Here is a 48,138-nt window from a genome sequence, read left to right on the forward strand (position 1 = left end):
CCGCCGCCCGAGCCGCCGCGCTGGCCGCCCCGCCCCTGGCCGCCCGGCCGAGGGCTGGCGCCGCCCCGGTCCCGTCGGCCGTCGCCGCCCGCGGGGCGACCGCCGCCGGCCGGCGCCTCGTCGTCCAGCCGCAGCGTCAGCGAGATCCGCTTGCGCGGGACGTCCACGTCGAGCACCCGCACCTTGACCACGTCGCCGGACTTCACCACATCGCGCGGGTCCTTCACGAAGGTGTGCGACATCGCGGAGACGTGCACCAGACCGTCCTGGTGCACGCCCACGTCGACGAACGCGCCGAACGCGGCCACGTTCGTGACCACGCCCTCCAGCACCATGCCCGGCGTCAGGTCGCTGATCTTCTCCACGCCCTCGACGAACGTCGCGGTGCGGAACTCCGGGCGCGGGTCGCGGCCCGGCTTCTCCAGCTCGGCCAGGATGTCGGTGACGGTGGGCAGGCCGAACGTGTCGTCGACGAAGTCGGTGGCCCGCAGGCCGCGCAGGATCGTCGACTTCCCGATCAGCGCCCGCAGGTCCTGCCCGGTGGAGGCGAGGATGCGGCGTACCACCGGGTACGCCTCGGGGTGCACGCTGGAGGAGTCGAGCGGGTCGTCGCCGCCGGGGATGCGCAGGAAGCCGGCGCACTGCTCGAACGCCTTCGGCCCGAGCCGCGGCACCTTCTTCAGCTCGGCCCGGGTGCGGAACGGCCCGTTGGCGTCGCGGTGCAGCACGATGTTCTCGGCCAGCCCGGCGCCGATACCGGACACCCGGGTGAGCAGCGGCGCGGAGGCGGTGTTGACGTCGACGCCGACCGCGTTGACGCAGTCCTCGACCACTGCGTCGAGCGAGCGGGACAGCTTCACCTCGGACAGGTCGTGCTGGTACTGCCCGACGCCGATCGACCGCGGGTCGATCTTCACCAGCTCCGCGAGGGGATCCTGGAGGCGGCGGGCGATCGACACCGCGCCGCGCAGCGAGACGTCCAGACCGGGCAGCTCCTGCGAGGCGTACGCGGAGGCGGAGTAGACCGACGCGCCGGCCTCGGAGACCACCACCTTGGTCAGCTTCAGCTCCGGGTGCTGCTTGATCAGGTCACCGGCGAGCTTGTCGGTCTCCCGGCTGGCGGTGCCGTTGCCGATCGCGATCAGCTCGACGCCGTGCGCGGCGGCGAGCGTGGCGAGCGTGTGCAGCGAGGCGTCCCACTGCCGGCGCGGCTCGTGCGGGTAGATCGTGTCGGTGGCCACCACCTTGCCGGTGGCGTCGACGACGGCCACCTTCACGCCGGTGCGCAGGCCCGGGTCGAGGCCCATTGTCGCCCGCGTCCCGGCCGGCGCGGCCAGCAGCAGGTCACGCAGGTTGGTGGCGAAGACCCGCACGGCCTCCTCCTCGGCCGCCTGCCACAGCCGCATCCGCAGGTCCGCGCCGAGGTGGATGAGGATCCGGGTACGCCAGGCCCAGCGCACCGTGTCGGCCAGCCACTTGTCGGCGGGCCGTCCCTGGTCGCTGACGCCGAAGCGTCCCGCCACGGCGGCCTCGTACCGGCTGGGGCCGGGGTTCGCGTCGGCGTCGCCCTCGGCCTCCGGGTCCATGGTCAGCTCCAGCACGCCCTCCTTCTCGCCCCGGAACATGGCGAGAATGCGGTGCGAGGGCAGCTTCGGGTACGGCTCGGCGAAGTCGAAGTAGTCGGCGAACTTCGCCCCGGCGGTCTCCTGGCCGTCGCGTACCCGGGAGACCAGCCGGCCCCGCGACCACATCTGCTCGCGCAGCGTGCCGATCAGGTCGGCGTCCTCGGCGAAGCGCTCGATCAGGATGGCCCGCGCGCCGTCCAGAGCGGCCGCGGCGTCCGCGACACCCTTGTCCGGGTCGGCGAACCCGGCGGCGACCGTCTTCGGATCCTGCGCCGGGTCGGCCAGCAGCGTGTCCGCGAGCGGCTCCAGCCCGGCCTCGCGGGCGATCTGCGCGCGGGTGCGCCGCTTCGGCTTGAAGGGCAGGTAGATGTCCTCCAGGCGGGACTTCGAGTCGGCGGCGAGGATCTGCGCCTCCAGCGCCTCGTCCAGCTTGCCCTGGCTCCGGATCGACTCCAGCACCGCCGCACGCCGCTCGTCCAGCTCGCGCAGGTAGCGCAGGCGCTCCTCCAGCGTGCGCAGCTGCGCGTCGTCGAGCAGGCCGGTGGCCTCCTTGCGGTAGCGGGCGATGAACGGCACTGTGGCGCCGCCGTCGAGCAGCTCGACTGCTGCCCGCACCTGACGTTCGGCGACGCCGAGTTCCTCGGCGATCCGCTGGTGCACAGACTGGGTCACGATTGTCATCCGCCTTCTCGGGTGGTTTCCGCCCTGCATTGTGCCGTTCGCCTCCGACCGCCTGTGCCCGGCCCGCCGCCGGCTGCGCTAGCGTGGCGATCATGGAGGCACCTGCGGACCCGCGGGCCCGGCGGCTGTTCGGCGGCAGCGCCCGGGCGCTCGGCGACCTGGCCGCCGGCCCGTTCCGGGCCGACCGCGACCGGATCGTCGGCTCGCCGTTCTTCGCCCGGCTGGGCGGCGTGACCCAGGTGATCAGCCCGGGCGGCTCCGGGCTGCTCGTGCACAACCGGCTCACCCACAGCCTGAAGGTGGCCCAGGTGGCCCGGGCGATAGCGGAGCGGCTGAACGCCGACCCGGGGCACCGGGACCTGCTGGAGAAACTCGGCGGCTGTGATCCGGAGGTGGTGGAGGCCGCCGCGCTCGCGCACGACCTCGGGCACCCGCCGTTCGGGCACCTGGGGGAGCGGGTGCTCGACCGGCTGGCCCGGCAGCGGCTCGGGCTGGCCGACGGCTTCGAGGGCAACGCCCAGTCGTACCGGATCGTCACCAGCACCGAGATCCGCGGCGCGGCGACCACCGGGCTGGACCTGACCGCGGCGGTCCGGGCGGCCATGCTGAAGTACCCGTGGACCCGGCTGGACCACCCCGACCCGCACCCGCGCCACCTGGACCCGGCGCCCCGGGGCGCGGCGGCGCCGCCGGAGGATCCGGAGAGCGGGTCGGTGAAGTTCGGCGCCTACCGCACCGAGCTGGACGACCTGCGGCAGGCGCGGGAGCCGTTCGCCGGGCGGATCCCGGACTGGCAGCAGACCCCCGAGGCGTCGGTGATGGACACCGCCGACGACATCGCGTACGCGATCCACGACGTGGAGGACTTCTACCGCGTCGGGGTGCTCCAGCAGGGAGCGGTGGCGGCCGAGCTGATGGCCTGGCAGCGCGAGTGCGGGCACCTGCGCTCGATCACCGCGTCGGCGCTGGAGGGGGCGGGCCGACGGCCCGGCGCGGCGATCGAGCGGCTGCGCCGGCAGCTGCACCGCAAGGACGGCTGGATCGCCGACGACGAGGCGTTCGCCGCCGCTGTCGAGCACGTCCGCGAGGAGCTGGTGGAGGGGCTGCTGGCGCTGCCGTTCGACGGCTCGATCGAGGCGGAGCAGTACGTGGCCCGGTTCTCCGCCCGCTGGTCCACCCGCTTCGTGGACGCCATCACCGTGACGCCGGACCCGGGGGTCCGCTCCGGGTACGTGCTGCTGGCGAAGGCGCAGTGGCACGAGGTGCAGGTGCTCAAGTTCGTGCACCACCGGTTCGTGCTGGCCCGCCCGGACCTGGCCCTGCACCAGCGCGGTCAGGCCCGGCTGCTGGGCACGCTGGTGGAGGCGCTCTGGGAGTGGCTGCTGGACCCGGACGAGGAGTCCCGGCTGCCGCGCCGACTGCACGACCTGGTGGAGCTGGCCGAGGCGGAGCTGCACCCGCGTACCCCGGACCGGATCGGCCGGGCCCGGGGCCGGGCCATCATCGACTTCGTCGCGCAGCTCACCGACGGCCAGGCGGTGGCGATGCTGGACGCGCTGTCGGGCCGCTCCGGCGCGCTCTGGACCGACGCCTTCGTGCTCTGAGGACCACTCAGCGGGCCGGCACTCCCTTGACCACGAGCTCCGGCGGCACGTCGCGTACCACGCACGCGCCGGCGCCGACCGTCGCACCGGCGCCGACCCGCAGGCCGGGGAGCACCACCGCGCCCGCTCCGATCAGCGCGGCGGTGTCGAGGCGGCAGTCGCCCGACACGGCCGCGAGCGGGTGCAGGGAGACGTAGTCGCCGACCACGCAGTCGTGCGCGAGCGTGGCGTTCTGGTTGACGTGCAGGTGCCGCCCGGCGGTGACGTTGGTGGTGATCCGGCCACCGGCGAACACCACGAGGCCCTCGGCCGACACCAGGTCCGGGCCGACGGTGGCGTCCGGGTGGACGAGGCTCGCCGCCGGCCTGCCGTACGCGTCGACCCGCGCGCCCACCTTCTGCCGGACACGTGGGTCGCCCAGGCCGAGGACGACGTGGGTCTGCGGCGGTAGTTGCCCGAGCGCCGCCACGGTCCCCAGGTACGACGCGCCGCACGACTCGGCGCGTTTGCGGTTCCGCTCGGACGGGTTGTCGTCGACGAAGCCGGCCAGCCGCCACGGCGGCCGCGCGGCGGACTCGTTGACCGCCGCCACGATCTGGGCGATCTCCCGGCCGTGGCCGCCGCACCCGACGACGACGAGATCGAGGGTCACCGGGACCCGCTCCCCGCAGTCGCCGGCACCGCCTCTTCCGCGGCGGTGCCACGGAACTCGTGCGCGGTGGCGGCGCCGGGCGCGCTGATGCCCTGTCGCCGCAGCACCGCGACCGCGGTCCGGGCCAGGATGCGGGCGTCCAGCCGCAGGTTCCAGTGCTCCACGTAGCGCAGGTCGTAGGCGAAACGCTCCGCCCAGCCCAGTTCGTTGCGGCCGTTGACCTGCGCGAGCCCGGTGAGGCCGGGCCGGACGTCGTGCCGGCGGAACTGCTCCGGCGTGTAGAGGTCGCGGTAGCTGGTGGGGAACGGGCGCGGGCCGACCAGGCTCATGTCGCCGCGCAGGATGTTCCATAGGCTGGGCAGCTCGTCCAGGCTGGTGGCCCGCAGCCACCGCCCCAGGGGCGTCAGCCGCGCCTGGTCGTCGCCGGGGGAGAAGCCGTCGCCGCCGCCGGCCATGGACCGGAACTTCAGGATGGTGAACTCCCGGCCGTACCGGCCGATCCGCCGCTGGCGGAAGAGAATCGGGCGGCCCATGCCGAGCACCACCGCGACCGCGACCACGGCCAGGATCGGCGCCGCCACCAGCAGGGCCGTCGCCGAGACGACGACGTCGACACCCCGTTTGACGGTTGCGGCGGCGCCCGCCTGCGGTGTGGGTGTGCGGGGGTCTTCCACGCCTGGGGAGAGGCGAACCTGCATGCTGTCCTCCGGCCGCTGACTCGTCAGCGAACAGAGTACGCAAATATGCGTAGAAGGATGCCTTGTCCGGTTTTTTCGGCGTGGCTCAGGCGACCGACTGCCACCACCCGTCCACCGCCGGCGGCTCGTCCACCACTACCCGCTCGCCGGGACGCGGCACTGCGAGCCGGACGTCGCGCGCCTTCGTCTCGGCCCAGAGCCGGTCCACCGGCTCGGACCAGTCGTGCAGCGCCAGGTTGAACGTGCCCCAGTGCACCGGCACCAGCAGTCCGCCGCGGACGTCCAGATGGGCGGCGACCGCCTCCTCCGGGAACATGTGGATGTGCGGCCACGCCCGGTCGTACGCGCCGATCTGCATCAGCGTCACGTCGAACGGGCCGTGCTCGGCGCCGATCGCGGCGTACCCGTCGAAGTAGCCGGAGTCGCCGGTGTAGAAGACCTTCCGGTGCGCCCCGGTGATGGTCCAGGAACTCCAGAGCGTGCCGTCGCGGCGCAGCCCGCGCCCGGAGAAGTGCTGCGCGGCGGTCGCGGTGAGCGTCAGCCCGCCGGCCCGGTGGCTCTCCGACCAGTCCAGTTCGACGATGCGGTGCTCGGGTACGCCCCAGCGGGCCAGGTGGGCGCCGACGCCGAGCGGCACCACGAACGGCGCGGACTGGAGGTCGGCCAACCGGCGGACGGTCTCCATGTCCAGGTGGTCGTAGTGGTCGTGCGAGATCAGCACCGCGTCCAGCGGGGGCAGCTCGGTCAGTCGGACCGGCGGCTCGTGGATGCGTCGCGGGCCGACCAGCCCGGACGGGGAGCACCTGTCGCTCCACACCGGGTCGAGCAGCACCCGGCGCCCCTCGATCTCGACGAGCGTGGAGGCGTGGCCGTACCAGATGATGTTCAGCTCGCGGGCCGGGTCGCCGACCGGCGCGGGGGCCGGGCGCAGCAGCGGCACCGGGCTGCCCGGCCGCCGCTTCTGCTTGCCGAAGATCAGCTCCCGGACGAGGTTGCGGCCCGGGTCGGCGACCATCGTGGCGCTGGCGCCGGCCGGGTTGTGGAACGTGCCGTCGCGGAAGCGCGGTGACCGGGCCGCCCGTTCCGCCCGGGCGCCGGTGAGCCGGCCGCCGAGCTGGGCCGGCACGTCCCGCGCCGCCCAGGCCAGCCCGGCGACGGCGGCCAGCCCGGCGAGCTTCCACACCCGCCCGCCGCGCGTCCGGTCCGGTTCCCGCCCCGTCGATTCCCGCATGTTCGTCCCTCCGCCGTGTCCCGTCGTACACGGTAACCACCCCCGTCCCGGTCCGCCCGCGCGACAGCCACCCGCGGGACGGTCAGGGCAGCCGGCGGCGTACCGCGGACGCCACTGTCGCCGCGCGCCCGCCGACGGCACGGACCACCTGGGACACGTCGGGCACCCATCCGCCCCGCACCGCCTCGCCGGCCGGGTTGGGCGTGAACACGATGCCCTGGTGCGCGGCGACCGGCTGCCGGGTCAGCCCGGCCAGGCGCATCAGCGGCCCGACCAGCACGTCGTACACGCCGGGCAGGACGGTGAAACCGAAGCGCATGACCACGTTGAGCCGTCCCACCGAGACCTCCCGGCGGGGCCGGTCGAGGCAGTGCGCGATGGCCCGCGCCACCCGTTCGGGCGAGGCGATCGGGGGCGGTGGCCGGCCGATCCGGCCCAGGTAGTTGGCCGCCTGCCGGTAGACGGGCGTGTCGACGCTGCCCGGGTTGACCAGGCAGATCGCGATGCCGGGCGTCTCCCGCGCCTCCTGCTGGAGCGTGCGGGCCAGTCCCTGCAGGCCCCACTTGGCGGCCACGTAGCCGCTCATGTAGGGCGCGGTGATGTGCCCGAGCACCGAGCCGGTGAGCACGAGCGTGCCGCCGCCGGCGTCCCGGAACCGGCGCAGCGCCTCCCGGGCCACCGCGGCGGCGGCCAGCAGGTCGGTGCGGACGACCTGCTCGAACACCTCGGCCGGCGTCTCGTCGAAGCGGCCGTAGGCCATCACGGCGGCGGTGTGCACCCAGGCGTCGACGCCGCCGAACTCGGCCCGCGCCGCGTCGGCCAGCGCGGCCACCGCGCCGGGGTCGGTCACGTCCATCGGTACGGTGATCGCCTGCGCGCCCGCCGCCCGGCACTCGTCGCGTACCTCGGTGAGGGTCGCGGGGGAGCGGGCCGCGAGGACCAGCCGGTCCCCGCGGCCCGCCAGCTCCCGGGCGGTCGCCCGGCCGATCCCGCTGGTCGCGCCGGTGACGACCACCGTGCGGGTCACGGCGCGAGCACGACCTTGACGCAGCCGTCCTCCTTCTTCTGGAACATCTCGTACGCACGCGGCGCGTCGGTCAGCGGCAGCCGGTGGGTACGCAGGTCCTCCACGCCCAGCGGGTCGTCGTCGCGCTCCAGCAGCGGAATGATCTCGTCGACCCAGCGGCGTACGTGGCACTGACCCATGCGCAGCTGGATGCCCCTGTCGAACATCTCCATCAGCGGCATCGGGTCCTGCTCGCCGCCGTACACGCCGGAGATCGACACGGTGCCGCCGCGCCGCACGGCCTTGAGCGCGGCGTGCAGCACCACGAGCCGGTCCACGCCGGCCTTGTCGGTCATCGCCTGGGCCAGCTTGTCCGGCAGCAGCCCGGCGGCGGTCTGGGCCATCTTGCCCAGCGGCGCGCCGTGCGCCTCCATGCCGACCGCGTCGATCACCGCGTCCGGTCCGCGCCCGTCGACCAGGTCGATGAGCGTGCCGGGTACGTCGTCGAGCTGGCTGACGTCGAGCACCTCGATGCCGTGGCGGCGGGCCATCTCCAGCCGCTCGGGCACCAGGTCCAGCCCGATCACGCGGCCGGCGCCCAGGTGACGGCCGATCCGGGCGCTGAACTGCCCGACCGGGCCGAGCCCGAACACGGCGAGCGTGCCGCCGGGCGGGGTGTCCGCGTACTTCACCGCCTGCCAGGCGGTGGGCAGGATGTCGGACAGGTAGAGCCAGCGCTCGTCCGGGCCGCTGTCCGGGATCTTGATCGGACCGAACTGGGCCTGCGGGACGCGCAGGTACTCGGCCTGGCCGCCGGGGATCGAGCCGTACAGCGAGGTGTAGCCGAACAGGGACGCGCCCTTGCCCTGGCTGGTCACCTGCGTGGTCTCGCACTGCGCGTAGAGCTGCCGCTCGCACATCCAGCACGAGCCGCAGGAGATGTTGAACGGGATGACCACCCGGTCACCCTTCTTGAGCCGGGTCACGCCGGGCCCGACCTCCTCGACGACGCCCATCGGCTCGTGCCCGAGGATGTCGCCGGGCTTCAGGTACGGCCCGAGCACCTCGTACAGGTGCAGGTCGGAACCGCAGATGGCGGTCGAGGTGATCCGGACGATCGCGTCGGTCGGTTCCTCGATCCGGGGGTCCGGGACGTCCTCGACCCGAACGTCCCGCTTGCCGTGCCAGGTCAGTGCCTTCATGCCTGTGTGTCCCCTCTCCGGTGCCGTCCATCGGACTGCTACCCGCGAGAGGCGGGTTGAATCGGCGCCGCGCCGGCGGCGGCGGCCTGGTAACCCCTGGTCGAGCGCGACCGCCGCGCCCAGCGGATGCGGGACGCGGCGGTCGCGTGGGTCGGGCGGTGTCGGGTCAGGAGCCGGCGCGCTTGGCCGTCGCCTTGAGGTAGTCCCGGTTGAGCCGGCCGATGGTGTTCAGCGGGATGCCCTTCGGGCAGGCCGCCGCGCACTCGCCGATGTTGGTGCAGCCGCCGAAGCCGGCCTCGTCGTGCGCGTCCACCATGCCGATCACCCGGGTGTAGCGCTCCGGCTGGCCCTGCGGCAGCAGCGAGAGCTGGGTGATCTTCGCGGCGGTGAACAGCATGCCGGAGCCGTTCGGGCAGGCCGCCACGCAGGCGCCGCAGCCGATGCAGGCCGCCGACTCGAACGCGGCGTCCGCGTCGGCCTTCGGCACCGGCACCGAGTGCGCCTCGGGGGCGCTGCCGGTCGGCGCGGTGACGTAGCCGCCGGCCGCGATGATCTGGTCGAACGCGTTGCGGTTGACCACCAGGTCCTTGACGACCGGGAAGGCGCGGGCCCGCCAGGGCTCGATGTCGATCGTGTCGCCGTCGGAGAACTGCCGCATGTGCAGCTGGCAGGCGGTGGTGCCGCGCTGCGGGCCGTGCGCCTCACCGTTGATCATGAGGCTGCACATGCCGCAGATGCCCTCGCGGCAGTCGTGGTCGAACGCGACCGGCTCCTCGCCGTCGAGGATGAGCCGCTCGTTGAGCACGTCGAGCATCTCCAGGAAGGACATGTCCGGGGACACGTCCTGCACCGGGTAGGTCACCATCCGACCCTTGTCCTCGGGGCCGGTCTGGCGCCAGATGCGCAGGGTCAGGTTCACTTGTAGCTCCGCTGCGTGGGGTGGACGTATTCGAAGGTCAGGTCTTCCTTGTGCAGCACGGGCTCACCGGTGCCGGTGTACTCCCAGGCCGCCACGTAGGCGAACCGGTCGTCGTCGCGCTGCGCCTCGCCGTCGGGCGTCTGGTGCTCGGCCCGGAAGTGGCCGCCGCAGGACTCCTCGCGGTGCAGGGCGTCGATGCACATCAGCTCGGCCAGCTCGAAGAAGTCGGCCACCCGGCCGGCCTTCTCCAGCGACTGGTTGAGGCCCTCGCCGTCGCCCGGGACACGCACCCGCTGCCAGAACTGCTCGCGCAGCGCGCGGATCTCGTCGATCGCCTTGCGTAGCCCGGCCTCGGAGCGCTCCATGCCGCAGTGCTCCCACATGATCTGGCCCAGCTCGCGGTGGAACGAGTCCACCGTGCGGTCGCCGTTGATCGCCAGCAGCCGCTTGATCCGGTCCTCGACCTCGGTACGCGCCGCGACCGCCTCGGGGTGACTGGCGTCGACCTTGTCCAGCGGGCCGGAGGCCAGGTAGTTGGCGAGCGTGTTCGGCAGCACGAAGTAGCCGTCGGCCAGGCCCTGCATCAGCGCCGAGGCGCCGAGCCGGTTCGCGCCGTGGTCGGAGAAGTTGGCCTCACCGATCACGAACAGGCCGGGGATGCTCGACTGCAGGTCGTAGTCGACCCAGAGGCCGCCCATCGTGTAGTGCACGGCGGGGTAGATCCGCATCGGCACCTCGTACGGGTCCTCGCCGGTGATCCGCTCGTACATCTCGAAGAGGTTGCCGTACTTGGCCTCGATGGCCTTGCGACCGAGCCGGTTGATCGCGTCGGCGAAGTCCAGGTAGACGCCGAGGCCGGTCGGGCCGACACCGCGCCCCTCGTCGCAGACGTTCTTCGCGGCGCGGGAGGCGATGTCGCGGGGGACCAGGTTGCCGAAGGACGGGTAGATCCGCTCCAGGTAGTAGTCCCGCTCGTCCTCGGGGATCTCCCGCGGGCTGCGCTGGTCGCCCTTGGCCTTGGGCACCCACACCCGGCCGTCGTTGCGCAGCGACTCGCTCATCAGGGTCAGCTTCGACTGGTGGTCGCCGGAGACCGGGATGCAGGTCGGGTGGATCTGCGTGTAGCAGGGGTTGGCGAAGTACGCGCCCTTGCGGTGTGCCCGCCAGGAGGCGGTGACGTTGCAGCCCTTGGCGTTCGTGGAGAGGTAGAAGACGTTGCCGTAGCCGCCGGAGGCGAGCACGACCGCGTCGGCCATCTCGGTGCTGATCTCGCCGGTGACCATGTCGCGGACCACGATGCCGCGCGCGCGGCCGTCGACGAGGACCAGTTCGAGCATCTCGTGGCGGGCGTTCATCTCCACGTTGCCCAGGCCGATCTGCCGCTCCAGCGCCTGGTACGCGCCGAGCAGCAGCTGCTGGCCCGTCTGACCCCGGGCGTAGAAGGTGCGCTGCACCTGGGCGCCGCCGAAGGAACGGGTGTCCAGCAGGCCGCCGTACTCGCGGGCGAACGGCACGCCCTGGGCCACGCACTGGTCGATGATGTTGACCGACACCTCGGCCAGCCGGTGCACGTTCGACTCGCGGGAGCGGAAGTCGCCGCCTTTGACCGTGTCGTAGAACAGGCGGTGCACCGAGTCGCCGTCGTTGCGGTAGTTCTTGGCGGCGTTGATGCCGCCCTGCGCGGCGATCGAGTGGGCCCGGCGCGGGCTGTCCTGGTAGCAGTAGGACTTCACCCGGTAGCCCTGCTCGGCCAGCGTGGCGGCGGCGGAGCCGCCGGCCAGGCCGGTGCCGACCACGATCACCGTCATCTTCCGGCGGTTGGCCGGGTTGACCAGCTTCATCTCGAAGCGGTGGCGCTCCCACCGCGTCTCGATCGGGCCGTCCGGGGCCCGGGTGTCGGCGATCGGGTCGCCCTCGGTGTAGAGATCCATGTCAGGCCACCAATCCGGTGATCACGGCGAACGGGACCAGCAGGTAGCCGCCGACGAGAGCGACGGCGAAGACGAGCGCGGCGATCCGGGCCCGGCGCTCACCCTTGGGCGTCTGCTGGCCGAGGCTGCGGAACGCGCTGAAGGCGCCGTGGCGCAGGTGGAAGCCGAGCGTCACCAGCGCGAGGGTGTAGAAGAGCGTGACGTACCAGCGCTCCGGCGCGAAGTCGGCGACGACGTTGCCGTACGGGTTCGACGGGTCGCCCTGCGGGTTCAGGTGACCCGTGGTCAGGTCCAGGATGTGGTAGATCACGAAGAGCAGGATGATCACACCACCCCAGCGCATCGTGCGGGCCGCGTAGTTCACGTGGATCTTGCGGCGGTGCGCGTACTTCACCGGGCGGGCGGCCCGGGACCGCATCGCGAGCATGGTGGCCGCGGCGATGTGCCCCACGACGGCGACGGTGAGCACCGCGCGCTGGACCCACAGGAACCACGTCGTCGGCAGCAGCGGCGTGCCGATGTCGCGCAGCCAGTGCGCGTAGTGGTCGAACGACGTCTCGCCCGTGAAGATCTTCAGGTTGCCGAGCATGTGCGCGATCAGGAACAGCACGAGGATGATGCCCGTCACCGCCATGACGGCCTTGAGGCCGACGTTCGAGCGGATGGGCGACCGAGTTTTCGTGATTACCACGCGGTCGACGCTAGGAGCACTTCGATCAGGCGTCCAATGCATCGAAATCGCAGTGTTGATAGCCGTAAGCTATGTAGATGCAGCTCCATCAGCTTCGGTACTTCGTGGCGGTCGCCGAAGTACGACATTTCACCCAGGCAGCCGATCTTGTCGGCATAACCCAGCCCTCGTTGAGTAAGCAAATTCACGCCCTGGAGACCGACCTGGGGGCCCCGCTGTTCGAACGGGTAAGGGGCAACATCACACTCACCGCGGCCGGCGAGGTGCTGCTGCCGCTGGCCAAGCGGATCCTCGCCGACGTGGAGACGGCCACCCGCGAGGTGCAGGAGCTGGTGGGCCTGCGCCGCGGCCGGGTCCGGCTCGGTGCCACGCCCAGCCTCGCCACCTCGCTCGCCCCGCCGGTGCTGCGCCGGTTCCGCGACGCGCACCCCACTGTCGACCTGCGTGTGGAGGAGGGCGGCTCGCAGGACCTCGTCCGGGACCTGCTCCGCGGCGACCTCGACCTCGCCCTGATCATCATGCCGTCGGCCGGCACCGACCCCGGGCTGCGCGCCGACCCGATCCTGCGCGAGAGCCTCGTGGTCGCCTCGGTCGACCCGCTGCCCGGCGCCTCGGCCACCGGGGAGCTGCGCATCACCGACCTGCGCGACCAGCCGCTCGTCATGTTCCGCGAGGGCTACGACCTGCGCGACGCCACGCTCCAGGCGTGCCGGGCGGCCGGGTTCGAGCCGACCCTGTCCGTCGACGGCGGGGAGATGGACGCGGTGCTCAGCTTCGTCGAGGCCGGGCTCGGCGTCGCGCTGGTGCCGGGCATCGTGGTGGCCCGCCGCCCCGGCATCCGGGTCGCCCGGCTCGTCCCGCCCGGCGTCCGCCGGACCATCGCGGTGGCCCGCCGCCGCGACGTGGTGCCCACCCACGCCGGGCGCGAGCTGCGCCGCATCCTCCTCGAGTACGTCCACGACGCCACCGCCACCGCCGCCCTCCCCCCGGGCGTGGAGCCGTTGTAGCCCTGCCCGGCCGCCTCACCGCCCCGTCGATCTTGCACATTCGGCCCCGGCGAAAGGGGCGAGAGCCCCTGCGTGAGGGCGCCAAGTGCAAGATCGCGCGGGAGGGGGGTCAGCGGCCCTCGGCGTCGTCCATGGCTCGGTAGATGCGCTGCTCCGACACCGGGTACGGGGTTCCGAGGGCCTGGGCGAAGACGTTCACCCGTAGCTCCTCGATCATCCACCGGATCTGGCGGGCCGCCGGGGTCGCGCGCCTCGGCGGGGGCAGCGCGGCCAGCATGTCCTGGTACTCCTTCTGCACCACGGCGACCCGGTCCTGCTGGGACTTGTCCCGCTGCGGGTTGCCCGGCAACCGGTCCAACCGCCGCTCGATCGCGGTCAGGTAGCGCAGCACGTCGGGCAGCCGCGCGTACCCCGTCTCGGTGACGAAGCCCTTGTGCACCAGGCCGGTGAGCTGGTTGCGGATGTCGGCCAGCGCGGCCACCACCGCGAGGTTCCGGGTGGCGCCGAGCCGCTGCTCCACCGCGTACGCGGAAGCGAGCACCCGGCGTACCCGCTCCATCACCTCGACGACGGTGTCCACCAGGTCGGCGCGCACTCTGTCGCGCAGCGCGGCGAAGCCCTCGGCGTCCCAGGCCGGGCCGCCCGCGTCACCGATCAGCTTGTCGATCGCCGCCCCGGCCGCGTCCTCGATCAGCTCCGGCACGCTGCCGTGCGGGTTGCGGGACAACGCCAGTTTCGCCTCGTTGCTCAGCCGCCCCTGAAGGAACTTCGCCGGGGACGGCAGCGTCAGCCGCAGCAGCCGCCGGGTGCCCGCCCAGTGCGCGGCCTCCTGCTCGGCGGCGGAGTCGAACACCTTCACCCCGACCGTCGCGCCCTCGTCCACGAGCGCCGGGTACGCGGTCACCGCGAAGCCGGCGCGTACCTGCTCGATGGTGCGCGGCAGGGCGCCGATCGACCACTCGGTCAGCCCGGTACGGGCCACGTCCGGCGCGGCGGCGGCCACGACCTGGCGTACCTCCTGGCGCAGCTCGCGTTGCAGGGCCGGCAGGTCCTTGCCCTCGGCGACCGGCTTGTCGTCGTCGCCGAGCACCCGGAACGTGACCCGCAGGTGCGGCGGCAGCCGGCCCAGATCCCACGCGTCCGCCGGTACGGTCACGCCGGTCATCCGGCGCAACTGCCGGGTCAGCGCGGCCAGTAGCGGCTCCTCGCCCGGCGTGATCGCGGCCAGCGCGGCGCGGGCGTAGTCGGGCACCGGCACGAAGTTGCGCCGTACCGGCTTGGGCAACGACCGGATCAGCGCGATCACCAGCTCCTCGCGCAGCCCCGGCACCTGCCAGTCGAAGCTCTCCGCCGGCACCTGGTTGAGCAGCGGCAGCGGGATGTCCACTGTCACGCCGTCGGTGGGCGCCGCCGGGTCGAACGTGTACGTCAGCGGCAGCGTCACGCCGTCGGCCCGCCACTCGTCCGGGAAGTCCTCCTCGTCCACCCCGCCCCGGCCGTCGTTGACGAGCAGCTCGCGGGTGAACGTGAGCAGGTCGGGCCGCTCCCGGCGGGTCTTCTTCCACCACGAGTCGAAATGCCGGCCGGAGACCACGTCGGCGGGGATCCGCTGGTCGTAGAAGGCGAAGATGGTCTCGTCGTCGACCAGGATGTCGCGGCGCCGCGCCCGGTTCTCCAGTTCCTCGATCTCGGTCAGCAGCTTCTGGTTGTCCCGCCAGAACTGGTGGTGGGTCTGCCAGTCGCCCTCCACCAGGGCGTGCCGGATGAACAGCTCCCGGCTCAGACCTGCGTCGATCCGCCCGAAGTTCACCTTGCGGGAGGTGACGAGCGGGATGCCGTACAGCGTGACCTTCTCGTAGGCCATCACCGCGGCCTGCTTCTTCTCCCAGTGCGGCTCGCTGTAGCTGCGCTTGACCAGGTGCTGGGCCAGCGGCTCGACCCACTCCGGCTCGACCCGCCCGGCCACCCGCCCCCACAGCCGGGACGTCTCCACCAGCTCGGCGGCCATCACCCAGCGCGGCGGCTTCTTGAACAGCGCCGACCCGGGGAAGATCGCGAACTTCGCCCCCCGCGCGCCCAGGTATTCGTGCTTCTGCGCGTCCTTGAGGCCGAGGTGCGACAGCAGGCCGGGCAGCAGCGACTGGTGCACCTTCGGGGTGTCGATCTCCTCGGGCAGGTCCGCGCCGGCGCCGCGCCGGCCCTCACCCTTGTCCGAGGTACGCAGGACCTGGCGCAACTGGCTGACGATGTCCTGCCACTCGCGTACCCGGAGGTAGTTGAGGTATTCGGCCTTGCACATCCGGCGGAACGCGCTGGATGACAGTTCCCGCTGCTTCTCCCGCAGGTAGCGCCACAGGTTCAGGTACGCGACGAAGTCGGACTCCTTGTCGGCGAACCGGGCGTGCGCCTGGTCGGCCTGGGCCTGCTTGTCGGCCGGGCGTTCGCGCGGATCCTGGATGGACAGCGCGGCGGCGATCACCACCACCTCGGTGGCGCAGCCGTTGCGCTCGCCCTCGAGCACCATCCGGGCCAGCCGGGGGTCGACCGGGAGCTGGGCAAGCCGCCGCCCCAGGGCGGTGAGCCGCTTCGCCGGGTCGGTCTCGGCCGGGTCGAGCGCGCCCAGCTCGTGCAGCAGGTTGACGCCGTCGGTGACGTTGCGCCGGTCCGGCGGGTCGATGAACGGGAACGCCGCCACGTCGCCGAGCCCGATCGATGTCATCTGGAGGATGACCGAGGCCAGGTTGGTCCGCAGGATCTCCGGGTCGGTGAACTCGGGGCGGGAGGTGAAGTCCTGCTCGTCGTAGAGGCGGATGCAGATGCCGTCGGAGGTACGCCCGCAGCGGCCCTTGCGCTGGTTGGCGCTGGCCTGCGAGACCGGCTCGATCGGCAGCCGCTGCACCTTGAGCCGGCTGGAGTAGCGGGAGATCCGGGCGGTGCCCGGGTCCACCACGTACTTGATGCCGGGCACCGTCAGCGAGGTCTCCGCGACGTTCGTGGCCAGCACCACCCGGCGGTTGCTGTGCGCGGCGAAGACCCGGTGCTGCTCGGCGGTGGAGAGCCGGGCGTACAGCGGCAGGATCTCGGTGCCGAGCAGCGACCGTTTCTTCTGCACCAGCTTGCCCAGCGCGTCGGCGGTGTCCCGGATCTCCCGTTCCCCGCTGAGGAACACCAGGATGTCGCCCGGCCCCTCGGCGGCCAGTTCCTCGACCGCGTCGCCGATGGCCTGGATCTGGTCCCGGACGTTCTCCTCGTCGGCCTCGTCCTCCTCCTCGGCCTCGGTGACCTCGACCAGCGGCCGGTAGCGGACCTCCACCGGGTAGGTGCGCCCGGAGACCTCGACCACTGGCGCCGGGTTGCCGTCGGCGTCGGCGAAGTGCTTCGCGAACCGGTCGGTCTCGATCGTCGCCGACGTGATGACGACCTTGAGGTCGGGCCGGCGGGGCAGGAGCTGCCTGAGGTACCCCAGGATGAAGTCGATGTTGAGGCTGCGTTCGTGCGCCTCGTCGATGATCAGCGTGTCGTACTGCCGCAGCATCCGGTCGGTCTGCAACTCGGCCAGCAGGATGCCGTCGGTCATCAGCTTGACCAGGCTGTTGTCGCCCACCTGGTCGGTGAAGCGCACCTTGTAGCCGACCACGTCGCCCAGCTCCGTGCCGAGTTCGTCGGCGATCCGGTCGGCGACGGTGCGGGCCGCCAGCCGGCGGGGCTGGGTGTGCCCGATCAGGCCGGTGATGCCGCGCCCCAGCTCCAGGCAGATCTTGGGGAGCTGGGTGGTCTTGCCGGAGCCGGTCTCGCCGGCCACGATCACCACCTGGTGGTCGCGGATCGCTGCGGCGATGTCGTCCTTGCGCTCGCTGACCGGCAACTGCGGCGGATAGGTGATCGCCGGCACGGCCGCGCGGCGCGCCGCCAGCCGCGCCTCGGCCCGGGTCACCTCGGCCCCGATCTCGGCCAGCGCCGCCTCCCGCCGCTGCGGGTCGCGCAGCTTGCGCACGCCGTCGAGCCGCCGCTGGAGCCGCCGCTGGTCGCGGAACATCAGGGGGCCGAGGCGGCGGTGCAGGTCGCGGGCGGTCTCAGGGGCGGCGGGTACGGCTGGATTCTGCATGTCGTCGCCAAGGATAGGCAGCCGCGCGGCGGACCGCCCCCGGGTTACCGGCGCCGGGCGTGCCCTCCCTGGCCGGGCCGTCCCCGCCGGATAAAGTTGCCGCCGACGAGGCCGACGGACGAGGCCGACGAGGGGCGGGGATGATCATGCGGGACACCGACCGGGCGCTCGTGCAGGCCGCCACCGCCGTGGCGAAGCTGCGCTGCCGCAGCGACAACCACACCGTCGCCGCCGCCGTACGCAGCACCGACGGGCGGGTGTTCAGCGGGGTGAACGTCTACCACTTCACCGGCGGTCCGTGCGCCGAGGTGGTGGCTCTCGGTGCCGCCGCGACCCAGGGCGCCGGTGAGCTGGAGGCCATCGTCGCGGTGGGGGACCGGGGCCGGGGCGTCCTGCCGCCGTGCGGGCGCTGCCGCCAGGTGCTGCTCGACTACTTCCCGTCGATCAAGGTGATCGTCGGCCCGCCCGACGGGCTGCGCGCGATCCCGATCGCCGACCTGCTGCCCGAGACGTACGTCTGGTCCGACCAGCAGGTCGAGGTGCCGGTGGCCGCCCGCGCCGGGGTGTGGCCGACGCCGGTGGTGCCGGGCAGCCGGCAGGCCCCGGAGGACTGACGGATCGCGGCGTGCCGCGACACTCAGTCGCCGGCCGCGGCCTCCAGCATCGAGCGGGGGACCGGCACCTGCTCGAAGCGGACCTGACCCTCCGGCACCATCCAGCTGCTCACCTGCGCGACGAGCCGGCCCGCGCGGACCGCCGGGTCGTTCGCGTACAGCTCACGGGCCATCTGCGGGTCGACCGACAGCACCACGAAGCCGCGGACGCGCCCGTCGTCGCCGTCCAGGAACGGCCCGGCCGCGAGCACCGCGCCCTGCTCCACCAGCCCGGCCTGGTGCGCCAGGTGGGCGTCCTGGATCCGGTCGAGGGCATCCTGCGGCAGGTCCGGCGCGTCGTCCGGGCGGACCAGGAGCACCACGGTGTGCCTGTCGAATCGCATGTCCTCAGGCTAGGTGCTGCCGGGCGTGCAGTGCCCGGATCGACCAGTCCAGCACCGGGGCCAGGCTCTCGGCCGGTGGCCAGCCGTTGACCACGGCGAGCAGCTCCAGGTACCGCTCCCGGCGAGGGTCGCGTGCGGCCCGCAACCGGTCCAGCATCCGCCGGCGCAGGCCGGCGTCGTCCGGCCGGCCGCAGAGCCGCGCGTACCGGCCCGCCGCGCGGTCCAGGACCGGGTCGGCCGCGGGCGAGGCCGGCTCGACACCGGCGGCCAGCGCCGGGGCGACCTCCTCGCGGACCACGGCGACCACGTCCCGGCGTACGCCCTCGGCGCCGCCCCGGTCGGCCGCGTGCTGCTCGGCCAGCCGGCGCAGCCCGGCCCGGAATCCCGGATCCAGAGCCAGCTCGGCCAGCTCCACCCACGCCTCTGTCTGGGCGTCGTCCGGATCATCAGGCAGCTCCGGCGTGAGTGACCGGCGGATGCCCGCGAACCCCGGATCGGTCAGGCCGCCGAACGCCGCGTCGAGGAACTCGTCGACCAGCCGCCGTCGCTCCCGCGCGGCCAGGCCGGCCAGCCGGTGCAGCAGGTCGGCCTCGGACGCGGTGGCCCCGCGCCGGGCGATCACCGTGAGCACCGCGCGGCGCGACCGCAGCAGCCGGATCTGCGCGGTCAGCGCGTCCGCGTGCGCCGAGGCGACCTCGGGCAGGGTGACCTCCCGGGTCACCACCCGGCGCACGGTGGGCAGGTCCACGCCCAGCTCGCGCAACGTCCGTACCAGGTCGAGCCGGGCCACTGCGGCCGCGTCGTAGCGGCGGTGGCCGGCCGGTCCCCGGTCCGTGGGCGGCACGATGCCGCGGTCGGACCAGAACCGGATGGTCTTCACCGGCAGCCCGGTCCGCCGGGCCAGGTCACCGATCGAGTAGCGCTCCGCACCGTCCATGCCATCCACCATCGTGCCTCCCCCTGGTGGAGGCGCAACCCGCTTAGGTACGCCTTACCAGGTCAGCTAAGGTAAGGCGCACCTAATCGGAAGGCGAAGACCCCTCGTGACCACCGTCGCCGTCCGGCCCGCGCGGGCCGGGGCTCCCGTCCGACGCGGCACCGTCCGCCGCGTCGCGGTCACCGTGGCGGCGGCGCTCCTGCTCCTGCTGGCGTTGCTGGCCAGCCTCGCGCTCGGCAGCCGGCACCTCCCCGTCGACCAGGTGTGGCACGCGTTGGTGTCCCCGGACGGCGGCGACGCGACGACCGTGGTCCGGGACATGCGGCTGCCGCGTACCGCCCTCGGGCTCGTCGTCGGCCTGGCGCTGGCGCTGGCCGGGGTGCTGTTCCAGGCGGTCACCCGCAACCCGCTGGCCGAGCCGCGCATCCTCGGCGTCAGCGCCGGGGCGTCGTTCGGCGTGGTGCTGGCCATCGCCGTGTTCGGGGTGGGCACGCTCGCCGGGTACGTCTGGTTCGGCATCGCCGGCGCGCTGCTCGCCGGGCTGCTCGTGTTCGCCGTCGCCAACCGCGCCCGCGACGGCGCGAGCCCGGTCACCCTCGCGCTCGTCGGCGCGGCCCTCGACGCCGGTCTCGGCGCCATCGTGTACGCGCTGCTCAGCATCGACGCCCGCACCTTCGAGGAGTACCGCTTCTGGGTGGTCGGCGGGCTGACCGGCCGCGACGTCGGCGTGGCCGGGCAGGTGCTGCCGTTCGTGGCGGCCGGGGTGCTGCTGGCCGCGCTCGCCGCTCGCGGCCTGGACGCGCTCGCCCTCGGCGACGACGTGGCCCGAGGGCTCGGGCACCGGGTCGCGCTGGTCCGGATCGCCGCCGGGGCCGGTGGCGTGCTGCTCACCGGCGCGGCGGTGGCCGCCGCCGGGCCGATCGCCTTCGTCGGGCTGGCGGTGCCGCACCTGGCCCGGGCGCTCGTCGGCGCGGACCAGCGGTGGACGCTCCTGGTCGCCGCCCTGCTCGGCCCGGCGCTGCTGCTCACGGCCGACGTGGCCGGCCGCCTGGTCGCCCCACCCGGCGAGATCCCCGCCGGCATCATCACGGCCCTGCTCGGCGCCCCCCTCCTGGCCTTCCTGGTCCACCGAGCCAGGACGGTAACCACATGACCCGCCCCACCCCCGCCCCCCACTCCCGCGATCTTGCACTCGCTGCCCCGGCGGAAGGGGCGTTCCGGGCACCCGGAGGGCCCGAAGTGCAAGATCAACGACGTGGGGGCGGCGGGCGGACCCGGCCGCGCGGGCGAGGGGTGCTGCGGGTCGGGGCGGTGGTGGTGCCGTTCCGGTGGCGGCCGGTCGTGGTGGCGCTTGTCCTGTTCGTGCTGCTCTGCCTCGCGGTGGTGGTCAGCCTGTCGCTGGGTACGCCGTACGTCGCCCCGGTGGACGTGGTGCGGTCGCTCTCCGGCGCGGGCACTCCGTACGACCTCGTGGTGCGTGACCTGCGACTGCCTCGGGCGGTCCTCGCGACGGTGGCCGGCGCGGCCTTCGGCGTGGCCGGCACGCTGATCCAGAGCGTCGCCCGCAACCCCCTTGCGAGCCCCGACGTCATCGGCGTCACCCAGGGCGCCGGGCTGGCCGCGACGATCGCGCTGACCAGCGGCGCGGCGGCGGTGCTGGTGGCGCCGGCGGCGCTGCTCGGCGGCCTGGCCGCCGCGGTGGTGGTGTTCGCGCTCGGCGCCCGGCACGGCCTGGCCGCACAGCGGTTCGTGCTGGCCGGGGTGGCGGTCGCGTTCGCGTTCCGGGCGCTGATCGAGGTGGTCATGCTGACCGCCGATCCGATCGACGGGCTGCGCGCGCAGGTGTGGCTGATCGGCACGCTCGCCGGCAAGGGATGGAGCGAGGCGGCCTGGATCGCCGGCACGCTCGCGGTCCTGCTGCCGGTGCTGCTCTGGGCCGGGTGGGCGTTGCGCAGCAGCACGCTCGACGACGACACCGCGCGGGGGATCGGCCTGCGGCCGGTGGCCCGACGCGCGGGCCTGGCCGGCACCGGTGTGCTGGCCGCCGCCATGGTGACCGCCCAGGTCGGCGCCGTCGACTTCGTGGCGCTGGTGGCCCCGCAGGTGGCCCGCCGGCTGGTCCGCGCCGAGCGTCCGCCGCTGCTGTGCGCCGCGCTGCTGGGCGCGTTGCTGCTGGTCCTCGCCGACCTGGGCGCCCGCCGGCTGCTGGCGCCCACCCAACTTCCGGCCGGCGTGCTGACCGCGGCGATCGGCGGGCCGTACCTGATCTTCGTGCTGCTGCGCACCCGAGGGAGGCGGTCGTGACCGCGCTGCTGTCCACCCGCGACCTGGTCGTCGGCTACGAGGGCCGCACCGTGCTGGACGGACTGGACCTCGACCTGCCGGCCGACACGTTCACCGTGATCGTCGGCCCGAACGCCTGCGGCAAGTCGACGCTGCTGCGCACGATGGCCCGGCTGCTCACGCCCCGCCGCGGCGCGGTGCTGCTCGACGGCGCGGCGATCCGGGACCTGCCCACCCGGGACGTGGCCCGGCGGCTCGGCGTCCTGCCGCAGAGCCCGCTGGTGCCCGAGGGGATCACCGTGGCCGACCTGGTCGGGCGCGGCCGGCAGCCCTACCAGCGCTGGTGGCGGCAGTGGTCGGCCGAGGACGGGCGGGCGGTCGAGGAGGCCATGCGGCTGGCCGACGTCGGCACGCTCGCCGACCGCGCGGTGGACACGCTCTCCGGCGGGCAGCGCCAGCGGGTGTGGATCGCCATGACGCTCGCCCAGGACACCGACGCGCTGCTGCTGGACGAGCCGACCACGTTCCTCGACCTGGCCCACCAGGTCGAGGTGCTGGACCTGCTGCACCGGCTGCGCGCCGAGCGCGGCCGCACGGTGGTGGCCGTGCTGCACGACCTCAACCAGGCGGCCCGGTACGCCGGCCACCTGATCGCCATGCGCGACGGCGCGGTGGTGGCCGCCGGCGAGCCGCGCGAGATCCTCACCGCGGACCTGGTCCGCGACGTGTTCGGGCTCGACTGCGTGGTGGTGCCCTGCCCGGTCAGCGGCGCCCCGCTCGTGGTGCCGGCGCTCACCCAGGCCCCCCACACACAGACCTCGGCCGTTCCGGCCGTCACGCCGGCCACGGCCGGCGCCCCCGTCGGCGATGCCTGAGCGCGCCGGCCCGCACCACCGAAAGGAACCTGATGCGTCGTCTCGCCGTCGCACTCACCGCCGCCCTCGCTCTCGGCGTCGGCCTCACCGCCTGCGGGGAGAGCGACCCCGTCGCCGGCACCGGCACCGGGGAGACCCGGGAGATCACCCACGCGATGGGCACCACGAAGGTGCCCGTCGAGCCGAAGCGCGTGGTCGTGCTCGACACCGACAAGATCGACACCGCGCTGTCGCTGGGCGTCACCCCGGTCGGCGCGGCGACCGCCGGTGAGGCGAAGAGCTGGCCCACCTACTTCGGCGCGGACAAGCTCGCCGGCATCACCGAGGTCGGTGTGCTGACCGAGCCGGACCTGGAGGCGATCAACGCGCTCAACCCGGACCTGATCCTGGGCAGCAAGTTCCGCCAGGAGAAGTTCTACGACGAGCTGGCCAAGATCGCCCCGACCGTGTTCACCGAGAAGGTCGGCATCACCTGGAAGGAGAACTTCCTCCTCGACGGCGCGGCGCTGGGCAAGGAGCAGCAGGCCAAGGACCTGCTGGCCGAGTACGAGAAGCGGGCGAAGGACTTCGGCGCGAAGCTCGGTGACGCCTCGTCCCGCAAGGTCTCCATCGTGCGCTTCATGCCGACCGAGATCCGCCTGTACGGGCCGGACTCGTTCTCCGGCATCGTCGTCGGCGACACCGGCCTGGGCCGCCCGGAGCGGCAGATGCTCGCCGGCAAGGAGGACAAGCGGATGGACCGGGTCAGCCCGGAGCGCATCGCCGAGGCCGACGGCGACGTGGTGTTCGTGACCGCGTACGGCGAGAAGGCCGCCGCCGAGCAGGCGAAGGTCACCGGCGGCACGCTGTGGAAGGGCCTGTCCGCGGTCGAGGCCGGCAAGGCGCACGTGGTCTCCGACGAGATCTGGATGACCGGCATCGGCGTGGGCGCCGCCAACAAGATCCTGGACGACCTGGAGAAGTACCTGGCCGCCTGAGCCCCGATCACCCGCGCCCGTCCCGCCGCACCAGGCCGGACGGGCGCGGGTGTGTCTCAGCCCGCCAGTTGCCAGAGCAGGAACGCGTTGAGCGCCACCACGAACGCGGTGATCGCCACCGCTGCGGCGGTGGTGGCCCGGCGGTTGACCAGGCCGCTCATCAGGTCCCGGCGGCGCGTGAACATCACCACCGGGATCAGCGCGAACGGGATGCCGAAGCTCAGCACCACCTGGGACAGCACGAGCGCGCGGGTCGGGTCGACGCCGATCGCGAGCACCACCAGCGCGGGCAGCAGCGTGATCATCCGGCGTACCAGCAGCGGGATCCGGCGACGCAGGAAGCCCTGCATGATGATCTCGCCGGCGTACGTGCCGACGCTCGTGGAGGCGAGGCCGGACAGGAGCAGGGCGACGGCGAAGCCGACCGCGGCGGCCGTGCCGAGCGTGGTGGCGAGCCCGGCGTGGACGCCTTCCAGGGTGTCGGTGCCGGGGATCGAGGTGCCGTGGAAGCTGCTCGCGGCGACCAGCAGCATGGCCAGGTTGACCGCGCCGGCGATGCCCAGCGCGATCAGCACGTCGATCCGCAGGCCCTTGGCGATCACCCGCCGCTGCGTCTCGCCCTCGGCGGGCAGGCGGTTCGGGGTCAGCGCCGAGTGCACGTAGATGACGTGCGGCATCACCGTCGCGCCCAGAATGCCGGCGGCGAGCAGCATGCTGTCGGTGCCCTGCATCCGGGGCAGCAGTCCGGCCGCGGCGTCGGACACGTCCGGTTGCGCGCTGACCAGGTTGACCGCGAACGCCAGCACGATCACGCCGAGCAGTACGGCGATGGCGATCTCGAACGACCGGAAACCCCTGGCGCGCAGCGCCAGGATGGCGAACGAGGCGGCGCCTATGATCAGGCCGCCGGGCAGCAGCGGGACGCCGAACAGCAGGTACAGCGCGACCGCCCCGCCGATCACCTCGGCCAGGTCGGTGGCCATGGCGACCAGTTCGGCCTGCGCCCACATGACCCGGTTGAGCGGCCGGGGCAGGTGTTCCCGGCACAGTTCGGGCAAGCTGCGCCCGGTGGCCAGGCCGAGCTTGGCGGTGAGCGTCTGCACCAGCATGGCGGCCAGGTTCGCCGCCACCACCACCCAGACCAGCAGGTACCCGTACTGCGCCCCGGCGGTCGAGTTGGTGGCGAAGTTGCCGGGGTCGACGTAGGCGACCGCCGCCACGAACGCGGGCCCGAGCAGGATGAGACGGCCGCGTACCGGGCGCGGGGCGCGGGCGGTCCGTAGCGGGGGCAGGACGGGCGAGTCGTTGGTTACCACTGGTGCTCCTCGACGACGGACGACGGGATGACAGACGACGGACGGCGGGGCGGCAGGGGTGGCGGTCGGGGACGGATCAGGCCGGTTCGTGCCGGGCGGTCGCCCGGTGGGTGGCCTGCGCCGGGTCGCGCTCCAGCGCGTCCGCGAGCGGGACCAGCGCGGTGAGGGCGGCCAGCGCGAGGACGGCGGGCAGGGCCAGGCCGGCGCCCACGGAGACGAGCGTGAGCAGGGCCAGGACGGCAGTCCTGGTGCGGTTGGACGTGGACATGGCGGCTCCCGGACGGATGCGGTGCGGAGGTGGGGGAGGCGCGCCGGGCCGCCGCGCGGGCGGCCCGGCGCGGGCGAGGTCAGGTGAGCTTGCTCTTGACGGTGTTGGCGACCTTGCCGGCCATCCCCGGGTTGGTGCCGTACAGGCGCGGGTCGCCCGGGGCGAGCACCGGCTCCGGGGCGTGCGCCCGCGGGCTGTGCTCGTAGCGGAACTCGCCCTTGCCGTCCGGCGTCGGACCGGAGGCCCAGCGGCCCTCGGCGGCGTCCTGCCCGGGAGAGAAGTCCAGGTAGGTGTAGCTGAACTCCTCGGTGAACTCGGGCGAGTCGGGGAAGGCGTCCGGCACCGGCATCTCCTCCAGGCCGTCGGACTTGAGCTGCTCGATGGCCGCCATCCACATGTTCTGGTGCATGGTGTCGCGGGCCAGCAGGAAGCGCAGCATCTGCTTGACGCCGGGGTCGTCGGTCATGTTGAACAGGCGGGCCACCTGGAGCCGGCCCTGGGCCTCGGCGGTGACGTTCAGGTGGAAGTCGGCCATCAGGTTGCCGCTGGCGGTGATGAAGTTGCCGTTCCACGGCACGCCGGCGCTGTCGACCGCCAGGGCCCCGCCGCCGCCGTGGATGAAGTGCGCCGGGTTGGACCCGCCGTAGATCGCGCCGACCATCGGGTTCTCCTCGGCGGCCTCCTCCAGCGACAGCGGCGCGTTCTCCAGAAGCCGGGTGATCATCGTGGCGATCATCTCGACGTGGCCCATCTCCTCGGTGCCGACGTCGAGCAGCAGGTCCTTGTACTTGCCGGGAAGCCGGCAGTTCCAGCCCTGGAACAGGTACTGGTTGGCGACCGTCATCTCACCCCACTTGCCGCCGAGGACCTCCTGGAGGCGGCGGGCGAACGCGGCGTCCGGCCCGTCCGGCTTGGCCTCGAACTGCAGGTCCTTCATGTGCGTGAACATGTCGTCTCCTCCGGTTCACCGATGCTGTCCTCTCCCGGGTGCCCGCTGCGGCGGCCCGCCGGGGCCGACCCGTGTCCCGGACGGGACAGGACGCACCGGGACCGGCAGCCGGACGTCCACCGCCAGCCCGCCGCCGCGGGGGCGGCGGGCGCGTACGGTCCCGCCGTACGTGTCGACGAGCCGCCGCACGATCCACAGGCCGAGGCCGTGCCCGGTGGCCGCCGGTACGGGCCGGGCCAGCGCCGCGCGCAGCGCGGGACAGGGGGCGCCCCGGTCGAGGACCGACAGCGTCAGCGTGCGGTCACGCGTCGCGGCGCGGACGACGATCTCGCCGTCGGCCGGGCCGTGGCGCCGCGCGTTGTCGACCAGGTTGGTGAGGATCTGCCGGACGTGCTGCTCGGGCACGGGCAGGCCGGCGGCCGCCCGGTCGAGCCGCGCGTACAGCCGGGAACCGGCCCCGGCCGTCACCGCGCGCACCACGGCGGCCAGGGGGACGCGGCGGGGTGGTTCCGGCTCGCCGCGGGCGCCGGGGCCGCCGAGGTCGTCCAGCAGAGCACCCAGGTGTACGGCGTGCTCGTGCGCCAGTGCGGCGATGGCTCGCCGGTCCGGCGTGGTCAGCGCCGCCTGTTCGGCGAGGGCCCGGGTGAGGGCCGTCAGGGCCTGCACCGGTGTGCGCAGCTCGTGGCAGAGCACCCGGATCGACAGCGACTCGTCCGGGTCGTCCGGTCCTCCCCACGGGCGTATGGACTGCACAGCCATGCCGGGTTGTTCCCGACCGTTACTCGCATATGCCACTAACCTGGGCTGGAAGGAGGAAAGCAGACATGGGGGACGGCGTCGTCCGGCTCGCGGTGGTGGACGACCATGCGCTGTTCGTCCGCGGGCTGGAACTGCTGCTGTCCGCCACGACCGACGGCCGGGCCCGCGTCGTCGGCTCGACCACCGACGCGGCCGGTGCCGCCGCGCTCGTGGCCCGGTGCGCCCCTGATCTCGCGCTCGTCGACCTGCACATGCCGCCGCCCGGCGGTCTCCGGGCGATCGCCGCCGTCCGCCGTACCAGTCCGCGGGTGCGCGTCCTCGCCATGTCCGGCTCGGACGATCCGGCGCCGGCGGTGGAGGCGCTGCGGTGCGGCGCCGAGGGATACCTGCCCAAGACCAGCGAGCCGGAGGACCTGTTGCCTCCACTGCTCGCCGTGCTGGACGGCTGGGCGGTGATGCCGGGCGCGCTGCTGCGGCGGCTGGTCGGGTCCGCCCGGTCGCCCGGGCTCAACCTCGACGACGAGGAACGCCGGCTGCTGCGGGCGATCGCGACCGGAGAAGCCACTGTGACGATCGCCGAGCGGATGCACACCTCCGAACGGACGGTGAAGCGGATGACCGCCTCCCTGCTGCGCAAGCTGCGGGTGACCAACCGGGTGGAGGCCGCCGCGCTGGCCGGACGGGCCGGACTGCTGGACGAACGCTCCGACCGGTGAGGCGCCGACCCGCCTCGGCCCGGATCACTCTGCGGCGCGGCCCCGGGTCGGGTCACCCTGCGGCGCGGCCCGGGACGGCGAACGGCCGTCCCGGGGGAGCGGGACGGCCGTTCGGCCGGGCGGCGGTGGTCAGGCGGCTGTGGACCAGATGGCCCGGAACGCGGCGGCCTCACCGGCCAGCCACTGCTCGATCTGCTCGGGCTTGACGTCGGCGGGCATCCGGTGCGCCTCGCCGCGCCGCACGTCGACCAGGACCGGCTCGGCGTGCGGCAGCACCGCGTCCATGTGCCGGGCCATCAGGTGCAGCGTGGCGAGCGTGGCCTCCTCGCTCGGCGGCGCCTCGTCGAAGTGCAGCCGGATCGCCTCGGCCCGGCCGTCGGCGAAGCGTACGCCGAACTGGGGGTTGATCTTCACCGGCAGGTCACCCAGCATGGCCAGCGCGTCGCGGGTCTGGGCCAGGTCGACGCCGGCCGGCTCGCCGAGCGAGTGCAGCCAGCGGGCCGCGCCCGGCACGAGCGCCTCGTAGAGCGGACGCCAGCGCGGCTTGACCAGGTCGGCGACCTGCGCGAGGTGCGTGCCGCCGGTATGGAAAGCGACGTCGGCCTTGAGCGCCTTGACGAACTGGCCGTGCGGGTTGAAGCCGTGCCGGCTGGCCCGCTGCCGGCGCAGCCCGCCGACGAAGGTGGCCTTGGTGGGGCCGGTGCGGTCGACGTACCGGGTGAATCCGAGGAGGGTGGCGTAGGGGGTGACAGGGGTCGCGGAGGTGGGCGCAGTCACGAGCATCCTCCCAGGTCAGCAGCTCGATTAGTACATACATTCTAATCGACGGGTCTGACATCGCCCAGGGTGCGAAAGGGGCATTGTCGATCCGTTCGCCGTCGGCCTGCCGACCAGACGGGACACCACACGATCAATCCGTCCCCTAGAGTGCGGTTCTTCCACACCTCTCTTCCGGAGTACCCATGCGATCCCTCTCGGCCCGATGGCCCCGCCTCGCCGTCGGCGCGGCGCTGCTGGCCACGACCGCGCTCTTCGCCCCGTCGACCCCGGCGCAGGCCGCCGACGAGCTGCCCGACCTCTTCGTCTCCTTCGCCACCGACCCCGTCGCCGAGATCGACAACAGCGGCACCACGATCGGGATGTACGTCTACAACTACGGCCAGGCCGACGCGACGGGGGTGACCGTCACGCTCGACCTCGGCAAGCTGTCGTCCGACGTCGTCGCCTCGGTGCCGGACTGGAACGACTCCTGCAAGCTCGCGGCGCAGAAGATCACCTGCGCCGTCGGTGGCCTGATGGCCGGCCAGACCGATGTCATCTACACACTGTCGCTGGCCAGCCGCACCGGTGCGGCCCCCGGCGACGCCGGATCGGTCGGAGTGACGATCGCCGGCGCGCAGGACGACGCCAACCCCGGCGACAACACGACCAGCTTCCCGGTCACGATCCGCGCCTCGGGCCCCGATCTGGTCGCCGCCGCCGACGACCTGAACGACAAGTCCAAGCCGGTGGGTGAGGGCGACCGGGTCCCGCTCTACAGCGGTGTGCTCAACGAGGGCGACAGCCCGGCGACCGACTTCACCGTCCGGGTCGACCTGCCCACCGGCGCCACCTTCGTCGAGCGGTACAGCGACTGCACCTACGTCGGCTACTACCCGAAGGCCAGCGGTCCGCCGTACGTCTACGGGCCGAGCCAGGTCACCTGCACGGTGCCGCTGACGCTCAAGCCCGGTGAGGGGCTGCTGCTGTTCGACGACGAGACGGGCGAGTCGCTGTTCAACATCACGTTCGGCCGCAACCTGCCGGGCCCGGACGAGAACTACGCCCTGTTCAGCACCGCGCTGGCCGGTGAGGCGGAGACGGCGAAGAAGGCCGCGGCGACCAAGGGCAGCGGCCCGTCGTTCGCCGCCGCCGCCGAGAAGCTGCACGCCAAGGCGGTCAAGGCGGGCCAGGCCCGCAAGGCCGTCGTGGAGCGCGAGCTCGACGAGTCGGACAACTACGCCGACTTCCGGTTCTGGAGCAAGAAGAACAGCCTCGACGTCGCCGTCACCGCCGCGCCGGTGAAGGGGGCGGTCGGCCAGACCGTCGACCTCACCTACGAGGTCGTCAACAACGGCCCGTCCGACGGCGGCGGCCCCGGTGTCCTCATCACCGCGCCGAGCGGCACGGTCCTGCTGCCCAGCGAGTGGTGCTACACCGACGGCCAGCCGGGCAAGACGCTGCCCGAGTCGGCGAAGCTGCGGTGCAACTTCGAGAGCGAGTTCCCGAGCGTCGCCTCCGGCTACGGCCGGATCAAGCCCACCGTCCAGCTGAAGATCAAGTCGACGCCGGGTACCGACGGCACGATCGTGGTCGACGGTGCCACGTCCTCGACCGAGTCGAAGCCGGAGAACAACACCGCTCGCATCGTCGTCGCCGTCGGCAACGGCGGCCCGGGCACCGGCGGCCCCGGGGACGGCAACGGTGGCACCGGCGGCGGCCTGCCGATCACCGGCGCGCCGGCGGCCACGCTCGCCGGTGTCGGCGCCGCCGTGCTCGCGGCCGGCGCGGTCCTGTTCGTCCTGTTCCGTCGTCGCCGCGTGGCGTTCCAGGCTCCGCGCGACTGATCGGACACGATCGCGGGGGCGGAACCGGTCCGGTTCCGCCCCCGCGGCGTACGTCAGCCGGACGCCGCTACAACTGGCCGACGTCGGTGATCCGGACCGCCGCCGCGCCGATCTCGTCCGAGGCGGCGAGGTCGATCTCGGCGCTGATGCCCCAGTCGTGGTCGCCGTCCGGGTCGTCCAGGATCTGCCGTACGGCCCACCGCTCGCGGCCCTGCTCGATCATCAGCAGCGCCGGCCCGCGCGCGTCCGGCCCCACCCCGATCGCGTCGTACGCCTCGAAGTACGGCTCCAGCGCGTCGGCCCAGGCGTCGGCGTTCCAGCCGTCGCCCGCGTCCAGCTCGCCGAGCAGATCCCAGCGGCGCAGCGCGGCCAGCTCGACGCGGCGGAACATCGCGTTGCGCACCAGCACCCGGAACGCCCGCGCGTTGCGCGTCACCGCCGGCGGCCGGTCGTCCAGCGACGCGGCCACCTCGGCCACGTCCGACGGGTTGCGCAGCCGCTCCCACTCGTCGATCAGGCTGGAGTCGACCTGGCGGACCAGCTCGCCCAGCCACTCGATGAGGTCGACCAGCTCCTCGGTCTTGGCGTCCTCGGGGACTGTCTGCCGCAGCGTCTTGTACGCGTCGGCGAGGTAGCGCAGCACCAGCCCCTCGGACCGGGACAGCCCGTAGAACTGGACGTACTCGGGGAACGTCATGGCCCGCTCGTACATGTCCCGGACCACGGACTTCGGGGAGAGCTGGTGGTCGGCGACCCAGGGGTGGCCCTGCCGGTACATCTCGTACGCGGACTCCAGCAGCTCGGCCAGCGGCTTGGGCCAGGTCACGTCGTCGAGCAGTTCGAGGCGTGCCTCGTACTCGATGCCTTCTGCCTTCATCGCGGCGACCGCCTCGCCGCGGGCCTTGAACTGCTGCGCGGACAGCACCTGGCGCGGGTCGTCCAGGATCGACTCGATCACGCTGAGCACGTCGAGCGCGTACGACGGGGACTCCCGGTCGAGCAGCTCGACGGTGGCCAGCGCCAGCGGTGACAGCGGCTGGTTGAGCGCGAAGTCGAGCTGGAGGTCGACGGTGAGGCGCACCCGCCGCCCCGTCTCGTCCGGCTCGGGCAGCTCCTCGACCACGCCGCCGGCGCGCAGCGCCCGGTAGATGGCGATGGCCCGGCGGATGTGCCGGCGCTGCGCGGCCGGATCCTCGTGGTTGTCGGTGAGCAGGTGCCGCATCGAGGCGAACGCGTCGCCGGGACGGCCGATCACGTTGAGCAGCATCGAGTGGCTGACCTGGAAGCTGGAGGTGAGCGGCTCCGGCTCGGCCTCGACCAGGCGCTGGAACGTCGGCTCGCCCCAGCCGATCGAGCCCTCCGGCGGCTTCTTCTTCACCACCTTGCGGCGCTTCTTCGGGTCGTCACCGGCCTTGGCGAGCGCCTTCTCGTTCTCGATCACGTGCTCGGGGGCCTGCACCACGACCCGGCCCAGCGTGTCGAACCCGGCCCGCCCGGCCCGGCCGGCGATCTGGTGGAACTCGCGGGCCTTGAGCAGCCGGGTGCGGGTGCCGTCGTACTTGCTCAGTCCGGTGAACAGCACGGTACGGATCGGCACGTTGATGCCGACGCCGAGCGTGTCCGTACCGCAGATGACCTTGAGCAGGCCGGCCTGGGCGAGCGTCTCGACCAGTCGGCGGTACTTCGGGAGCATGCCCGCGTGGTGCACGCCGATGCCGTGCCGGACCAGCCGGGACAGCGTCCTGCCGAAGCCCGAGGTGAACCGGAAGTTGCCGATCGCCTGGGCGATCATGTCCTTCTCGGCGCGGGTGCAGACGTTCACGCTCATCAGCGCCTGCGCGCGTTCCAGCGCGGCGGCCTGGGTGAAGTGCACGACGTACACCGGGGCCTGCTTGGTCTCCAGCAGCTCCTCCAGGGTCTCGTGCAGCGGCGTGGTCGCGTACGAGAAGAGGAGCGGGACCGGCCGCTCGGCCGAGCGGACGACGGCGGTCGGCCGCCCGGTGCGCCGGCTCAGGTCGTCGACGAAGCGGGTGGTGTCGCCGAGCGTGGCGGACATCAGCACGAACTGGGCCTGCGGCAGCTCGATCAGCGGCACCTGCCACGCCCAGCCCCGGTCCGGCTCGGCGTAGAAGTGGAACTCGTCCATGATCACCTGGCCGACGTCGGCGCGACGGCCCTCGCGCAGCGCCAGGTTGGCCAGGATCTCCGCGGTGCAGCAGATGATCGGCGCGTCCGCGTTGACGCTGGCGTCGCCGGTGAGCATGCCGACGTTCTCGGCGCCGAAGACCTCGCACAGCGCGAAGAACTTCTCCGATACCAGCGCCTTGATCGGCGCGGTGTAGAAGGTCGTCCGGTCGTCGGCCAGCGCCGCGAAGTGCGCCGCGATCGCCACCAGGCTCTTGCCCGAGCCGGTCGGCGTATTCATGATCACGTTCGCGCCGGAGACGATCTCGATGACCGCCTCCTCCTGATGCGGATAGAGGTCCAGGCCGCGCTCGGACGCCCAGGAGGCGAACGCGTCGTAGAGGGTGTCGGGGTCGGCGGTCTTCGGCAGCGCGGCGGTGAGAGTCATGGCGGCTCCCATCGTGCCTGGATCACACCGCGCCGCGCCAACCGGGTTCAGCACACCGGGTTCAGCGCCGCCGGTGGATCAGGTCGAAGACCTCCCGGCCGGCGGTCAGCGCGCGGCGCTCGAACTTCGTCACCGGCCGGTACGCCGGACGCGGCGCGTAGCCGCCGTACACGTCGACCAGCTCCGGATCGGCGGTGAGCGTCTCGCGCATCGACTCGGCGTACTCGGCCCAGTCCGTCGCGCAGTGCAGCGTGCCACCGGGTGCCAGCCGGGACCGCAGCAGCGCCACGTGCGCCGGCGCGATGATCCGCCGCTTGTGGTGGCGCGTCTTCGGCCACGGGTCCGGGAAGTAGACGTGCACCGCGTCCAGGCAGCCCTCCGGCATGGCCCGGACCAGGTCCAACGCGTCGCCCTCGGCCACCCGTACGTTGTCCAGACCGTGACGTTCGACCAGGTCGAGCAGGTTGGCGATTCCCGGCGTGTGGACCTCGACCGCCAGATAGTGTCGGTCCCGGTCGGCCGCCGCCATCGCGGCGGTGGCGTCGCCCATGCCGGAGCCGATCTCCAGCACCAGCGGCGCCCGCCGTCCGAACAGCGCGGTCGGATCGCACGGCCCGTCGAGGGCGGCGATCTCCAGGCCGTACGCGGGCCAGAGCCGGGTGAGCGCGTCGCGCTGCCGCTCGCTCATCCGTCCGCGACGCGGATGGAAGGTGCGGATGCGGGCGGCGGGGAGGTCGGGGAGGGTCACAGCGCCCCGAGCCTAGCCCGGATCGGATGTGATGTGCGCCCGGGGGTGAGAGGATTCATCCCGTACGCCGGGAGGGGTCATGGGGTCGTTCAGGGTACGTGAGGCGCTGCTGGTCGCGGTCGCCGCGTGCGCCGCCCCGCTGGTCGGCGCGATGCCCGCCCAGGCCGCGCCGCGCGCCGCCGAACCGGTGCCGGAACAGCCCCCGGCCGACGTGATCTTCGTGGAGGTCACCCCGGGCACCGTCTCGCCCGGCTACCTCGTCGGCATCCGGGCGAGCTGCCGGAACAACTCGGTTCCGGCGATCGTCACCTCGGACGCGTTCGGCAAGATCCAGGTGCAGCCGCAGCGGGGCCTGCTCACCGCCTCGCCGATGGTGCACGAGCGCACCCGGCCCGGCAACTACCGGGTCAAGCTGGAGTGCCCGGGCGGGGAGACCGCCTCCACCATGCTCCAGGTGGTCAAGCAGGGGCAGCCCACCCGGCAGCCGAGCCACGGGCCCAGTCACCTGCCCAGCCGCGGCCCGGCGACCGGTTTCGGCGGCACCGCCGGCCCCGGGCTCGGTGGCCTGCTGGTGCCGGTCGGGCTGGCGGTTACTGTGGTCGGCGCCGGGCTCGGCGTGGCCGCGTCCCGCCGGCACGCCCGCGGCGCCGCCCGAGGCTGAGGCCGGCGATGGCCGAGTACTTCGTTCCGCCGCCCGCCGGATCCCGGCGCTCCGGCCGGCCGTTCCTGGCCCTGCCCCCACCCGCCGCGCCGCCCACGGATGCCACCCGTCCGTCCGGCTCCGGCTCGGCCGCCGGGCCGCGACCGTGGTATCCGCCGTCGGCCGATCCGCCGGACCTGCGCACACGACCCGCGGGGCCGCCGCCGGTCGAGCCGCCACCGGCGTCGCCGGGCAGGGGGGACCGGAGCCGGGGCTCCTGGTCGAAGCCGCTGGCAGTGGTGCTGGTGCTGGTCGGCGTGTTCGCCACCGGTGCCGGGCTCGGCCGCACTGCCGGGCCGTTCGACTTCGCCGACGCGTCCACCGAGTCGAGCGGGTCGAACGGGTCGGGCGCGGCGGCTCCGGCGAGCGCTGCCGCCCCGGTCCGGAAGCCGGCGAGCCGACCGGTACGCCTGGCGGTGCCCGCCATCAAGGTCGACGCACCGGTGACCCCGGTCGGGCAGGCGAAGGACGGCTCGGTGGACGTACCGCCGCTGACCGAGCACGACCAGACCGGCTGGTACGACCGGGGAGCGGTGCCCGGCGACCCGGGCCGGGCGATCATCGTGGGCCACGTCGACACCAAGAGCGGCCCGGCCGTGTTCTACCGGCTGCGCTCGCTCAAGCCCGGCGCGCGGATCCAGGTGACCCGTGCGGACCGCAGCGTGGTGACCTTCACCGTGGACAGCGTCGAGTACTTCGACAAGTCGAACCTGCCGGCCGCCCGCGTCTACGGCGACTCGGGTCCGGCCGAGCTGCGCCTGATCACCTGTGGCGGCGAGTGGGTCGGCGGCCGTACCGGCTACCAGGACAACGTGATCGTCTTCGCATCCCTCACCCGCTGACCGCTCCCGCCCGACCCACCCCGCCGCCCCGGCCGCCCCGGCCGCCCCGGCCGCGTCGATCATGAGGTTGGCGGCGCAGGGCGCCCGTTTCGTCACCGCCAACCTCATGATCGCCGGAAGGGAAGAAGGGGGGAGGGCAAGGGGGTCAGGGGGTCAGGGGGTCAGGGGGTGGCGGGGACCTGCTGGACCACCTCGAACTCCAGCAGCGTGGCGCCGGTGGCGACGGGCTTGCGGGGTTCGCCGCCCTCGGCGTGCGCGGCCCGGGACGGGCCCTGCGCCCACGCCTGGTACGCCTCCTCGTTCTCCCAGCGCGTGTACACGAAGTAGCGGGTGTCCCCGGCGACCGGGCGCAGCAGCTCGAAGCCGAGGAAGCCGGGGGAGTTCTCCACCGCGCCGGCCCGGGCCGCGAACCGCTTCTCCAGTTCCTCGCCGGCGCCGGGCGGGACGTCGATCGCGTTGATCTTCACGACAGCCATGCGTCCACCCTAACCAGCCTCGGACTCAGAACGTCTCGACGGCCGGTGCCAGGTCCGCGTCGACCACGATCGGGGCGTGGTCGGAGGGGCCCTTGCCCTTGCGGGCCTCCCGGTCCACGTACGCGGAGCGGACCGCGCGGGCGAACGACGCGCTCGCGTACACCAGGTCGATCCGCATGCCCTTGTTCTGGTGGAACATCCCGGCCCGGTAGTCCCAGTACGTGAACGGGTGCGGTCCCTTCATGGGCGTCGGCACCACGTCCTCCAGTCCCAGGTCGCGCAGCGCGGCCAGGGCGGCCCGCTCGGCCGGCGTGACGTGGGTCGAGGTGACGAACAGCGCGGGATCCCAGACGTCGGCGTCGGTGGGCGCGACGTTGAAGTCACCGCAGACGGCCACCGGCAGGGGACCGGCCACCTCGGCTTCCAGGGCGTCGCGCAGTGCCGCGAACCAGGCCAGCTTGTACGCGTAGTGCGGGTCGTCCGGCGCGCGGCCGTTCGGCACGTACACCGACCAGACCCGCAGCCCGTCGCAGGTGGCCGAGATGGCCCGGGCCTCGGGCTCGGGGAACCCGGGCTCGCCCGGGAAGCCGACCGCCACGTCGGCCAGCCCGACCCGGGACAGCACCGCCACGCCGTTCCACCGCCCGTCGCTGTGGCTGGCCACCTCGTAGCCCAGCTCTCCCACCTCGGCGACCGGGAACGCCCCGTCGGGGCACTTGGTCTCCTGCAGGCACACGACATCGGGCTTCGTGGTGGCCAGCCAGTCGAGCAGCCGGGGCAGGCGGGCCTTCACCGAGTTGACGTTCCAGGTCGCCAGGCGCATGTCCCCAGCCTGCCGCATCCCCGCCCGCCCCGCCGCCTCAGCGCTCCGGGGTGTCGCCGGGGCGGGTCTGCTCGGCGAGGAAGCGTTCCAGCTCGGCGCCGAGTTCGTCGGCGGTGGGCAGCGGCCCGGTCTCGCCGGCGAGCAGGTTCTTCTCGCCCCGGCCCCGGGCGAACGCGTCGTACTGCTCCTCCAGCGCCTGGACCAGCGTCGCCGCCTCCTCGGTCTGGGTGACCTGGCGGTCGATCTCCACCCGGACCGCCTCGGCGGCGGTGCGCAGCGCCTCGACGGGCAGCAGCAGGCCGGTGCTGCGGGACACGGCGGACAGCAGCGCCTCGGCGGCGGCCGGGTACTCGGCCTGGGCCACGTAGTGCGGCACGTGCGCGGCGAAGCCGAGGGCGTCGCGCCCCTGCTCGCCGAGGCGGTACTCCAGCAGGTGGCCGACGCCGGCCGGCACCTGCACCTTCTGCAGCCACGGCTCGTGCCCGGCGATCAGTTCCTTGCGGGTGGCGTGCGCGGTGACGCCGCTGGGCCGGGTGTGCGGCACCGCCATCGGGATCGAGTTGAGCCCGACGGTGAGCCGGACGTCGAGGCGGGCGCAGAGCCCGGCGACGGCGGCCACGAAACGCTCCCACTGCAGGTCCGGCTCGGGGCCGGTGAGCAGCAGGAACGGGGTCTCGTCGTCGTCGCGCAGCAGGTGCAGCTCCAGCGCCGGGGCGTCGTAGGACTCCCAGTGGTCCTCGACGAACGTCATCACCGGGCGGCGGGAGCGGTAGTCGAAGATCTGGTCCACGTCGAAGCGGGCGATCACCCGGGCGTCGAGCGAGGTGAGCAGCTGTTCCCGGGCCAGCCGGGTGGCGTTACCGGCGTCGACGAAGCCGGTGAGCGCCTGGATCAGCACCGGCTGGCCGAGCTCGGGCAGCTCGTCGGTGAGTTCGTAGAGCTCGTGTGGATCGAGCACCGGTGGGGTCCTCCCTGTCGACGCGTACGGGGGAGCGCCGAGCGTGCGGTCTCCCCGGTTCGGCCAACGTACCGGGGCGGGTGGTCCATTCCGTTACGGCCACATCCGATGCCCGGATGATGATCACGATTCGGCTACGCCCCGGTCCGGTGACCCATATCCGGATCGTCCGAACGGACGAGTTAGTCGATCATCGGGCGGGACCGGGAGGTCTGCGGCGTTCCTGCCCGGCCCGCTGCGCGCGCCGTCGCCCGGGTGATTGGTCCGGTTCCCGAGGTCCGTGGTCCGCCGGCCCGCGCTGGGGTGAGGCGTCCGCTTCGAAACGGCCGAAGTGTGGCGAGGGCCACCCTTTGGGCCTGGGTGATCCCGGTTTGCCCTGCCTAGCCTCGTCGGATGCGTAACGACGGCAACCTCGACGACCCGTTCGGCTCCGGCCGCCCGGCTGACCGTTCGGACGATACCCCCTCCACCAACCGGTTGACCACACTCCGGGGACTGGTGCGGCGTACCCGCTTCTGGGCACCGACGAACCCCCGGCCCGGCCGGACGAAGCTGGCGGTCGCCACCGGCGCGGCCTGCTGCCTGGGCCTGGTCGGCGTCAGCCAGGCCGGCTTCGGCGCCCCGGACCGCGCCGCCGCCCCGGCACCCTCGGCGGAGGTCGCCGAGCGCGCGGCGGTCGACCCGGCCTCCCGGGCCATGGAACGGCCGAGCATCACCCCCACCACCCCCGGCGCCGGTCCGTCCGCGACCGCGAGCCCGAAGGCGACCGCCAAGCCGAAGCCGAAGAAGACGGTCCGGCAGATCGTCCCGGTCGCCGGCCTGGACCGCACCCAGATGAACAACGCCAAGAAGATCGTGCAGGCCGGCAAGGAGATGGGCGTGCCGCGCCGCGCCCTGGTCATCGCGGTGGCGACCGCCATGCAGGAGAGCACCCTGCTCAACTACGCCAGCGGCGTGCTGCCCGAGTCGCAGAACTACCCGCACCAGGCCATCGGCTGGGACCACGACTCGGTCGGGCTGTTCCAGCAGCGTCCGAGCAGCGGCTGGGGCACCGTCGAGCAGCTCATGGACCCCGAGTACGCGACGAAGGCGTTCCTGTCCGCGCTGGAGGAGATCCCCGGCTGGCAGGACCTGCCGCTCTCGGTCGCCGCCCAGGCGGTGCAGATCTCGGCGTTCCCGGACGCGTACGCCCAGCACGAGTGGCGGGCCGGCGAGGTGGTGGCCGAGATCCTGGGCTGACCCGGACGGGTGGTTGCCGGAGGGCCGATTCGGGTATCAGGGGCTTGCCGGTCCCAGGTACACATGAAGGGGACCGCGGGACGGGAGGACCCTCATGTCGCTGATGCAACGGATCACCGCCTTCCTGCGGTCGCCGCGGGGCCAGCAGTTGGTCGACCGCGGCCGGCGTGAGATGTCGAAGCCGGAGAACCAGGCCCGGCTGCGGCAGATCGCGAACCGGCTGCAGTCGCGCCGGCGCTGACCCGCGTCACCCCCGCCGCACGAGCCTCCGGAGCCCTTCGTGACCGACCCCGCCCCCGTCGACGGGGAGCCCAACGCCGTCCCCGCCGCCCCCGTCCCGCCGGTGGAGGCGCCCGAGGCGCCACCGGCGAAGCTGTGGGACCGGATGCGGGACGACCCGCAGTACGCGCCGGAGCACCTCGCTCTGGAGGCGGTACGCCGGCTCGGCCCGGAGGCCGCCCAGTGGGCCGCCCGGGAGCGGGCGCTGCGGCCCGGCGCGCCGCCGGAACAACTGGCCGACCAGGCGGTGCGCAAGTTCGTCAACCACGCCCGGCTCTCCGGCGCGGTGTCCGGCGCGGCCGGGCTGCCCGGCGCGGTGATCGACGTGGGCGTGCTGGCCTGGACCCAGGCCCGGCTGGTGCTGCACGTCGCCGCCGCGTACGGCGCCGACCCGACGCACCCCGACCGGGCCACCGACCTGCTGGTGCTCCAGCGGGTGCACAAGGTCGCCGAGACGGCTCGCCTCGCGCTGGGCGTGGCCGCCGGCCGGGAACGGGCCGGCGCGTTGTTCGGCTCCGCCGGTGACCGGGCGCTGGGCCGGGTGATGCTCCAGCTCGGGGTCCGGCTGGCCCGGATGGCCGGGGTGCGCGCCGCCAAGCGGATGTTCGCCAAGGTCGTGCCGGGCGCCGCGATCGTGCTCGGCACCTGGGCCAACTCGTCGGCGACGAAGGAACTGGCCGACCGCACGCGCGCTCTCTACCGCGCCGCCGCCCCTCGGCAGCTACCCGGCCCGCGCCGGCCCTGACGCATCCGGCGTCGGCCGCTCACCCGGGCGGCCGGCACCGCCCAGATGGCCGACCGACGGCCGCCGGATCCCGGCCGGTCAGTCCGCCCAGCCGGAGGCGTTCCAGGCCACTTCCGCGAGCCGGCCCTGACCGGCCGCGTTCGGGTGGAACCAGTCCAGCGCGTTCACCTGGTCCAGGCTGAAGCGGTGGCGGTGCACCGCGCCGCCGTCCCAGCGGCAGCGTGACCCGTACGCCCGGCAGGCGGCGCGCAGTTGCCCGTCGTACGCCTCGATCCGGTCCCGGACGCGGGCCCGGCGGGCCACCGCGGCGGGCGCGGTCGACGTGGCGTCGGCCAGCAGCGACGGGCAGACGCCCCGCGACCAGGCCCGCACGGCGCGCGGCTCGGTGTGCCCGATCTGCCAGAGCCGGTGCAGGTCCGGGATGCTGACCACCAGCACCCGGGCCTTCGGCCGGCCCTCGCGCACCACGCCCAGCGCCGCGTCGACCTGGTTGCGGAAGGTCGCCACCGGTGTCATGTCGTCGACGTCGCCCCGGCAGGCGTCGTTCGCCCCGATCAGCACGGTGACCAGGTCGGCCTTGTCGCGTACCGCCGACCGGGACTGTCCGGCCAGCGCGGCCGCGCGGGCCCCGGGCACCGCCCGGTTGTACGCCCGCAGCCCCGGCGCGTCCGCGCGCAGCCGCCGGTAGAGGCTCTCCACCCGCAGGCCGTCCCCGGTCGACCAGGAGTTGCGTTCGCAGCTCACCAGCACCAGGCAGGAGCCGTAGCCGGTGCTCACCGAGTCGCCGAGCGCGACCAGCACCCCCGGCTCGCCGGGGCGGGGCGTGCCGGAGGGCCGGGGTGACGCCTCGCCGGAACCGTCACAGGCGAGCGCGACGAGCGCCGCCAGGCAGGCCAGCGCGGCGATCCAGCGTCGAGGCATCGGTCCCCCGTCCGGCGGCGGCAACGGGCGCGTCGACCCTATGCCCCGGCGGAGTCCCGGCGGCGGTTCTGTCGGCTATCGGGCATCGACCACTGCCGTTCACATCTGTCGTGTCGGCGCAGGCCGGCCGTGCAGCCACCGGTGCAGCGCCCGGGTGATCCGGGGCAGCACGAGGTAGGTCATCAGCGGGGTGAGCACGAGCGTCATCAGCAGCGTCCGGCCGGCCAGCGGCACGCCGGCGAGGAACCGGGTGGTCAGCAGCGTGGCGGCCAGGCTGAGCGGGAAGAACGCCAGCCAGATCGTGACCGCCTGCTTCCAGCGCGGCGGCGCGGCCGGTTCCGGCTCGCCGAACGTCTCGACCACGTGGTCCACCGGCGGGTCGAACCAGCCCTCGATGCCGGTGCGCCGCTCCACCCGGGTGTGCTCGACGATGCCCTGCGCCGAGCTGAGCCACCAGCGCCGCTGCGGCGAGTCCTCCCAGCCGCGCAACGTGTCCGCGTCGGCGAAGCGGTACATCACGTGCCACTCGCCCGAGCCGGGGGCGCTGCGGACGAAACCGGCGCCGAGGAAGCCCGGGAAGCTCTCCGCGAGCGCCGTCCCGGCCCGCATCCACGCCACCACCTCGTCGGTACGCGCCGGGTCGGCGCGCCGGGACACGGCGACGGTCACGGGTACGGCCTGCGTCGTGGTCATGCCATCCTCTCCACCGTCCCGCGGGATCTCCGCCGGGGCCGGCGCACCGATGTAACGCACCCGCCCGCCGGGCGCATCCGGCGCCTGCCCGCCGGGTGTCGCGGATCACCGGCGTTCCCGCGCCGGCCGGTTATCCCCGCCCGTGCCGGGGTAGGCCCCAGGAATGACCCGATCACAGCCCCGTCGCGCCCGTGGCACGGTCGGCCACGCCAACAGCGCCCTGAACCTGCGGCTCGCCCTCGCCACGTTCGGTCTGGTCGTGATGACCGTCTTCGCGGTGCTCGCGTTCGCCGCGGACATCGCCTGGCTGGGTGTCGTCTGCGCGCTGCTCGCCGTGGTGGCGGTGGTCGACCTGGTCGTGATCCAGCGCCGCCGCGCCGCGCGCCGCCGCGAGGAACCGGGCGTGCGGCACTCGCTGTTCGAGTGACAGGAGTACGAGATGCCCATCGCCACCACCAATCCCGCCACCGGACAGGTGCTCAAGACGTACGAGGCGATGTCGGACGAGCAGATCGACGCCGCGATCGAGCGGGCCGACCTCGCGTTCCGGCAGTTGCGTGACACCACCATCGCGCAGCGGGCCCGGTGGCTCACCGCCGCCGCCGACCTGCTCGACGCCGAGCGCGACGAGACGGCGCGGCTGATGACCACCGAGATGGGCAAGACGTACGCCGCCGCGAAGGCGGAGGTCACCAAGTGCGCCACCGCCTGCCGCTTCTACGCGGGCAACGCGCCGCGGATGCTCGCCGACGAGCCCGCCGACGCCGCCGCGGTCAAGGCGAAGCGGGCCTACGTCCGCTACCAGCCGATCGGCCCGGTGCTGGCGGTGATGCCGTGGAACTTCCCGCTGTGGCAGGTGATGCGCTTCGCCGCCCCGGCCCTGATGGCCGGCAACACCGGCCTGCTCAAGCACGCCTCGAACGTGCCGCAGACCGCGCTCTACCTGGAGGACCTGTTCCGCCGGGCCGGTTTCCCCGAGGGCGCGTTCGCCACGCTGCTGGTCGGCTCCGACGCGGTCGACGGGATCCTCAGCGACCCCCGCGTCCGCGCCGCCACGCTCACCGGCAGCGAGCCGGCCGGCCGGTCCATCGCGCAGATCGCCGGCCGGGAGATCAAGAAGACGGTGCTGGAGCTGGGCGGCAGCGACCCGTTCGTGGTGATGCCCTCGGCCGATCTGGACACCGCCGCCGAGGTCGCCACCACCGCCCGCTGCCAGAACAACGGGCAGTCCTGCATCGCCGCGAAGCGGTTCATCGTGCACACCGACGTGTTCGACGCGTTCGCCGAGAAGTTCGCCGCCCGGATGGCGGCGCTGCGCGTCGGCGACCCGATGGACGACGGCACCGACGTCGGCCCGCTGGCCAGCGAACGCGGCCGCGACGAGGTGCACGCCCAGGTCACCGACGCGGTGGACCAGGGCGCGACGGTGCTCTGCGGCGGCGAGAAGCCGTCCGGGGACGGCTGGTACTACCCGCCGACCGTGGTCACCGACCTGCGCCCGGAGATGCGGATGTGGAGCGAGGAGGTGTTCGGGCCGGTGGCCGGGCTCTACCGGGTCGGCTCGTACGACGAGGCGATCGAGGTCGCGAACGGCACCAGCTTCGGTCTCGGCTCCAACGCCTGGACCAACGACCCGGCCGAGCAGGAGCGCTTCGCCGTCGACCTGGACGCCGGCAACGTGTTCATCAACGGCATGACCACGTCCTACCCGGAGCTGCCGTTCGGCGGCGTGAAGAACTCCGGGTACGGCCGCGAGCTGTCCGCCGCCGGCATGCGCGAGTTCTGCAACACCAAGACCGTGTGGATCGGCGAGGGCGAGGCGGGCGCGGGCGTCGGGGCGCACTCCGAGTAGACGCGATTGGCCGGACGCCGTCACGGGTAGGAGTGGCGACCATGACGGCGTTCGGCTTCCACGCATCCCACGAGCAGATCCACCCGGCCCGGCTGCTGGAGGCGGTGATCCACGCCGAACGCGCCGGCTTCGACGCGGCCATGTGCTCCGACCACTTCTCGCCGTGGAGCGAGCGGCAGGGCCAGTCCGGGTTCGCCTGGTCCTGGCTCGGCGCCGCGCTCCAGGCCACCAACCTGTCCTTCGGCGTGGTGAACGCGCCCGGCCAGCGCTACCACCCGGCGATCATCGCGCAGGCCATCGGCACGCTCGGCGCCATGTACCCGGGCCGGTTCTGGGCCGCGCTGGGCACCGGCGAGGCCGCCAACGAGCACATCACCGGCGAGGTCTGGCCCCGCAAGGACATCCGCAGCGCCCGGCTGCGCGAGTGCGTCGACGTGATCCGGGCACTGCTGGCCGGCGAGGAGGTCAGCCACGACGGCCTGGTCACCGTGGACCGGGCGAAGCTGTGGACCCGGCCGGAGGAGCCGCCCGCGCTCGTCGGTGCCGCCGTCAGCGTCGCCACCGCCCGCTGGTGCGCCGAGTGGGCGGACGGGCTGATCACCGTCAACGCGCCGGTCGAGCACCTGCGGCGGATGATCGACGCCTACCGGGACGCGGGCGGGCGCGGCCCGCTGCACCTCCAGGTGCACGTGAGCTGGGCGCCCGAGCAGGAGCAGGCCGAGTCGATCGCGTACGAGCAGTGGCGCAGCAACGTGTTCGCCCCGCCGGTCTGCTGGGACCTGGAGACCCCCGAGCACTTCGACGTGGCGAGCGCCGACGTGCCGATGTCCAAGGTCGCCGAGACCGTGAACGTCTCCGCCGACCTGGGCCGGCACATCGGCTGGCTGGAGGAGTACGTGGCGCTGGGCTTCGACCAGATCGCGCTGCACCACGTCGGGCAGGAGCAGCGCGCGTTCATCGACACGTTCGGCGCCGAGGTCCTGCCGAAGCTGCGCTCCGCCTGATCACACGTCGGCCCTTCGGCGCCTAGGCTCGTCGTTCGTGGATGCTCTGTTCGAGGTCGTGGTCTTCCTGGCCATCGCGACCTTCGGTGCGGCGCTGGCCCGTCGGCTCGGCCTGCTGGCGCCGATCCTGCTGGTGGTGCTCGGCCTCGCGCTGTCCTTCCTGCCGTTCTTCCCGCACGTGCGGCTGGACCCGGACCTGGTGCTGGTGGGCATCCTGCCGCCGCTGCTCTACGTGGCGGCGCTGGAGACGTCGGTTCCGGCGTTCCGGCTCAACCTGCGGCCCATCCTCCTGCTCGCCGTCGGGCTGGTCGTCTTCACCGCGTTCGTGGTGGGCACCGTCGTGCACTGGTTCCTGCCCGAGCTGCCGTACGCGATCTGCCTGGCGCTCGGCGCGGTGGTGGCGCCGCCGGACGCGGTCGCCGCCACCGCGGTGGCCCGGCGGGTCGGCCTGCCCCGGCGGGTCGTCACCATCCTGGAGGGCGAGAGCCTGGTCAACGACGCCACCGCGCTGGTGCTGCTGCGGGTCGCGATCGTCGCCGCGACCGCCACCACCGGCGGCGTCGGCGTCGGCGACGTGGCCCGGGAGGTGGTCGTCGCGGCCGGTGGCGGCATCCTGGTCGGCCTGCTCGGCGTGGTGGTCTTCGGCTACCTGCACAAGCGCATCACCGACCCGGTGCTGGACAACGCGCTGTCGCTGATCGTGCCGTTCGCCGTGGTCTTCGCCGCCGAGGAGATCCACGCCTCCGGCGTGGTCGCCGTGGTGGTGACCGGCCTCGGCATCGGGCACAAGCTGCCCACCCTGCTGTCGGCCGCCTCCCGGCTCCAGGTGACCGCGTTCTGGCGGCTGATCCGGTTCCTCCTCGAAGGACTGGTGTTCCTGCTGGTCGGTCTGCAACTGCCGGAGGTGGTGCGCGACCTCGACGAGCCGTTCGGCTCGCTGGTGGCGATCACCGCCGCGGTGCTCGCCGCCGTCTTCCTGGCCCGGTTCGTGTGGGTGTTCCCGGCCACCTACGTGGCGCGGCTCGTACCCCGGGTCCGGCAGCGCGACCCGGCGCCGCCGGTGCAGTTCCCCGTCGTCATCGGCTGGGCCGGCATGCGGGGCGTGGTGACGCTCGCCGCCGCCCTGGGCCTGCCGCTCACCCTCGCCGGCGACACGCCCTACCCGCGCGGGCTGCTCATCTGGCTGGCCTTCGCGGTGATCGTCGCGACGCTGGTCGGGCAGGGCGCCACGCTGCCCTGGGTGGCCCGGCGGCTGCGGCTGCCCCCGGACGACCCGGTGCAGGACGCGTTGTCCGCCGCCGGGGTGCAGCAGCGGGCCAGCCGGGCCGCCCGGGAACGCCTCGACGAGCTGGCCGCCGGCGCGCCGGCGGCGGTGGTGGAACGCCTGCGCGGGCTGACCACCTCCCGCGCGAACCTGGCCTGGGAACGGCTCGGCGGCACCGAACGGGAAACCCCCTCCCAGGCGTACGCGCGCCTGCGGCAGGAGATGATCGACGCGGAGCGGGAGGTGTTCCGGGCCGCCCGCGACTCCGGGCAGATCCCGGAGGAGGTGCTCACCCGCGCCTATCGTGATCTGGATCTGGAGGAGTCCATGCTGCGACAGGAGGCCGTCGAATGAGTTGCCAGCACCTGGCCGAGGCGGGCACGGCCGAGCCGGACACCACGACCGAGTGCCCCGACTGCGTGGCCATCGGCAACCCGGACTGGGTGCACCTGCGCGCCTGCCTCACGTGCGGGCACGTGGGCTGCTGCGACTCCTCGCCGTACCAGCACGCCACGAGGCACTTCGAGTCCACCGGGCACCCGGTGATGCGGTCGATCCAGCCGGGGGAGTCGTGGCGCTGGTGCTTCGTGGACGAGGAGATCGGCTGACTCAGCCGACCCGGCGCTCCAGCACCTGCCCGGTCCACGTCGGACGGCCCGGCCGCTCCACCGTGAACGGCTCGGTGGCGGTGAACCCGCAGCTCTCGTAGAACCGCACGAGCGCCCGGTCCGGGCTGCGGAAGCAGTCCACCCGCAGCAGGCCGACGCCGCGTTCGCGGGCCAGCTCCGCCGCGTACGCCAGCAGCCGCGCCCCGACCCCGCGTCCCGCGTACGCCCGGTCGGTGACCAGCAGGTTCACGTACAGCTCCGGTTCGGTGGCCGGCGGCACGTACTCGGTCGCCGCGCCCACCACCAGCGCGCCCGCCACGGTCGCGTCGATCTCGGCGAGGTACAGGCCGTCACCGGCCGCCCACGCCTCGGCCTGGGCGATGCGGCGCGGGTCGATCGACGCCGGCTCGGTGCCCCACTGGTCGGTACGCCCGCGTTCGGCCAGCCAGGCGGTGGCGCTGTCGAGCAGCCGGAGCAGCGTGGGGGCGTCGCCGGGTCCACCCGGGCGGATGGTGATGCTCTGCTGGTCGGTCATCCCGCCATGCTGCTACACCGGGCTCAGCCGGGCACCCCGGCGGGTCGTGCCTGCGGCACCGGCCGGTCCGCGACCGCCCGGCGGGCCAGCGCCGGGGCGGCCAGCCCGGCGGCGGCGAGGACCCCGCCGAGCACCAGCCAGCCGACCGGACCGCCGCCGAGGACCAGCAGCGTGAGCAGGCCCCGGCCGAGCGCCTGGGCCAGCCCGGCGAGCAGGCCGTCCGCGCCCTGGTAGGCGCCGATCGCACCCGGTGGGGCCAGGTCGTAGGCGAGGCCCGCGCCGGCCGCGCCGTGCCACAGGTCGCCCACCGTCCACACCGCCGTCGCGACGAGCAGCAGGACGACCGCCGGGAGCGCCGGCAGGACGCCGGTCACGGCGTACAGGGGCGTCGCCGCGGCGAGCACCAGCCCGGCCCGGCGCATCTTCCGGGCGGCCGGCGCGGCCCGCTCCGCGCCCCGACTCAGCCGTACCGCGAGCAGCACGGTGAGGACCGTGTTGACGAGCAGCACCGCCGACACCACAGGTGGCGGCGCGCCGGCCCGGTCCACAGTCCACAGCGGCACGACGAGCACGAGCACCGTCACGTGCGTGCTCAGCACCGCCGACGCGCCGCTCACCGCGAGGAACCGTCCGTCCCGCAGCGGCCCGCCGCGGCGCAGTCGTCCGCCGCGCCGCGGCCTTGTCGGCGTGCGTCGCGTGCCGGCTGTCGCGGGCGGCCCGGGCGCCGTCTCCGCGCCGGCAGCCCGGCTCGCGCCGGCGGACCGTCGCCCGCCGTCGGCGGCCGGCTGCGGCGGCAGGCGCAGCAGCAGCGCCGCCGAGAGCAGATAGCTGGCCGCGTTGCCGACCACGAGCACCTGGTACGCCCGGTGGGTGTCCACGGCGAGGGCGATCCCGGCCAGCGCGGTGCCGACGGTGATGCCCAGGTTCGCCACCGCGCGCAGCGTGGCGAAGGCGTGCACCCGGCCGTCCGGGCCGCCCACCGCGGCGACGAGCGCCGCCCGTACCGCCAGGTTGCCGGCCGCGAGCAGCGCCTCCGGCACCGCCACCGCCAGGAACGCCGGGAGCGAGCCGACCAGCAGGTACGCCAGCGCGGCGACCGCCTGACCCACCTGGAGGACGGCCCGGAGCGTACGCGGATCCCACCTGTCGGCCAGCCCGCCCAGCGGCACGCTCGCGCTGAGCCCGACCAGCCCGGCGACGGTCAGCCCGGCGCCCACCGAGGTGGCGGAGAGGCCCACGTCCCGGGTCAGGTAGAGCGCCCCGCCCGCGAGCCACAGCCCCGCGCCGACGGTGTTGACCAGTGTGGCGTACGCGAGCGTGCGCAGCGGCCCGGGCGGCGGGAGCGGCGAGACGCGCCCCATCAGCGGGGTCCGTCCAGGGCCATGCGGTCGACGCTAGACGTGCGCCGGAACGCGAGATGCCGGACGAGCATCCGCGCCTCCACCCGGGACAGCGCACGTGGGTCGGCCGCGGACGGCCGGACGAACCGATCCTCATTCCAGCGCCGCAGCACCTGCGCCGGGCGGACGGCCTCGGCGCGGTCACGGGCGACCCCGAGAAGCAGCGTTCGCAGGTCCGCCGACGGGAGTGCGGCGAGCGCATCGCGGCTACCGGCTGGCATTGCCGCCCACACCCGACGTTCCGCGTCGCTGCCCACGAGGGTCACGGTCGCGCACGTGCCGGTGCGAGTCCACCGGATTCTCGGCAAGCCGGGTGACGCGGACGGCGGCCCTGTTGGGAAGGACGAGATTCTGAACGTTATGCCTCTCAGTCATAAATATGGGTCTTGTGACGGATGTGTGGGTCGGGTGTTCATGGGCGGGGTAGTTCGGGTCGGTGGCCGC

46 protein-coding genes are annotated in these 48,138 nt (G+C 73.5%); 19 read left to right on the forward strand and 27 right to left on the reverse strand.

Annotated elements, in window-relative coordinates; all coding sequences use genetic code 11:
• Nucleotides 1-2,336, reverse strand: a 2,336-nt coding sequence (locus V6U82_RS28710) for a Tex family protein (RefSeq protein WP_334466737.1), incomplete at its 3' end; no start/stop codon positions are given.
• Between the two features lie 62 nt (nucleotides 2,337-2,398).
• Between V6U82_RS28710 and V6U82_RS28715 the strand changes: the two genes are divergently transcribed.
• Nucleotides 2,399-3,910, forward strand: coding sequence for a deoxyguanosinetriphosphate triphosphohydrolase family protein (locus V6U82_RS28715; RefSeq protein ID WP_334466740.1), 1,512 nt, complete (start codon nucleotides 2,399-2,401; stop codon nucleotides 3,908-3,910).
• A 7-nt stretch (nucleotides 3,911-3,917) separates the two neighbouring features.
• Here V6U82_RS28715 and V6U82_RS28720 read toward each other — a convergent pair whose 3' ends face one another.
• From V6U82_RS28720 to V6U82_RS28755, 8 genes are all read right to left on the reverse strand, one after another.
• Nucleotides 3,918-4,562, reverse strand: a complete 645-nt coding sequence (locus tag V6U82_RS28720) for a NeuD/PglB/VioB family sugar acetyltransferase (RefSeq protein ID WP_334466743.1) — start codon at nucleotides 4,560-4,562, stop codon at nucleotides 3,918-3,920.
• Complete coding sequence (locus V6U82_RS28725) at nucleotides 4,559-5,236, reverse strand: sugar transferase (RefSeq protein ID WP_334466746.1); 678 nt, start codon at nucleotides 5,234-5,236, stop codon at nucleotides 4,559-4,561. Before V6U82_RS28725 ends, V6U82_RS28720 begins: the two co-directional genes overlap by 4 nt.
• Before the next feature lie 109 nt (nucleotides 5,237-5,345).
• A complete protein-coding gene (locus tag V6U82_RS28730) occupies nucleotides 5,346-6,491 on the reverse strand; it encodes an MBL fold metallo-hydrolase (protein ID WP_334466748.1) in 1,146 nt (381 codons plus the stop codon).
• Nucleotides 6,492-6,573: 82 nt separating this feature from the next.
• Nucleotides 6,574-7,518 (reverse strand): SDR family NAD(P)-dependent oxidoreductase, encoded by a 945-nt coding sequence (locus V6U82_RS28735; protein WP_334466750.1) that lies wholly within the window; start codon nucleotides 7,516-7,518, stop codon nucleotides 6,574-6,576.
• Nucleotides 7,515-8,699 carry a zinc-dependent alcohol dehydrogenase gene (locus tag V6U82_RS28740; protein ID WP_334466752.1) on the reverse strand — a complete coding sequence of 395 codons (1,185 nt, stop codon included), beginning with the start codon at nucleotides 8,697-8,699 and terminating at the stop codon, nucleotides 7,515-7,517. Before V6U82_RS28740 ends, V6U82_RS28735 begins: the two co-directional genes overlap by 4 nt.
• A gap of 166 nt (nucleotides 8,700-8,865) precedes the next feature.
• Complete coding sequence (locus V6U82_RS28745; protein ID WP_091329054.1) at nucleotides 8,866-9,618, reverse strand: succinate dehydrogenase/fumarate reductase iron-sulfur subunit; 753 nt, start codon at nucleotides 9,616-9,618, stop codon at nucleotides 8,866-8,868.
• On the reverse strand, nucleotides 9,615-11,549 hold the full coding sequence (locus V6U82_RS28750) for a fumarate reductase/succinate dehydrogenase flavoprotein subunit (RefSeq protein WP_128137507.1): 1,935 nt from the start codon (nucleotides 11,547-11,549) through the stop codon (nucleotides 9,615-9,617). Before V6U82_RS28750 ends, V6U82_RS28745 begins: the two co-directional genes overlap by 4 nt.
• Before the next feature lies 1 nt (nucleotide 11,550).
• Nucleotides 11,551-12,234: a succinate dehydrogenase cytochrome b subunit gene (locus tag V6U82_RS28755; protein WP_334466840.1), complete on the reverse strand. Its 684-nt coding sequence runs from the start codon at nucleotides 12,232-12,234 to the stop codon at nucleotides 11,551-11,553.
• A gap of 83 nt (nucleotides 12,235-12,317) precedes the next feature.
• Here V6U82_RS28755 and V6U82_RS28760 point away from each other — a divergent pair, with 83 nt between their 5' ends.
• The gene (locus tag V6U82_RS28760) at nucleotides 12,318-13,247 is read left to right on the forward strand and encodes a LysR family transcriptional regulator (protein WP_334466759.1); all 930 of its coding nucleotides are present in this window, start codon (nucleotides 12,318-12,320) and stop codon (nucleotides 13,245-13,247) included.
• Nucleotides 13,248-13,356: 109 nt separating this feature from the next.
• Here the strand turns inward: V6U82_RS28760 and hrpA are convergent, their stop codons facing one another.
• Nucleotides 13,357-17,352: an ATP-dependent RNA helicase HrpA gene (hrpA, locus tag V6U82_RS28765; protein ID WP_334466762.1), complete on the reverse strand. Its 3,996-nt coding sequence runs from the start codon at nucleotides 17,350-17,352 to the stop codon at nucleotides 13,357-13,359.
• Between the two features lie 140 nt (nucleotides 17,353-17,492).
• On the opposite strand from hrpA, the gene V6U82_RS28770 reads away from it, so the two are divergent.
• On the forward strand, nucleotides 17,493-17,966 hold the full coding sequence (locus tag V6U82_RS28770; RefSeq protein WP_128137506.1) for a cytidine deaminase family protein: 474 nt from the start codon (nucleotides 17,493-17,495) through the stop codon (nucleotides 17,964-17,966).
• Nucleotides 17,967-17,989: 23 nt separating this feature from the next.
• Here V6U82_RS28770 and V6U82_RS28775 read toward each other — a convergent pair whose 3' ends face one another.
• Together V6U82_RS28775 and V6U82_RS28780 are read right to left on the reverse strand one after the other, a co-directional pair.
• Nucleotides 17,990-18,349, reverse strand: a complete 360-nt coding sequence (locus V6U82_RS28775; RefSeq protein WP_013285335.1) for a YciI family protein — start codon at nucleotides 18,347-18,349, stop codon at nucleotides 17,990-17,992.
• A 4-nt stretch (nucleotides 18,350-18,353) separates the two neighbouring features.
• Nucleotides 18,354-19,286: a MerR family transcriptional regulator gene (locus V6U82_RS28780; RefSeq protein WP_334466768.1), complete on the reverse strand. Its 933-nt coding sequence runs from the start codon at nucleotides 19,284-19,286 to the stop codon at nucleotides 18,354-18,356.
• A 106-nt stretch (nucleotides 19,287-19,392) separates the two neighbouring features.
• Between V6U82_RS28780 and V6U82_RS28785 the strand changes: the two genes are divergently transcribed.
• The 4 genes from V6U82_RS28785 to V6U82_RS28800 all read left to right on the forward strand — a co-directional run bounded on the left by V6U82_RS28785 (nucleotide 19,393) and on the right by V6U82_RS28800 (nucleotide 23,421).
• The gene (locus V6U82_RS28785; protein WP_334466771.1) at nucleotides 19,393-20,439 is read left to right on the forward strand and encodes a FecCD family ABC transporter permease; all 1,047 of its coding nucleotides are present in this window, start codon (nucleotides 19,393-19,395) and stop codon (nucleotides 20,437-20,439) included.
• A 140-nt stretch (nucleotides 20,440-20,579) separates the two neighbouring features.
• Entirely contained in the window at nucleotides 20,580-21,590 is a 1,011-nt protein-coding gene (locus V6U82_RS28790; protein ID WP_334466774.1) for a FecCD family ABC transporter permease, read from the forward strand.
• A complete protein-coding gene (locus V6U82_RS28795) occupies nucleotides 21,587-22,444 on the forward strand; it encodes an ABC transporter ATP-binding protein (RefSeq protein WP_334466777.1) in 858 nt (285 codons plus the stop codon). Before V6U82_RS28790 ends, V6U82_RS28795 begins: the two co-directional genes overlap by 4 nt.
• Nucleotides 22,445-22,476: 32 nt before the next feature.
• A complete protein-coding gene (locus V6U82_RS28800; protein ID WP_128138632.1) occupies nucleotides 22,477-23,421 on the forward strand; it encodes an ABC transporter substrate-binding protein in 945 nt (314 codons plus the stop codon).
• A gap of 56 nt (nucleotides 23,422-23,477) precedes the next feature.
• On the opposite strand, the gene V6U82_RS28805 is transcribed toward V6U82_RS28800, so the two are convergent.
• The 4 genes from V6U82_RS28805 to V6U82_RS28820 all read right to left on the reverse strand — a co-directional run bounded on the left by V6U82_RS28805 (nucleotide 23,478) and on the right by V6U82_RS28820 (nucleotide 26,713).
• Nucleotides 23,478-24,737, reverse strand: a complete 1,260-nt coding sequence (locus V6U82_RS28805; RefSeq protein WP_334466781.1) for an Nramp family divalent metal transporter — start codon at nucleotides 24,735-24,737, stop codon at nucleotides 23,478-23,480.
• Between the two features lie 76 nt (nucleotides 24,738-24,813).
• Nucleotides 24,814-25,005, reverse strand: a complete 192-nt coding sequence (locus V6U82_RS28810) for a hypothetical protein (RefSeq protein ID WP_128138634.1) — start codon at nucleotides 25,003-25,005, stop codon at nucleotides 24,814-24,816.
• 79 nt (nucleotides 25,006-25,084) lie between these two features.
• Nucleotides 25,085-25,954 (reverse strand): manganese catalase family protein, encoded by an 870-nt coding sequence (locus V6U82_RS28815; RefSeq protein ID WP_334466784.1) that lies wholly within the window; start codon nucleotides 25,952-25,954, stop codon nucleotides 25,085-25,087.
• A 15-nt stretch (nucleotides 25,955-25,969) separates the two neighbouring features.
• Nucleotides 25,970-26,713 (reverse strand): sensor histidine kinase, encoded by a 744-nt coding sequence (locus tag V6U82_RS28820; RefSeq protein ID WP_334466787.1) that lies wholly within the window; start codon nucleotides 26,711-26,713, stop codon nucleotides 25,970-25,972.
• 65 nt (nucleotides 26,714-26,778) lie between these two features.
• Here V6U82_RS28820 and V6U82_RS28825 point away from each other — a divergent pair, with 65 nt between their 5' ends.
• Nucleotides 26,779-27,429: a response regulator transcription factor gene (locus tag V6U82_RS28825; RefSeq protein ID WP_334466790.1), complete on the forward strand. Its 651-nt coding sequence runs from the start codon at nucleotides 26,779-26,781 to the stop codon at nucleotides 27,427-27,429.
• Between the two features lie 129 nt (nucleotides 27,430-27,558).
• On the opposite strand, the gene V6U82_RS28830 is transcribed toward V6U82_RS28825, so the two are convergent.
• Nucleotides 27,559-28,206 carry a hypothetical protein gene (locus V6U82_RS28830; RefSeq protein WP_334466793.1) on the reverse strand — a complete coding sequence of 216 codons (648 nt, stop codon included), beginning with the start codon at nucleotides 28,204-28,206 and terminating at the stop codon, nucleotides 27,559-27,561.
• 185 nt (nucleotides 28,207-28,391) lie between these two features.
• On the opposite strand from V6U82_RS28830, the gene V6U82_RS28835 reads away from it, so the two are divergent.
• A complete protein-coding gene (locus V6U82_RS28835; protein WP_334466796.1) occupies nucleotides 28,392-30,035 on the forward strand; it encodes a peptidase in 1,644 nt (547 codons plus the stop codon).
• A 67-nt stretch (nucleotides 30,036-30,102) separates the two neighbouring features.
• Here the strand turns inward: V6U82_RS28835 and V6U82_RS28840 are convergent, their stop codons facing one another.
• Both V6U82_RS28840 and trmB read right to left on the reverse strand, forming a co-directional pair.
• Nucleotides 30,103-32,607 carry a DEAD/DEAH box helicase gene (locus tag V6U82_RS28840; RefSeq protein ID WP_334466798.1) on the reverse strand — a complete coding sequence of 835 codons (2,505 nt, stop codon included), beginning with the start codon at nucleotides 32,605-32,607 and terminating at the stop codon, nucleotides 30,103-30,105.
• Between the two features lie 61 nt (nucleotides 32,608-32,668).
• Nucleotides 32,669-33,295, reverse strand: coding sequence for a tRNA (guanosine(46)-N7)-methyltransferase TrmB (trmB, locus tag V6U82_RS28845; protein ID WP_334466843.1), 627 nt, complete (start codon nucleotides 33,293-33,295; stop codon nucleotides 32,669-32,671).
• A gap of 139 nt (nucleotides 33,296-33,434) precedes the next feature.
• On the opposite strand from trmB, the gene V6U82_RS28850 reads away from it, so the two are divergent.
• Both V6U82_RS28850 and V6U82_RS28855 read left to right on the forward strand, forming a co-directional pair.
• On the forward strand, nucleotides 33,435-34,016 hold the full coding sequence (locus tag V6U82_RS28850) for a hypothetical protein (RefSeq protein WP_334466800.1): 582 nt from the start codon (nucleotides 33,435-33,437) through the stop codon (nucleotides 34,014-34,016).
• A gap of 269 nt (nucleotides 34,017-34,285) precedes the next feature.
• The gene (locus tag V6U82_RS28855; protein WP_435125828.1) at nucleotides 34,286-34,897 is read left to right on the forward strand and encodes a class F sortase; all 612 of its coding nucleotides are present in this window, start codon (nucleotides 34,286-34,288) and stop codon (nucleotides 34,895-34,897) included.
• 161 nt (nucleotides 34,898-35,058) lie between these two features.
• Here V6U82_RS28855 and V6U82_RS28860 read toward each other — a convergent pair whose 3' ends face one another.
• From V6U82_RS28860 to V6U82_RS28870, 3 genes are read right to left on the reverse strand one after another with little or no spacing between them, the layout of a single operon-like run.
• The gene (locus V6U82_RS28860) at nucleotides 35,059-35,373 is read right to left on the reverse strand and encodes an antibiotic biosynthesis monooxygenase family protein (protein ID WP_334466803.1); all 315 of its coding nucleotides are present in this window, start codon (nucleotides 35,371-35,373) and stop codon (nucleotides 35,059-35,061) included.
• Between the two features lie 25 nt (nucleotides 35,374-35,398).
• Nucleotides 35,399-36,196, reverse strand: a complete 798-nt coding sequence (locus V6U82_RS28865; protein WP_121686342.1) for an exodeoxyribonuclease III — start codon at nucleotides 36,194-36,196, stop codon at nucleotides 35,399-35,401.
• A 37-nt stretch (nucleotides 36,197-36,233) separates the two neighbouring features.
• Nucleotides 36,234-37,154 (reverse strand): proteasome assembly chaperone family protein, encoded by a 921-nt coding sequence (locus tag V6U82_RS28870; RefSeq protein WP_128138817.1) that lies wholly within the window; start codon nucleotides 37,152-37,154, stop codon nucleotides 36,234-36,236.
• Between the two features lie 393 nt (nucleotides 37,155-37,547).
• On the opposite strand from V6U82_RS28870, the gene V6U82_RS28875 reads away from it, so the two are divergent.
• From V6U82_RS28875 to V6U82_RS28885, 3 genes are all read left to right on the forward strand, one after another.
• Nucleotides 37,548-38,393 carry a peptidase M23 gene (locus V6U82_RS28875; RefSeq protein WP_334466808.1) on the forward strand — a complete coding sequence of 282 codons (846 nt, stop codon included), beginning with the start codon at nucleotides 37,548-37,550 and terminating at the stop codon, nucleotides 38,391-38,393.
• 94 nt (nucleotides 38,394-38,487) lie between these two features.
• On the forward strand, nucleotides 38,488-38,634 hold the full coding sequence (locus V6U82_RS28880; protein ID WP_013285352.1) for a hypothetical protein: 147 nt from the start codon (nucleotides 38,488-38,490) through the stop codon (nucleotides 38,632-38,634).
• A gap of 39 nt (nucleotides 38,635-38,673) precedes the next feature.
• Nucleotides 38,674-39,417, forward strand: coding sequence for an EcsC family protein (locus V6U82_RS28885; protein WP_334466813.1), 744 nt, complete (start codon nucleotides 38,674-38,676; stop codon nucleotides 39,415-39,417).
• 78 nt (nucleotides 39,418-39,495) lie between these two features.
• Here the strand turns inward: V6U82_RS28885 and V6U82_RS28890 are convergent, their stop codons facing one another.
• Both V6U82_RS28890 and V6U82_RS28895 read right to left on the reverse strand, forming a co-directional pair.
• Nucleotides 39,496-40,338 (reverse strand): GDSL-type esterase/lipase family protein, encoded by an 843-nt coding sequence (locus V6U82_RS28890; RefSeq protein WP_334466816.1) that lies wholly within the window; start codon nucleotides 40,336-40,338, stop codon nucleotides 39,496-39,498.
• Between the two features lie 99 nt (nucleotides 40,339-40,437).
• A complete protein-coding gene (locus V6U82_RS28895) occupies nucleotides 40,438-41,031 on the reverse strand; it encodes an antibiotic biosynthesis monooxygenase (RefSeq protein ID WP_334466819.1) in 594 nt (197 codons plus the stop codon).
• A gap of 163 nt (nucleotides 41,032-41,194) precedes the next feature.
• Between V6U82_RS28895 and V6U82_RS28900 the strand changes: the two genes are divergently transcribed.
• Genes V6U82_RS28900 through V6U82_RS28920 form a run of 5 tightly spaced genes read left to right on the forward strand, consistent with a single transcriptional unit; the run spans nucleotide 41,195 to nucleotide 45,759 of the window.
• Entirely contained in the window at nucleotides 41,195-41,458 is a 264-nt protein-coding gene (locus tag V6U82_RS28900) for a DUF6343 family protein (protein WP_013285356.1), read from the forward strand.
• 12 nt (nucleotides 41,459-41,470) lie between these two features.
• A complete protein-coding gene (locus tag V6U82_RS28905) occupies nucleotides 41,471-42,883 on the forward strand; it encodes an NADP-dependent succinic semialdehyde dehydrogenase (protein WP_334466823.1) in 1,413 nt (470 codons plus the stop codon).
• Between the two features lie 32 nt (nucleotides 42,884-42,915).
• Entirely contained in the window at nucleotides 42,916-43,887 is a 972-nt protein-coding gene (locus tag V6U82_RS28910; RefSeq protein WP_334466826.1) for a TIGR03885 family FMN-dependent LLM class oxidoreductase, read from the forward strand.
• A gap of 37 nt (nucleotides 43,888-43,924) precedes the next feature.
• Nucleotides 43,925-45,505, forward strand: a complete 1,581-nt coding sequence (locus V6U82_RS28915; protein WP_334466828.1) for a Na+/H+ antiporter — start codon at nucleotides 43,925-43,927, stop codon at nucleotides 45,503-45,505.
• Complete coding sequence (locus V6U82_RS28920) at nucleotides 45,502-45,759, forward strand: UBP-type zinc finger domain-containing protein (protein WP_128138199.1); 258 nt, start codon at nucleotides 45,502-45,504, stop codon at nucleotides 45,757-45,759. The genes V6U82_RS28915 and V6U82_RS28920 overlap by 4 nt, the downstream gene beginning before the upstream one ends.
• Before the next feature lies 1 nt (nucleotide 45,760).
• On the opposite strand, the gene V6U82_RS28925 is transcribed toward V6U82_RS28920, so the two are convergent.
• Genes V6U82_RS28925 through V6U82_RS28935 form a run of 3 tightly spaced genes read right to left on the reverse strand, consistent with a single transcriptional unit; the run spans nucleotide 45,761 to nucleotide 47,951 of the window.
• Entirely contained in the window at nucleotides 45,761-46,294 is a 534-nt protein-coding gene (locus V6U82_RS28925) for a GNAT family N-acetyltransferase (RefSeq protein WP_334466831.1), read from the reverse strand.
• 23 nt (nucleotides 46,295-46,317) lie between these two features.
• Complete coding sequence (locus V6U82_RS28930) at nucleotides 46,318-47,655, reverse strand: MFS transporter (RefSeq protein WP_334466834.1); 1,338 nt, start codon at nucleotides 47,653-47,655, stop codon at nucleotides 46,318-46,320.
• Complete coding sequence (locus V6U82_RS28935; RefSeq protein ID WP_334466837.1) at nucleotides 47,655-47,951, reverse strand: hypothetical protein; 297 nt, start codon at nucleotides 47,949-47,951, stop codon at nucleotides 47,655-47,657. Before V6U82_RS28935 ends, V6U82_RS28930 begins: the two co-directional genes overlap by 1 nt.
• Between the last annotated feature and the right edge of the window lie 187 nt (nucleotides 47,952-48,138).

The organism is Micromonospora sp. CPCC 205554, assembly GCF_036902745.1.
GTDB classification, from domain to species: Bacteria; Actinomycetota; Actinomycetes; order Mycobacteriales; family Micromonosporaceae; genus Micromonospora; species Micromonospora tulbaghiae.

Coding starts and splice junctions, on each gene's coding strand:
- V6U82_RS28715 (WP_334466740.1), top strand. CDS start 2,399: ATGGAGGCACCTGCGGACCCGCGGGCCCGGCGGCTGTTCGGCGGCAGC.
- V6U82_RS28730 (WP_334466748.1), bottom strand. CDS start 6,491: ATGCGGGAATCGACGGGGCGGGAACCGGACCGGACGCGCGGCGGGCGG.
- V6U82_RS28740 (WP_334466752.1), bottom strand. CDS start 8,699: ATGAAGGCACTGACCTGGCACGGCAAGCGGGACGTTCGGGTCGAGGAC.
- V6U82_RS28750 (WP_128137507.1), bottom strand. CDS start 11,549: ATGGATCTCTACACCGAGGGCGACCCGATCGCCGACACCCGGGCCCCG.
- V6U82_RS28760 (WP_334466759.1), top strand. CDS start 12,318: ATGCAGCTCCATCAGCTTCGGTACTTCGTGGCGGTCGCCGAAGTACGA.
- hrpA (WP_334466762.1), bottom strand. CDS start 17,352: ATGCAGAATCCAGCCGTACCCGCCGCCCCTGAGACCGCCCGCGACCTG.
- V6U82_RS28770 (WP_128137506.1), top strand. CDS start 17,493: ATGATCATGCGGGACACCGACCGGGCGCTCGTGCAGGCCGCCACCGCC.
- V6U82_RS28775 (WP_013285335.1), bottom strand. CDS start 18,349: ATGCGATTCGACAGGCACACCGTGGTGCTCCTGGTCCGCCCGGACGAC.
- V6U82_RS28780 (WP_334466768.1), bottom strand. CDS start 19,286: ATGGACGGTGCGGAGCGCTACTCGATCGGTGACCTGGCCCGGCGGACC.
- V6U82_RS28800 (WP_128138632.1), top strand. CDS start 22,477: ATGCGTCGTCTCGCCGTCGCACTCACCGCCGCCCTCGCTCTCGGCGTC.
- V6U82_RS28810 (WP_128138634.1), bottom strand. CDS start 25,005: ATGTCCACGTCCAACCGCACCAGGACTGCCGTCCTGGCCCTGCTCACG.
- V6U82_RS28815 (WP_334466784.1), bottom strand. CDS start 25,954: ATGTTCACGCACATGAAGGACCTGCAGTTCGAGGCCAAGCCGGACGGG.
- V6U82_RS28820 (WP_334466787.1), bottom strand. CDS start 26,713: ATGGCTGTGCAGTCCATACGCCCGTGGGGAGGACCGGACGACCCGGAC.
- V6U82_RS28825 (WP_334466790.1), top strand. CDS start 26,779: ATGGGGGACGGCGTCGTCCGGCTCGCGGTGGTGGACGACCATGCGCTG.
- V6U82_RS28835 (WP_334466796.1), top strand. CDS start 28,392: ATGCGATCCCTCTCGGCCCGATGGCCCCGCCTCGCCGTCGGCGCGGCG.
- V6U82_RS28840 (WP_334466798.1), bottom strand. CDS start 32,607: ATGACTCTCACCGCCGCGCTGCCGAAGACCGCCGACCCCGACACCCTC.
- trmB (WP_334466843.1), bottom strand. CDS start 33,295: ATGAGCGAGCGGCAGCGCGACGCGCTCACCCGGCTCTGGCCCGCGTAC.
- V6U82_RS28850 (WP_334466800.1), top strand. CDS start 33,435: ATGGGGTCGTTCAGGGTACGTGAGGCGCTGCTGGTCGCGGTCGCCGCG.
- V6U82_RS28860 (WP_334466803.1), bottom strand. CDS start 35,373: ATGGCTGTCGTGAAGATCAACGCGATCGACGTCCCGCCCGGCGCCGGC.
- V6U82_RS28865 (WP_121686342.1), bottom strand. CDS start 36,196: ATGCGCCTGGCGACCTGGAACGTCAACTCGGTGAAGGCCCGCCTGCCC.
- V6U82_RS28875 (WP_334466808.1), top strand. CDS start 37,548: ATGCGTAACGACGGCAACCTCGACGACCCGTTCGGCTCCGGCCGCCCG.
- V6U82_RS28880 (WP_013285352.1), top strand. CDS start 38,488: ATGTCGCTGATGCAACGGATCACCGCCTTCCTGCGGTCGCCGCGGGGC.
- V6U82_RS28890 (WP_334466816.1), bottom strand. CDS start 40,338: ATGCCTCGACGCTGGATCGCCGCGCTGGCCTGCCTGGCGGCGCTCGTC.
- V6U82_RS28895 (WP_334466819.1), bottom strand. CDS start 41,031: ATGACCACGACGCAGGCCGTACCCGTGACCGTCGCCGTGTCCCGGCGC.
- V6U82_RS28900 (WP_013285356.1), top strand. CDS start 41,195: ATGACCCGATCACAGCCCCGTCGCGCCCGTGGCACGGTCGGCCACGCC.
- V6U82_RS28905 (WP_334466823.1), top strand. CDS start 41,471: ATGCCCATCGCCACCACCAATCCCGCCACCGGACAGGTGCTCAAGACG.
- V6U82_RS28920 (WP_128138199.1), top strand. CDS start 45,502: ATGAGTTGCCAGCACCTGGCCGAGGCGGGCACGGCCGAGCCGGACACC.
- V6U82_RS28925 (WP_334466831.1), bottom strand. CDS start 46,294: ATGACCGACCAGCAGAGCATCACCATCCGCCCGGGTGGACCCGGCGAC.
- V6U82_RS28930 (WP_334466834.1), bottom strand. CDS start 47,655: ATGGGGCGCGTCTCGCCGCTCCCGCCGCCCGGGCCGCTGCGCACGCTC.